This window comes from Dolichospermum planctonicum (assembly GCF_005402965.1).
Classification (GTDB): Bacteria; Cyanobacteriota; Cyanobacteriia; order Cyanobacteriales; family Nostocaceae; genus Dolichospermum; species Dolichospermum planctonicum.
On the sequence record NZ_BJCF01000001.1, the window covers coordinates 1 to 57,671 of the forward strand.

General features: G+C 36.9%; 56 protein-coding genes, 1 tRNA gene and 2 pseudogenes (1 of these 59 running past the window's edge). 36 read left to right on the forward strand and 23 right to left on the reverse strand.

Going from position 1 to position 57,671, the window contains the following annotated elements; genetic code table 11:
• Nucleotides 1–1,433 (forward strand): type IIL restriction-modification enzyme MmeI (locus tag FFO06_RS00005; RefSeq protein ID WP_137906202.1); only part of this gene is annotated, 1,433 nt, incomplete at its 5' end.
• A gap of 205 nt (nucleotides 1,434–1,638) precedes the next feature.
• Here FFO06_RS00005 and FFO06_RS00010 read toward each other — a convergent pair.
• A complete protein-coding gene (locus tag FFO06_RS00010) occupies nucleotides 1,639–2,097 on the reverse strand; it encodes a DUF6636 domain-containing protein (protein WP_137906203.1) in 459 nt (152 codons plus the stop codon).
• A 355-nt stretch (nucleotides 2,098–2,452) separates the two neighbouring features.
• Between FFO06_RS00010 and FFO06_RS00015 the strand changes: the two genes are divergently transcribed.
• On the forward strand, nucleotides 2,453–4,519 hold the full coding sequence (locus FFO06_RS00015; protein ID WP_137906204.1) for a serine/threonine-protein kinase: 2,067 nt from the start codon (nucleotides 2,453–2,455) through the stop codon (nucleotides 4,517–4,519).
• Nucleotides 4,520–4,605: 86 nt separating this feature from the next.
• Entirely contained in the window at nucleotides 4,606–6,030 is a 1,425-nt protein-coding gene (locus FFO06_RS00020) for an IctB family putative bicarbonate transporter (RefSeq protein WP_137906205.1), read from the forward strand.
• Between the two features lie 150 nt (nucleotides 6,031–6,180).
• Here the strand turns inward: FFO06_RS00020 and smpB are convergent, their stop codons facing one another.
• On the reverse strand, nucleotides 6,181–6,651 hold the full coding sequence (smpB, locus tag FFO06_RS00025; RefSeq protein WP_137906206.1) for an SsrA-binding protein SmpB: 471 nt from the start codon (nucleotides 6,649–6,651) through the stop codon (nucleotides 6,181–6,183).
• Between the two features lie 435 nt (nucleotides 6,652–7,086).
• Between smpB and FFO06_RS00030 the strand changes: the two genes are divergently transcribed.
• Entirely contained in the window at nucleotides 7,087–7,770 is a 684-nt protein-coding gene (locus tag FFO06_RS00030) for a response regulator transcription factor (protein WP_137906207.1), read from the forward strand.
• Nucleotides 7,771–7,869: 99 nt separating this feature from the next.
• Here FFO06_RS00030 and FFO06_RS00035 read toward each other — a convergent pair whose 3' ends face one another.
• From FFO06_RS00035 to FFO06_RS00060, 6 genes are all read right to left on the reverse strand, one after another.
• Nucleotides 7,870–8,568, reverse strand: coding sequence for a leucine-rich repeat domain-containing protein (locus tag FFO06_RS00035; RefSeq protein ID WP_137906208.1), 699 nt, complete (start codon nucleotides 8,566–8,568; stop codon nucleotides 7,870–7,872).
• A 131-nt stretch (nucleotides 8,569–8,699) separates the two neighbouring features.
• Nucleotides 8,700–9,590, reverse strand: a complete 891-nt coding sequence (locus FFO06_RS00040; protein ID WP_137906209.1) for a leucine-rich repeat domain-containing protein — start codon at nucleotides 9,588–9,590, stop codon at nucleotides 8,700–8,702.
• Between the two features lie 226 nt (nucleotides 9,591–9,816).
• Nucleotides 9,817–10,908 (reverse strand): leucine-rich repeat domain-containing protein, encoded by a 1,092-nt coding sequence (locus tag FFO06_RS00045; RefSeq protein WP_137906210.1) that lies wholly within the window; start codon nucleotides 10,906–10,908, stop codon nucleotides 9,817–9,819.
• Between the two features lie 138 nt (nucleotides 10,909–11,046).
• Nucleotides 11,047–12,111, reverse strand: coding sequence for a potassium channel family protein (locus FFO06_RS00050; protein ID WP_137906211.1), 1,065 nt, complete (start codon nucleotides 12,109–12,111; stop codon nucleotides 11,047–11,049).
• Between the two features lie 51 nt (nucleotides 12,112–12,162).
• A complete protein-coding gene (gene dcd / locus FFO06_RS00055) occupies nucleotides 12,163–12,732 on the reverse strand; it encodes a dCTP deaminase (RefSeq protein WP_199290888.1) in 570 nt (189 codons plus the stop codon).
• An 83-nt stretch (nucleotides 12,733–12,815) separates the two neighbouring features.
• On the reverse strand, nucleotides 12,816–13,352 hold the full coding sequence (locus FFO06_RS00060) for a P-loop NTPase family protein (RefSeq protein WP_137906213.1): 537 nt from the start codon (nucleotides 13,350–13,352) through the stop codon (nucleotides 12,816–12,818).
• 285 nt (nucleotides 13,353–13,637) lie between these two features.
• Here FFO06_RS00060 and rph point away from each other — a divergent pair, with 285 nt between their 5' ends.
• Nucleotides 13,638–14,381, forward strand: coding sequence for a ribonuclease PH (rph, locus tag FFO06_RS00065; protein ID WP_137906214.1), 744 nt, complete (start codon nucleotides 13,638–13,640; stop codon nucleotides 14,379–14,381).
• Between the two features lie 69 nt (nucleotides 14,382–14,450).
• Nucleotides 14,451–15,224, forward strand: a complete 774-nt coding sequence (locus FFO06_RS00070) for an MlaE family lipid ABC transporter permease subunit (RefSeq protein WP_137906215.1) — start codon at nucleotides 14,451–14,453, stop codon at nucleotides 15,222–15,224.
• Between the two features lie 288 nt (nucleotides 15,225–15,512).
• On the opposite strand, the gene hemW is transcribed toward FFO06_RS00070, so the two are convergent.
• Complete coding sequence (gene hemW / locus FFO06_RS00075; RefSeq protein WP_137906216.1) at nucleotides 15,513–16,697, reverse strand: radical SAM family heme chaperone HemW; 1,185 nt, start codon at nucleotides 16,695–16,697, stop codon at nucleotides 15,513–15,515.
• 259 nt (nucleotides 16,698–16,956) lie between these two features.
• Between hemW and FFO06_RS00080 the strand changes: the two genes are divergently transcribed.
• Complete coding sequence (locus tag FFO06_RS00080) at nucleotides 16,957–18,033, forward strand: PIN/TRAM domain-containing protein (RefSeq protein WP_137906217.1); 1,077 nt, start codon at nucleotides 16,957–16,959, stop codon at nucleotides 18,031–18,033.
• Nucleotides 18,034–18,280: 247 nt separating this feature from the next.
• Here the strand turns inward: FFO06_RS00080 and FFO06_RS00085 are convergent, their stop codons facing one another.
• The 3 genes from FFO06_RS00085 to FFO06_RS00095 form a co-directional block, all read right to left on the reverse strand.
• Complete coding sequence (locus tag FFO06_RS00085) at nucleotides 18,281–18,616, reverse strand: putative toxin-antitoxin system toxin component, PIN family (RefSeq protein WP_236097036.1); 336 nt, start codon at nucleotides 18,614–18,616, stop codon at nucleotides 18,281–18,283.
• The gene (locus FFO06_RS00090; protein ID WP_028084193.1) at nucleotides 18,609–18,839 is read right to left on the reverse strand and encodes a hypothetical protein; all 231 of its coding nucleotides are present in this window, start codon (nucleotides 18,837–18,839) and stop codon (nucleotides 18,609–18,611) included. Before FFO06_RS00090 ends, FFO06_RS00085 begins: the two co-directional genes overlap by 8 nt.
• A gap of 309 nt (nucleotides 18,840–19,148) precedes the next feature.
• Nucleotides 19,149–19,946, reverse strand: a complete 798-nt coding sequence (locus FFO06_RS00095) for a M15 family metallopeptidase (protein ID WP_137906218.1) — start codon at nucleotides 19,944–19,946, stop codon at nucleotides 19,149–19,151.
• 90 nt (nucleotides 19,947–20,036) lie between these two features.
• On the opposite strand from FFO06_RS00095, the gene FFO06_RS00100 reads away from it, so the two are divergent.
• Nucleotides 20,037–20,954: an AEC family transporter gene (locus FFO06_RS00100; protein ID WP_137906219.1), complete on the forward strand. Its 918-nt coding sequence runs from the start codon at nucleotides 20,037–20,039 to the stop codon at nucleotides 20,952–20,954.
• 74 nt (nucleotides 20,955–21,028) lie between these two features.
• Here the strand turns inward: FFO06_RS00100 and FFO06_RS00105 are convergent, their stop codons facing one another.
• Entirely contained in the window at nucleotides 21,029–21,550 is a 522-nt protein-coding gene (locus FFO06_RS00105) for a phosphoribosyltransferase (RefSeq protein ID WP_137906220.1), read from the reverse strand.
• Between the two features lie 56 nt (nucleotides 21,551–21,606).
• On the opposite strand from FFO06_RS00105, the gene FFO06_RS00110 reads away from it, so the two are divergent.
• The 5 genes and pseudogenes from FFO06_RS00110 (at nucleotide 21,607) to FFO06_RS00130 (ending at nucleotide 27,115) form a co-directional block, all read left to right on the forward strand.
• Complete coding sequence (locus FFO06_RS00110) at nucleotides 21,607–23,058, forward strand: MFS transporter (RefSeq protein WP_137906221.1); 1,452 nt, start codon at nucleotides 21,607–21,609, stop codon at nucleotides 23,056–23,058.
• A gap of 261 nt (nucleotides 23,059–23,319) precedes the next feature.
• On the forward strand, nucleotides 23,320–25,077 hold the full coding sequence (argS, locus tag FFO06_RS00115) for an arginine--tRNA ligase (RefSeq protein ID WP_137906222.1): 1,758 nt from the start codon (nucleotides 23,320–23,322) through the stop codon (nucleotides 25,075–25,077).
• Nucleotides 25,078–25,322: 245 nt separating this feature from the next.
• Nucleotides 25,323–25,535, forward strand: a pseudogene (locus FFO06_RS21735) (nucleotidyltransferase family protein); the annotation flags it as partial.
• A gap of 230 nt (nucleotides 25,536–25,765) precedes the next feature.
• On the forward strand, nucleotides 25,766–26,926 hold the full coding sequence (iscB, locus tag FFO06_RS00125) for an RNA-guided endonuclease IscB (RefSeq protein WP_137906223.1): 1,161 nt from the start codon (nucleotides 25,766–25,768) through the stop codon (nucleotides 26,924–26,926).
• 39 nt (nucleotides 26,927–26,965) lie between these two features.
• Entirely contained in the window at nucleotides 26,966–27,115 is a 150-nt protein-coding gene (locus FFO06_RS00130; RefSeq protein WP_228036407.1) for a ribonuclease HepT family protein, read from the forward strand.
• Nucleotides 27,116–27,272: 157 nt separating this feature from the next.
• Here FFO06_RS00130 and FFO06_RS00135 read toward each other — a convergent pair whose 3' ends face one another.
• Nucleotides 27,273–28,157, reverse strand: coding sequence for a 4-hydroxybenzoate solanesyltransferase (locus tag FFO06_RS00135; protein ID WP_137906224.1), 885 nt, complete (start codon nucleotides 28,155–28,157; stop codon nucleotides 27,273–27,275).
• Between the two features lie 92 nt (nucleotides 28,158–28,249).
• Between FFO06_RS00135 and FFO06_RS00140 the strand changes: the two genes are divergently transcribed.
• Nucleotides 28,250–29,884, forward strand: coding sequence for a Ppx/GppA phosphatase family protein (locus tag FFO06_RS00140; protein ID WP_137906225.1), 1,635 nt, complete (start codon nucleotides 28,250–28,252; stop codon nucleotides 29,882–29,884).
• Here FFO06_RS00140 and FFO06_RS21015 read toward each other — a convergent pair.
• The 3 genes from FFO06_RS21015 to FFO06_RS00150 are packed head-to-tail and all read right to left on the reverse strand — an operon-like array spanning nucleotide 29,870 to nucleotide 31,159.
• Nucleotides 29,870–30,010, reverse strand: coding sequence for a hypothetical protein (locus FFO06_RS21015; RefSeq protein WP_162501153.1), 141 nt, complete (start codon nucleotides 30,008–30,010; stop codon nucleotides 29,870–29,872). The two genes, FFO06_RS00140 and FFO06_RS21015, sit on opposite strands and share 15 nt — an antisense overlap.
• Nucleotides 30,011–30,044: 34 nt before the next feature.
• On the reverse strand, nucleotides 30,045–30,476 hold the full coding sequence (locus tag FFO06_RS00145) for a PIN-like domain-containing protein (RefSeq protein WP_137906226.1): 432 nt from the start codon (nucleotides 30,474–30,476) through the stop codon (nucleotides 30,045–30,047).
• Nucleotides 30,473–31,159, reverse strand: coding sequence for a DUF433 domain-containing protein (locus tag FFO06_RS00150; protein WP_137906227.1), 687 nt, complete (start codon nucleotides 31,157–31,159; stop codon nucleotides 30,473–30,475). The genes FFO06_RS00145 and FFO06_RS00150 overlap by 4 nt, the downstream gene beginning before the upstream one ends.
• 286 nt (nucleotides 31,160–31,445) lie before the next feature.
• On the opposite strand from FFO06_RS00150, the gene FFO06_RS00155 reads away from it, so the two are divergent.
• The 5 genes from FFO06_RS00155 (at nucleotide 31,446) to FFO06_RS00175 (ending at nucleotide 42,033) form a co-directional block, all read left to right on the forward strand.
• Nucleotides 31,446–34,577 carry a plasmid replication protein, CyRepA1 family gene (locus FFO06_RS00155; protein WP_137906228.1) on the forward strand — a complete coding sequence of 1,044 codons (3,132 nt, stop codon included), beginning with the start codon at nucleotides 31,446–31,448 and terminating at the stop codon, nucleotides 34,575–34,577.
• Between the two features lie 112 nt (nucleotides 34,578–34,689).
• Nucleotides 34,690–35,567 (forward strand): IS630 family transposase gene (locus tag FFO06_RS00160; protein ID WP_236097037.1). Its coding sequence is split into 2 segments (ribosomal slippage): nucleotides 34,690–35,095 and nucleotides 35,095–35,567, totalling 879 coding nucleotides; the frame shifts between segments, so codons are not numbered across the junction.
• A 5-nt stretch (nucleotides 35,568–35,572) separates the two neighbouring features.
• Complete coding sequence (locus FFO06_RS00165) at nucleotides 35,573–41,236, forward strand: polymorphic toxin type 10 domain-containing protein (protein ID WP_137906229.1); 5,664 nt, start codon at nucleotides 35,573–35,575, stop codon at nucleotides 41,234–41,236.
• A 175-nt stretch (nucleotides 41,237–41,411) separates the two neighbouring features.
• Nucleotides 41,412–41,630 (forward strand): hypothetical protein, encoded by a 219-nt coding sequence (locus FFO06_RS00170; protein ID WP_137906230.1) that lies wholly within the window; start codon nucleotides 41,412–41,414, stop codon nucleotides 41,628–41,630.
• Between the two features lie 4 nt (nucleotides 41,631–41,634).
• Nucleotides 41,635–42,033, forward strand: coding sequence for a PIN domain-containing protein (locus tag FFO06_RS00175; protein WP_137906231.1), 399 nt, complete (start codon nucleotides 41,635–41,637; stop codon nucleotides 42,031–42,033).
• Here the strand turns inward: FFO06_RS00175 and FFO06_RS21020 are convergent.
• The gene (locus FFO06_RS21020; RefSeq protein ID WP_190371482.1) at nucleotides 42,030–42,179 is read right to left on the reverse strand and encodes a hypothetical protein; all 150 of its coding nucleotides are present in this window, start codon (nucleotides 42,177–42,179) and stop codon (nucleotides 42,030–42,032) included. The two genes, FFO06_RS00175 and FFO06_RS21020, sit on opposite strands and share 4 nt — an antisense overlap.
• A 4-nt stretch (nucleotides 42,180–42,183) precedes the next feature.
• Between FFO06_RS21020 and FFO06_RS00180 the strand changes: the two genes are divergently transcribed.
• The 12 genes and pseudogenes from FFO06_RS00180 to FFO06_RS00235 all read left to right on the forward strand — a co-directional run bounded on the left by FFO06_RS00180 (nucleotide 42,184) and on the right by FFO06_RS00235 (nucleotide 47,021).
• Nucleotides 42,184–42,408 (forward strand): hypothetical protein, encoded by a 225-nt coding sequence (locus tag FFO06_RS00180; RefSeq protein WP_137906232.1) that lies wholly within the window; start codon nucleotides 42,184–42,186, stop codon nucleotides 42,406–42,408.
• Complete coding sequence (locus tag FFO06_RS21740) at nucleotides 42,405–42,590, forward strand: type II toxin-antitoxin system VapC family toxin (RefSeq protein ID WP_236097038.1); 186 nt, start codon at nucleotides 42,405–42,407, stop codon at nucleotides 42,588–42,590. Before FFO06_RS00180 ends, FFO06_RS21740 begins: the two co-directional genes overlap by 4 nt.
• Before the next feature lie 5 nt (nucleotides 42,591–42,595).
• Nucleotides 42,596–42,796 carry a type II toxin-antitoxin system VapC family toxin gene (locus FFO06_RS22505; RefSeq protein ID WP_347238698.1) on the forward strand — a complete coding sequence of 67 codons (201 nt, stop codon included), beginning with the start codon at nucleotides 42,596–42,598 and terminating at the stop codon, nucleotides 42,794–42,796.
• 199 nt (nucleotides 42,797–42,995) lie between these two features.
• Nucleotides 42,996–43,451 carry a PIN domain-containing protein gene (locus tag FFO06_RS00190; RefSeq protein ID WP_137906233.1) on the forward strand — a complete coding sequence of 152 codons (456 nt, stop codon included), beginning with the start codon at nucleotides 42,996–42,998 and terminating at the stop codon, nucleotides 43,449–43,451.
• Entirely contained in the window at nucleotides 43,438–43,647 is a 210-nt protein-coding gene (locus tag FFO06_RS00195; protein WP_039201908.1) for a hypothetical protein, read from the forward strand. The genes FFO06_RS00190 and FFO06_RS00195 overlap by 14 nt, the downstream gene beginning before the upstream one ends.
• A gap of 158 nt (nucleotides 43,648–43,805) precedes the next feature.
• Nucleotides 43,806–44,072, forward strand: coding sequence for a hypothetical protein (locus tag FFO06_RS00200; RefSeq protein WP_137906234.1), 267 nt, complete (start codon nucleotides 43,806–43,808; stop codon nucleotides 44,070–44,072).
• Complete coding sequence (locus tag FFO06_RS00205) at nucleotides 44,069–44,503, forward strand: type II toxin-antitoxin system VapC family toxin (RefSeq protein WP_137906235.1); 435 nt, start codon at nucleotides 44,069–44,071, stop codon at nucleotides 44,501–44,503. The genes FFO06_RS00200 and FFO06_RS00205 overlap by 4 nt, the downstream gene beginning before the upstream one ends.
• 142 nt (nucleotides 44,504–44,645) lie before the next feature.
• Complete coding sequence (locus FFO06_RS00210) at nucleotides 44,646–44,891, forward strand: DUF1902 domain-containing protein (protein ID WP_137906236.1); 246 nt, start codon at nucleotides 44,646–44,648, stop codon at nucleotides 44,889–44,891.
• 42 nt (nucleotides 44,892–44,933) lie between these two features.
• A pseudogene (locus tag FFO06_RS21745) lies at nucleotides 44,934–45,089 on the forward strand (type II toxin-antitoxin system VapC family toxin); the annotation flags it as partial.
• A 536-nt stretch (nucleotides 45,090–45,625) separates the two neighbouring features.
• Entirely contained in the window at nucleotides 45,626–46,066 is a 441-nt protein-coding gene (locus FFO06_RS00225) for a type II toxin-antitoxin system VapC family toxin (RefSeq protein WP_137906237.1), read from the forward strand.
• A gap of 401 nt (nucleotides 46,067–46,467) precedes the next feature.
• On the forward strand, nucleotides 46,468–46,692 hold the full coding sequence (locus tag FFO06_RS00230) for a DUF433 domain-containing protein (RefSeq protein ID WP_137906238.1): 225 nt from the start codon (nucleotides 46,468–46,470) through the stop codon (nucleotides 46,690–46,692).
• Nucleotides 46,689–47,021: a DUF5615 family PIN-like protein gene (locus tag FFO06_RS00235; protein WP_137906239.1), complete on the forward strand. Its 333-nt coding sequence runs from the start codon at nucleotides 46,689–46,691 to the stop codon at nucleotides 47,019–47,021. The genes FFO06_RS00230 and FFO06_RS00235 overlap by 4 nt, the downstream gene beginning before the upstream one ends.
• On the opposite strand, the gene FFO06_RS00240 is transcribed toward FFO06_RS00235, so the two are convergent.
• Nucleotides 47,018–47,269 carry a hypothetical protein gene (locus FFO06_RS00240; RefSeq protein WP_137906240.1) on the reverse strand — a complete coding sequence of 84 codons (252 nt, stop codon included), beginning with the start codon at nucleotides 47,267–47,269 and terminating at the stop codon, nucleotides 47,018–47,020. The two genes, FFO06_RS00235 and FFO06_RS00240, sit on opposite strands and share 4 nt — an antisense overlap.
• 242 nt (nucleotides 47,270–47,511) lie before the next feature.
• Between FFO06_RS00240 and FFO06_RS00245 the strand changes: the two genes are divergently transcribed.
• A complete protein-coding gene (locus FFO06_RS00245) occupies nucleotides 47,512–48,813 on the forward strand; it encodes a tetratricopeptide repeat protein (protein WP_137906241.1) in 1,302 nt (433 codons plus the stop codon).
• A gap of 38 nt (nucleotides 48,814–48,851) precedes the next feature.
• Here the strand turns inward: FFO06_RS00245 and pyrE are convergent, their stop codons facing one another.
• Together pyrE and FFO06_RS00255 are read right to left on the reverse strand one after the other, a co-directional pair.
• Complete coding sequence (pyrE, locus tag FFO06_RS00250) at nucleotides 48,852–49,481, reverse strand: orotate phosphoribosyltransferase (protein ID WP_137906242.1); 630 nt, start codon at nucleotides 49,479–49,481, stop codon at nucleotides 48,852–48,854.
• Between the two features lie 121 nt (nucleotides 49,482–49,602).
• Nucleotides 49,603–49,675: transfer RNA gene (locus tag FFO06_RS00255), tRNA-Arg, on the reverse strand.
• A gap of 338 nt (nucleotides 49,676–50,013) precedes the next feature.
• On the opposite strand from FFO06_RS00255, the gene FFO06_RS00260 reads away from it, so the two are divergent.
• The gene (locus FFO06_RS00260) at nucleotides 50,014–50,349 is read left to right on the forward strand and encodes a hypothetical protein (RefSeq protein ID WP_228036413.1); all 336 of its coding nucleotides are present in this window, start codon (nucleotides 50,014–50,016) and stop codon (nucleotides 50,347–50,349) included.
• On the opposite strand, the gene ggt is transcribed toward FFO06_RS00260, so the two are convergent.
• Entirely contained in the window at nucleotides 50,346–52,067 is a 1,722-nt protein-coding gene (gene ggt, locus FFO06_RS00265; protein WP_370743407.1) for a gamma-glutamyltransferase, read from the reverse strand. The two genes, FFO06_RS00260 and ggt, sit on opposite strands and share 4 nt — an antisense overlap.
• An 87-nt stretch (nucleotides 52,068–52,154) precedes the next feature.
• Here ggt and FFO06_RS00270 point away from each other — a divergent pair, with 87 nt between their 5' ends.
• On the forward strand, nucleotides 52,155–53,306 hold the full coding sequence (locus tag FFO06_RS00270) for an AAA family ATPase (protein WP_137906244.1): 1,152 nt from the start codon (nucleotides 52,155–52,157) through the stop codon (nucleotides 53,304–53,306).
• Complete coding sequence (locus tag FFO06_RS00275; protein ID WP_137906245.1) at nucleotides 53,303–53,905, forward strand: DUF4276 family protein; 603 nt, start codon at nucleotides 53,303–53,305, stop codon at nucleotides 53,903–53,905. Before FFO06_RS00270 ends, FFO06_RS00275 begins: the two co-directional genes overlap by 4 nt.
• A gap of 124 nt (nucleotides 53,906–54,029) precedes the next feature.
• Here the strand turns inward: FFO06_RS00275 and FFO06_RS00280 are convergent, their stop codons facing one another.
• Complete coding sequence (locus FFO06_RS00280; protein ID WP_137906373.1) at nucleotides 54,030–55,238, reverse strand: NupC/NupG family nucleoside CNT transporter; 1,209 nt, start codon at nucleotides 55,236–55,238, stop codon at nucleotides 54,030–54,032.
• A gap of 730 nt (nucleotides 55,239–55,968) precedes the next feature.
• On the opposite strand from FFO06_RS00280, the gene FFO06_RS00285 reads away from it, so the two are divergent.
• Nucleotides 55,969–57,671: the 5' portion of a hypothetical protein gene (locus FFO06_RS00285; RefSeq protein ID WP_137906246.1), read on the forward strand. It continues 67 nt past the right edge of the window; only the first 1,703 of its 1,770 coding nucleotides appear in the window; it begins with the start codon at nucleotides 55,969–55,971; its stop codon lies beyond the right edge, outside the window.

The window sequence follows — 57,671 nt, forward strand, 5'->3', positions numbered from 1 at the left end:
GGGTAACTTTGATGATAGCGCGGAAAATTGCGATTGATGATTTATGTTTGACTGAACCTGCTTTACCTTTGGATACTTTGGATCATAATATTGTTTGTCAAGATGCTTTGTTTAGTGAATGGGTCAAGGCTGATGCTATTATTGGAAATCCACCGTTTTTAGGTGGTAAAAAGCTGAGAATAGAATTAGGAAATGAATATGTAGAAAAGATATATCAGGCTTTCCCAGAGGTAAAGGGACAACCGGATTTTTGTGTATTTTGGTTTAGAAAAGCATCTGATTTATTAGGTAATAAAGGAAGAGGAGGGTTAGTTGGGACAAATTCTATTGCTCAGGTTTCAGGGAGAAAAGCGAGTTTAGATTATATTGTTAGTAATGGTGGAATTATTCATGACGCAATTTCTAATCAGATTTGGTCTGGAGATGCTGCTGTTCATGTTAGTATTGTTAATTGGACAAAGGAAGAACAAAAACAAAACTTTTTAGATAGTGTTGAAGTTCCGTTTATTACTTCTTCTTTAAAAAGTGAGATATCGGTTACAAATGCTGTGAAATTAGAAGCGAATAAAAATTTCTCTTTTGAGTCTTGTGCGCTTGGTGGAAAGGGGTTTATAATCTCTGAAGAAGAAGCTAGGGAATGGATAAAGATTGATTCTAAAAATGCAGATGTTTTAAAACCGATGATTGATGGTAAAACTTTAATTAATCCTTATTTAAAATTAGATTGGGTAGTTGATTTTAATAATTTATCAATAGAGGAAGCAAGTGAATATCAATTACCTTTTCAGCGTGTGAAAGAAAAAGTGAAACCAGAAAGAGACAAAAACCGTAGAGACGCAAGAAGAATTAACTGGTGGAAGTTTGGTGAAAAAAGACCAGCTATGAGACAAGCAATGTCTTCTTTATCTTGTTATTTTGCTATTCCAAAAATTGCTAAGTGGATGATTTTTACACCTGTGAATATTTCTATTGTACCTTGTGAAGCTAATATGGTTATTGCTGCTGATGATTTTTATATCCTTGGGATTCTCACATCTAACGTACATCGTGTTTGGGTAAAAGCGCAAAGTTCGACTTTAGAAGATAGAACTCGTTACACTAATACAACCTGTTTTGAAACCTTCCCATTTCCACAAACAGCAGATATAAAAATAGTCCAACAAATTCGCACTAAAACAGAAGAACTAAATGAACATCGTAGTCAACAAATGGAAACCAAACAATGGGGAATCACTACATTATATAATAAATTTTTCACCGAACCGAGCAGTCAACTTTATAAACTACATCAACAACTGGATAAACTGGTAATGTCAGCTTATCAATTCAACCCAGAAGATGATATTTTAGAAAGACTGCTGCTATTAAATTTAGAGTTAGCGGAAAAAGAAAAACAGGGAATTAAAATTATTGGACCAGAAATACAAAATTAGTAGTAAGTATGTAGGGTGCGTTAAAAGCGTTAAAAGATGATGAAATCAACTATTAAATAAAATCCGCAAGGTAACGCACCAAGTTTACAGTAGAGTTCAACTTTGTGAGGTACAAAAATACTCTACCTTGCCCACTTGCCCAAGTAAAGGGTGTACTTCATAAACCTAAAATAGGCTGTATAAAATATGAGGAAGGGATTTTTAATTAAGGCCTAGACAGTCCAAATACGTACCATTTTTCCCGACTGAGAAAAAAGCCAATACCATCACTATTAGTACAAGTTAAACCGATTTTTTGAGATACACACTTAAAACCACTTGAATTCCAATTACTTCCATAGTTCAAAACAGGTTTATTTTTGTCAGCAATGGTATCAATAATACACAAAATTTCTGGTCTACCCTTCTCAGGTAATAAAAAACCTTGTCCCCACTCAAGTGGACAATATCCGGGGTAGGGTTGAGGAGGTTTGGGTTTTAGTGAACTACTGATTTCACAGCGTAAAATATTTATTTCCCCTGGTACTCCTGGTATTAATTCACAAAAAATATTACCACTAGGGGACTGAAAACCTTTTGGTGCTGCTATACTTACCTGTGGTAATAAAGTCACCATTGTACCTGTCAGAAGCAACACCACTAATTTCTTAATTTGTCTGTACATGATTTATTTACATGATTTATCAAAAATAATAGACATTGTTAAATATCCGGTTATGGTAATCTGACTTGAGAATATATAGATACTATATCACAAGTATTGAACGTCGAGAATTTCAGATACCCGATTTCTTAAAGAAGTCGGGTATCTTGATAAAGATAATAAATGGCAAAATGCCGTTCTTTTTTCTTTGAGTTGATATAGAATTGGGGAAATTGACCATCATACATCCTTTGTGCTTTTCTGTATTTGAGAAAGGTAATTTCCACATTTTCAAGTTAAATAAATTACTAATTGCTACTATTGAATCTCGATTTATATTATATATATTTTATCATGCAGATGCGCTATAAAGATTATGATCTGCTGTTTAAATCCTGACTGTTCAAATCCGCAAAATCCAGATAATTATCAATTTTGTCAAAATTGTCAAACTCCTCTAGTAACACTTTTGAGAAATCGGTTTCGTGTTACCCGGTTACTTTCTAATGAGGGGGGGTTTGGAAGAACTTATATTGCTGAAGATATTGATAAATTAAACGAATTATGTGTCATTAAACAATTAGCTCCAAAATTTCAAGGTACTTGGTCACAAAAAAAAGCAATTCAGTTATTTTCAGAGGAAGCAAAGCGATTACAACAATTAGGAGAACACCCCCAAATTCCCACTTTAATAGCCTATTTTCAACAGAATAATTGTTTATATTTAGTTCAGCAGTTTATTGATGGTCAAAATCTACTAGATGAATTAAATTCCCGAAAAGTTTATAAAGATTGGGATATTCAGTCTATTTTATTAGATTTATTACCGGTTATTAAATTTGTGCATCAACATGGGGTAATTCATCGTGATATTAAACCAGAAAATATTATTCGTCGTCAATCTGATCGAAGATTAACACTAATTGATTTTGGTTCTTCTAAAAAATTGACGGTAAGAGTACAGGGAAAAAATGGTACTTCTATTGGTTCTCATGGTTATTCTCCTATTGAACAAATTAGAGACGGAAAAGCTTATCCTGGTAGTGATTTGTTTGGTTTAGGTGCTACTTGTTTTCATTTACTAACGGGGATTTCTCCTTTTCAATTATGGATGGAATATGGCTATAGTTGGGTAGAGAATTGGCAAAAATATTTACGGTTTCCCCTAAATAGAGAATTAGTAGAAATTATGGATAAGCTACTACAAAAAGAAATACAAAATCGCTATCAATCTGCGGATGAAGTTATGAGAGATTTGATGAAACAACATACTCTTATGCTCCCAGCAGCAAATAGTAAAATTAATAGTAAAATTAATAGTAAAATTAATAAATTACCTGCTAATTATTCTCGGATAAATTACACGAAAAAATTTTTATTGCGAAATTTGATTTTTATGTTTGGGTTAATTATTTTTTTCACTTTGGGAGAGTTTGGTTATCGAGAATTTCGTAAATTAAAACCCGATTTTTCTTTTAATTTGAATCAATCCCAGAAAACTGAAAAATATTTGTCTTTGGTAAATACTTTTTCTGGACATAAAAGTAAGGTTTTATCTGTGGTAATGAGTCCAGATGATAAAATGATTATTAGCGGTGGTGATTGTCAGCAAAATGCTGATAGTAAATGTTATGGTAATCTGAAATTGTGGGATGTGATCACCGGTAAAGAAATTACCAGTCTGGAGGGACATTCCCAAAATGTTAACGCATTAGCTATCTCTGCTAATGGTAAGATATTAGTTAGCGGTAGTGATGATCAAACTATCAAAATTTGGAATTTACAAACAAATCAATTAATTCACACTTTAACTGGTCATACTGATGCAATTCATAGTTTAGCTATTAGTGCTGATGGAAAAACTTTAATTAGTGCTAGTGATGATCAAACTATCAAGGTTTGGGATTTAATCACAGGTAAGTTAATTCGCACTTTAATCGCTCATAAATCTTGGGTACGTTCTGTAGATATTAGTCCCAATGGTGTGACTTTGGCAAGTGGTAGTTTTGATAAAACTATAAAATTATGGAATATTCATCAAGAACAACCAATTCAGACTTTAACTACTAGTTCACAAACAGTTATAGCTGTGGCTTTTAGTCCCGATGGTAAAATTTTAGCCAGTTCTAGCCGCGATCGCACTCTGAAATTATGGAATTTACAAACTTTAACACCAATTTCGACTATCACATTAGAAGGTAATAATATTAACACTATTGCTTTTAGTCCCGATGGTAAAATTTTAGCCAGTGCTGGAAGGAGTACCTTAGGGGAGAAAAGCTATTACACAATTAAAATATGGAATGTAGCGACAGAAGAGGAAATAATAACACTGACAGCACATGGTAATACTATTACTTCTTTAGCTTTTAGTGCTGACAGTAAATTTTTAGTTAGTGGTAGTGAAGATAACTTAATTAAACTTTGGCAGGTTTCTCCGTAAACAATGACAAAAATTTTTCAAATTGATTAGTCTACAATGAGTTGGGGTAGAAAACTCCATCTAATTCAATTCTCTATTTTTTCTTCATGAATTTAGTCTGGGAAAGATTGACTTTATCTTCCTTACCACTTAAAGAATATTTGTCTAGCAGTTACCTATATCGGTTGCTGGTGGGATCCTTGCTTCCTTGGCGACAAAGTAGTATTCTGATCCGGTGGGGAGATATAATTGCAGTGGGCTTACTTAGCCTCATTTATACTCTTGCACCCTTCGTTTCTAGCACTTTAATCGGTTTATTACTACTGGCTTGTGTGGGTTTATGGTTGCTGTTAACTTTATCTGAGGAATTTACAGCCAATGCTGCTTCCTTCACTCCCATTCATCTGCTAGTATTGTTATATTGGGCTATTGCTGCGGTAGCCACAGCTTTATCACCAGTAAAAAAGGCTGCTTTGGGTGATTTACAAACCTTAACCCTTTATTTGTTGTTATTTGCTCTCTGTGCTAGAGTTTTAAGAGTCCCCAGATTTCGCTCATGGTTGATTACCCTTTATTTGCACATATCCCTCATTGTCAGTGTCTATGGAATACGACAATGGTTTTTTGGTGCGAAAGCTTTAGCCACTTGGGTTGACCCAGAATCTCCTTTAGCCAAGACTACCAGAGTTTACAGTTATTTGGGTAATCCTAATTTACTGGCAGGATATCTTTTACCGGCTGTAATTTTCAGCTTTGTCGCCATTTTTGCTTGGCCAGGTTGGATAAAAAAAAGTTTAGCACTAACGATGTTTATTGTCAATAGTGTAACTCTAATTCTTACTTTTAGTCGGGGTGGCTGGATTGCTTTATTGGTGGGATTATTGACGGTGACGGTATTACTGATTTTTGTTTTTGGTGACTCCACGGTTGAGAATTTATGGGGTATAAAAATACCACCCCAGATGATGTTAATATGGCGGAATTGGTCTTTACCAATATTCCTGGGGAGTGTGGTTGGTATATTAGCAATAGGCATGATCTTTGTTGAACCTTTTCGGGAAAGAGTTATCAGTATATTCGCGGGTAGAGAAGACAGCAGTAATAACTTTCGCAAAAATGTCTGGGATTCCGTATTTCAAATGATCCGCGATCGCCCGATTATTGGTATTGGACCGGGTCACAATTCTTTTAATCATGTTTATCCTCTCTATCAAAGGCCTCGTTTTACGGCTTTGAGTGCCTATTCTGTATTTTTAGAAACAATCGTCGAAACTGGTTTTTTAGGTTTTACTTGTTTTCTGTGGTTAATATTGGTCACTTTGAATACAGGATTCTCCCAGCTACGACAATTAAGACAAAGTAAAGATACTCAAGTATTTTGGTTAATTGGGGCGATCGCTGTTATTGTAGGTATACTATCTCATGGACTAGTTGATACAGTATTCTATCGTCCTGAAGTGAATACCCTCTGGTGGTTTACAGTAGCCTTAGTTGCCAGCTTTTGGCAACCTTTAACACCTTCTAAACAGTAAAGATACTTAATTAGTTTTTGATTTTGTTGGATTAAAAAAATACCCAAAATTTGCCTGTGGTGCGGGCATCTTGCCCGCTAAAAAAACACCCCACCTATAATCTGTCGTTCTCCCTCCTTTTACTAAGGGAGAGTTGGGGAGGAGTGTGCTTTAAAACCTCTTCATTGCCCTTTGCATACTCCGTTGGTCATCACGACGTTTAATACTTTCCCGTTTATCGTGTAGCTTTTTACCCCTACCCAGGGCAATAACTACCTTTACCCAACCCCGTTTGAGATACATTTTCAACGGGACTAGAGTTAAACCCTCCTGTTCTACCTTACCAATTAGCTTACGTAGTTCTTGTTTATGGAGTAGTAACTTGCGTGTTCGTCTTGGTTCGTGATTAAAATATGCACCGCTGGAAGCATAAGGAGAAATATGTACATTAATTAACCATGCTTCACCATCACGAATTAAAGCATAACCATCTTGGAGATTGGCCTTACCTCCACGAATTGATTTTACCTCAGTTCCCGTCAATTCAATTCCCGCTTCATAGGTTTCTAGGATTTCATACCGAAACCGCGCTTGACGATTATCACAAATTGTTTTGTAACCTTCACTCTTTTTATCACTCATTGACAATCTTCTTAAGTTTTCATAAATAAGCCTAAAAATTTTTTAGACTAACTTTTTTATTTGGGTTGCATCATGTATATTTCGCGCCAATGCGCAAAGAAGCAAAGCCGCCAAGTTTGAGATTTTGATACCTTCCATGGTATAGCCATATTTTCTTGGTTTCTTAAGGCTATCAGCAACGTCCTTTTGTTCATTGTAGTTCACACAGTGGCGGGTAAATTAAACCTGATTCCTGACTCTCTTCTCAATTACGTAAAGTTTTGTCAAGCATTTCTAAAAATTTAAGATTTTCTTTATAAATTCTTGACTAAGGGGACATTAACAGGTATTTTTGTCATAGTATGGAGGATGAGATGACGATTCTTGCCAGTGTCTATTGATATTTCTCATTGTGGCACATTACTCAGTAAAAAAAATTATAGGGGTGTACTGTCCATGCCCTTGACTATTCTAATTGCAGATGACGACATAGGTACACGTTTATCCATTAGTGACTACCTTGATTTGTCTGGGTATCGTGTTATTACTACTGATAATGGTATAGACGCTTTGTCTATGCTAGAAAAGCATCATCCTGATTTGCTAGTGACAGATATTATGATGCCACGAATGAATGGTTATGAATTGGTGCGTCGTATTCGTCAATTATCAGAGTTTCGCTTATTACCTGTAATTTTATTAACAGCGCGAACTAAAATCCAAGAACGAATTTTAGGGTATCAATCTGGTTGTGATTTATACTTGCCTAAGCCTTTTGAATTGGAAGAATTAGCCGCTGCTATACGTAATTTATTAGAGCGATCGCAAATTATCCAATCGGAATGTCGTTTTATTTACCAAGATAATAACCGTAATTTAACTTATACAAAGGCAGAGAACGGTCATATTTCTGTATCTACTCAAGTTCAGATATCTCAAGTATTGACACCGTTAACCGTGAGGGAAAAGGAGGTTTTAGACCTTTTAACCCATGGTTTTTCTAATGTGGAAATTGGTAATCATTTACATTTAAGTCCGCGTACGGTGGAGAAATATGTGAGTAGTTTATTAAGAAAAACAGAAACCAGTAATCGTGCTGAGTTGGTTAGGTTTGCGATCAAACATGATTTAGTAGAATAGGATTTTTGCTCAAGTCTACATTTTTAGTCTGGTAATATTCAGTGAGGTTAAGTATTTGCTGGGTACGTTAAGTCAATAACGCACCAAAATATAATCTGATTAAAACTTACAAATAGACGATGGTTGCAGGGGACATTGTTTAGAGATAAGTGGATTTTTCGCAAGGTCAACTTCAGTTAATTTAGTCAGATTAGACAAAGGTTTGATATCGTTGATTTGATTTTGTGAAAGGGAAAGTGTAGTTAATTTAGTCAGATTAGACAAAGGTTTGATATCGCTGATTTGATTTACCGGAAGGTCAAGGATAGTCAAATTAGTGAGATTAGACAAGGGTTTGATATTGCTGATTTTATTTTCCGCAAGGTAAAGAGCATTCAAATTAGTGAGATTAGACAAAGGTTTGATATCGCTGATTTTATTTTCCGCAAGGTAAAGAGCATTCAAATTAGTGAGATTAGACAAAGGTTTGATATCGCTGATTTTATTTTCCGAAAGGTAAAGAGCATTCAAATTAGTCAGAGCAGACAAAGGTGCGGTATCGCTGATTTTATTTAACGGAAGCTCAAGTTTAGTAAAATTAATTAGCGTTTGATTAGCTTGACTACAATTTTGGGTTTCAGCAACTTTTAATAATACTTCTACAGTGTGTCTCGTCTCTTGAGGTAAACTGGCTTTTTGTTCACACCATTCTGTAAAAGTCTTGGGTGTTTTTGTGGTTTCAGTAATCACTTTTAAGGTATAAAATCCTAATGTCAAAGTAAAAATGGTGGTCGCTACTACTACTAGACTTAGTTTCATGATTTTAGTGATAAGAAGTTACAGTAATTTTATCATGTTGTCGTTACTAAGATGAATATACTCAGGACTAAACGCAGATGAACGCAAATAAACGCAGATGATTTTGTCACTCTTTAGTGATTTGCTGAAAACTAAAACTTACAAATAGACTCTGGTTTCAGGGGACACTGTTTAGAAATAAGTGGATTTTCTGAAAGGTCAAGTTCGGTCAATTTAGTCAGATTAGATAAAGGTTTGATATCGCTGATTTTATTTACCGAAATTTTAAGTTCAGTTAAATTAGTCAGATTAGACAAGGGTTTAATATCCCTGATTTGATTTGCTGAAAGACCAATATAAGTCAAGTCAGTCAGATTAGATAAAGCTGCGGTATTGCTGATTTGATTTAACGGAAGGTCAAGAGAATTTAAGTTAGTCAGATTAGACAAGGGTTTGATATCCCTGATTTGATTTGCTGAAAGGCCAAGAGAAGTTAATTTAGTCGGGTTAGACAAGGGTTTGATATTGCTGATTTGATTTTTATCAAGGTAAAGAGAAGTCAAGTTAGTCAGGTTAGACAAGGGTTTGATATTGCTAATTTGATTTTTATTCAGATAAAGAGAAGTTAATTTAGTCAGGTTAAACAAGGGTTTGATATTGCTGATTTGATTTTGTGAAAGGTAAAGAGTAGTTAAGTTAGTCAGATTAGACAAGGGTTTGATATCCCTGATTTGATTTGCTGAAAGGCCAAGATAAGTTAATTTAGTGAGGTTAGACAAGGGTTTGATATTGCTGATTTGATTTTGTGAAAGGTCAAGTTCAGTCAATTTAGTCAGGGTTTGATTAGCTTGACTACAATTTTGCGTTTCTGCAACTTTTAATAATACCTCTACAGTGTGTCTCGTCTCTTGAGGTAAATTGGCTTTTTGTTGACACCATTCTGTAAAGGTTTTGGGTGTTTTTGTGGGTGCTGCGGTGACTTTTGGGGTATAAAATCCTAATGTCAAGGTAAAAATGGTGGTCGCTACTAGTCTTAGTTTCATAATTTTAGTGATTTATAACTCTTTAGAGGATGTTTTAAAGGTGGTGTCCTGTGTTACCCCCCTTAGTCCCCCCTTATCAAGGGGGGAAACAAGAAAATCCGGTTTCTTTATCAAGGGGGGAAACAAGAAAATCCGGTTCCCTCCCCTTAATAAGGGGAGGGTTAGGGAGGGGTTAAAAATATTTGATACATTAATCATGTTTTGCAAACATCCTGTTAGTGATTTGCTAAAAACTAAAACGACAATTAGATTCTGGTTGCATAGGACATTGTTTAGAAATAAGCGGGTTATTCTGAACTTTAAGAGTCCGTAAATTTTCCAAAGTAGATAAAGATTGAATATTTTGGATTTGATTTTTCTCTAAATAAACAGCAGTTAATTTAGTCAGCTTTGACAAGGATTGAATATCACTGATTTGATTTCCTCCCAGATAAACAGCAGTTAATTTAGTTAAGTTTGACAAACTTTCAATATCACTAACTTGATTTTCTTTCAAGTCGAGAGAAGTTAAATTAGTCAAGTTTGACAAGGGTTTGATATCGCTGATTTGATTTTTCCACAAGGAGATAAAAGTTAAATTATTCAAGTTTGATAAGGGTTGGATATCCCTAATTTGATTTTTCCACAAGGAGATAAAAGTTAAATTATTCAAGTTTGATAAGGGTTGGATATCCCTAATTTGATTTTCCCACAAATTCAGAGTAGTTAACTTAGTCAAGCTTGATAAGGGTTGGATATCACTAATTTGATTTCCTCCTAAGTCAAGAGAAGTTAAATTAGTCAAGTTCGCTAAAGGTTTGATATCACTAATTTGATTTTCCCATAAATTCAAAGCAGTTAAATTAGTCAAGCTTGATAAGGGTTTGATATCACTAATTTGACTTCTCCATAGGTCAAGAGTAGTCAATTTAATCAGTCTTTGATTGGCTTGAGTACAGTTTTTTGTCCCAGCGATTTTTAATAATACTTCAACTGTGTATCTCGTCTCTTGCGGTAACTTGGCTTTTGGGTCACACCATTGTAAAAAATTATTTGGTGTTTTTACATTGGTCACAGGTTTTTTCTCAGGTGTTTTCTCAGGTGTTTTTATAGGTGTAATAAATATTTTTACAGGTGCTTGTTCAGTTATAACGGGTATTTCTACAGTTGTTACAGGCTTTTTAGCAGGTGTTTTAGTCGTTGTTACAGGTTTTTTAGCAGGTGTTTTAGTAGTTGTTACAGGTTTTTTAGCAGGTGTTTTTACAGTTACAGCCAAGACTTCAGTGTAAAGTCCTAAAGTGAATGTAAAAATAGTAGCCGCGACGAAAGCTAGTTTCATAATTTTTATAAGTTAAGCTGTACAGTAATTATACTATTAACGATCAACTTATTTTTTCCCTTTTCCTTCGCGCTCTTTGCGTCTTCGTGGTTGATATAATCTATATTCTGCTAATAAAAACGAGTATTGGGTTTGATTTTAGTTATTTTTTGGTCTTCGTAATGGTTGGGAATTGATAGGACCCAAAAGTTGATTTAAACCCCGTAATTGTTCAGCAGTACCCATACAAATCAAAGTATCTCCCGACATTAACACCGTGTCTCCAGTCGGTCCACCAATGAGTTTACCATCAAGGCGGCGAATTGCTAAAACTAAAGCCCCGGATTGCGATCGCAATTTAGCTTTTTGTAGAGTTTGACCAATAAAGGGACACCGAGCTATATCTAGTAAAAATTCTTCCATATATAATTCCCGGTCTGCACCTGAGAGAATCCCATCTACAAAGTCGAGAATCTGCGGTCTGAGGGCTGCTGCGGCCATACGTTTACCGCCGGTAATATACGGTGAAATTACGGCATCTGCACCGCCACGCTGTAGTTTTTGTAATGATTCTTCTGTACTAGCACGAGCGATCGCCCGAATACCAGGATTCAGGGTTTTTGCTGATAAGACAGTATATAAATTTTCCGCATCTGAAGGTAAAGCGGCCACAATGCAAACTGCTTTAAGAATACCAGCCTTGAGTAAACTATCATCTAATGTGGCATCACCCTGATAAACAATATAACCAAGTTCCTGGGCTTTTTGTGCAGATTCAATTTCTGAGTCAATGACCACAAAAGAAACACCTTCAGCTTGAAACTCCTTAGCAATCTGTCGCCCGGTGCGGCTAAATCCACAGATGATATAATGACCTGATAATGATTCCATTAAACGCCTTTGTTGTCGCAGTCTAATTCCTTCTAAAAAATAACCTTCAATGACTGCGGCTGTAAACCTATTGACAATATAACCAAGATTGACCACACCCATGAAAATCAAGGCTATGGTAAACAAACGACCGCGACTACCCAAGGGGTGAGTTTCTCCATAACCGACGGTAGCTAAGGTAATCACAGTCATGTAAGCTGCATCTTCCCATGACCAGCCTTCAATCAAACAATACCATAAAGTACCAATTAAAAAAATACAAGCCAAAGCCAGCGCCCCGGCCATTAACTCTTTTTGAATACGTTGATATTTTTGCTCTAGGGTAGAATACACAAATTAAAAATAATGATGGTTTATTTTGATGGTTTATTTTTTAAATTAAATTTAAACCTTAGCTATTGTCACAACCTCTAACTGATCTTGATATTTACCCTGACGAGTTTCATAATTAACAGCACAGGGTTCACCTTCTAAAAATAGCAATTGTACTACACCTTCATTAGCATAAATACGACAGTCAGCGCTGGAAGAATTAGAAAATTCTAAGGTAAGATGACCCCTCCATGCCGCTTCGGCAGGTGTTAAATTAGCTATTATACCACATCTAGCATAAGTAGATTTACCAATACAAATTACTGTAATATTCCCTGGAACTTGGAGCTTTTCTAAGGCTACGCCTAAACCATAGGAATGAGCAGGTAAGATAAAATAGCTACCACTTTCATCCCTATGTAACTGAGTGGACTCTAGATTTTGGGGATTAAAATTTTTAGGATCAATGACAGTACCAGGAATGTGTCGAAAAATCCGAAATTCAGATGCAGAAAGACGGATATCATAGCCATAAGAAGAAAGTCCGTAACTAATTACAGGTTGGGGAATCTGAGATGGATCAGGTTGCAATTTACGAATTAAACTAAACTCAAAAGGCGAAATCATGCCTTTTTGAGCCATTTCGGTAATCCAGATGTCGTTTTTAATCACGGGTTGAGAGAAAATTGAAAGTAATTTATGAGAGTATCTTAATATCTTAATAGTTAAGGTTGATGAGAGCGACGAATTTCTGTAATTCGATCTGCTATCTCTAAAAGAGACTTTGGCATTTGAGAACCTGTCAGGATAATATCAAGATGAGGAGGACGGTGAGCAAGAAAATCTAAAACCTCACTTTCGGGAATTAAACCGAAATTAATCGCTAGACTCAACTCATCTAATACTAGTAAAGAATACTTGCCTTGATTAACTACCTGTTGAGTATATTGCCAAAGTTTTTCTAGGGAAAGCTTTTCCCCTTCGTCCAAATCGGAATTATCAATATAACGAGGCAAATCACAGCGAATCCAATCTAAGTTTTGTCCCATTTTAATGGGTCGTTCATGTCCTTGACGGATACCACCTTTAAGAAACTGAACTATTAATACTGGTGTACCTTGTCCAGCAATTCTCAGCACTTGTGCCATGACACTTGTAAAAAAGCTACGTTGAGAACTGGTGAAAACTTGCACTAATCCTGCTACGGAATATGGTAAGCTCAGAGTTGAATTTGAAGCGGGAATTTCTAATTGGGCAACCATAGGACAAAGTTGAAAACCTGGCTATAAAATGGTGTTACTAAAATGGTGTTACTAAATTGAGGTATAAAAATCAAAAATTTCATTGCTCAAATTTTTACTCTTTACGTCTTTGCGCCTTTGCGTGAAAAAGATTCATGCTTTTATTCACTAAATTCAATTTAATAATTTACAAATCAAAAGACATAATCATCATACAGCAGTATTTAGGATTCCCATAGCAAAATATTCTGACTTGATGCGGTTAATATTATAAGGCAGTAAGCAAAAATTCAAAAGGCAATTGTAATGGATTGGCAACGTCCTGACGGGAGAAAACCCAGCGAACTCCGTCCCCATAGTTTTTATCCTAATTTCACCCGCTTTGCCCCTGGTTCGGTTTTGGCTAAATGTGGTGATACTCAAGTTCTTTGTACCGTGAGTGTAGCTGAAGGAGTACCTAAATTTTTGGCGGGAACTGGTCAAGGTTGGTTGACGGCAGAGTATAGAATGTTGCCATCAGCTACCCAAAAACGCCAGGAACGGGAATTAATGAAATTATCAGGGAGAACCCAGGAAATTCAACGTTTAATTGGCAGAAGTTTAAGGGCTGCTTTAGATTTCGAGATTTTAGGAGAACGGACGCTAATGGTGGATACAGACGTATTACAAGCCGACGCAGGAACGAGGACAATGGCAATTACAGGGGGTTTTGTGGCTTTGGCTCATGCTATATCTCAATTATTGCAGCAAGGGGTGTTAGAGCGATCGCCTTTATGTAGACAAATAGCAGCAGTTTCTGTAGGCTTATTACAAGGTGAACCATATTTGGATCTGAACTATATTGAGGATGTGTCCGCGGAGGTGGATTTTAATGTAGTTATGAATCATAAAATGCAAATTATTGAAGTTCAGGGAACAGCGGAAGCGGGAAGTTTTAGTCGTCAACAATTGAATCAAATTTTAGATTTTTCCGAACAAGGAATTCAGCAATTATTAACTGCTCAAAGAAATGCAATTAGTGATTGGAATACCTTATTCATAGAAAATTAAAATAGAAAATTAAATTGTCATAATTCCCAAGTCCAAAAATTCAATTAGTTTCAATTAGTGGCCGTAAACTTGCAACCAAAAAGAAATTTAGAGCAATCTTGGCTAATTCGGTGTTTGTCAGCATTTCTGTTGTTAGGTCAAATTTTACTACATTTTCTGCGCGGAAAAACCTATTATCGCAAGATATTAGAACATACAGTAACAGCAGGACCGGGTGCAATTTACCCAGTTTTATTAGTCAGTGGTTTTGCGGGGATGATTTTCACTATTCAAACTGCTAGGGAATTAGTGAGATTTGGGGCTGTAAATACTGTTGGCGGTGCATTTGCTTTAGCATTTTGTCGGGAATTAGCACCAATTTTAACTGCTAGTATTATCGCTGGACAAGTTGGTTCAGCTTTTGCGGCGGAATTGGGAGCAATGCGGGTGACAGAACAAATTGACGCTTTATATATACTCAGAACAGACCCTATTGATTATTTAGTTTTACCCAGAGTTATTGCTTGCTGTTTAATGATGCCTATAATGATGATTTTTTCCTTAATTGTAGGTATTATGGGCGGTACTTTTGCGGCCATGCAGTTTTATCAAGTTGTTCCCGAAACATTTTTAGAATCAGTGAGAGAGTTTTTAGTCCCATCAGATATTTTTATTATTTTACTTAAAGGGTTGATTTTTGGGGCTATAGTTGCTGTTAATGGCTGTAGTTGGGGACTGACAACTCAAGGGGGAGCAAAGGAAGTGGGAGAGTCAGCAACTACTGCTGTTGTCACTACTTGGGTGGCAATTTTTATTATGGATTTTATATTAGCGTTACTATTGTTTGAGCAGCCTGTATTTTAAAGGGAACAGGTGACAGGTGACAGGGAACAGGTGACAGGTGACAGGTGACAGGGAACAGGGAACAGGGAACAGGGAACAGGTGACAGGGAACAGGTGACAGGTGACAGGTGACAGGGAACAGGGAACAGGGAACAGGGAACAGGGAACAGGGAACAGGGAACAGGTGACAGGGAACAGGTGACAGGTGACAGGTGACAGGGAACAGGGAACAGGTTACAGGTTTTGGGCAACTTTACTTTTCGTTACTTGTGTCGGGTTTTTCCCGTTCACCTACTTGTACTCTTCGACTTATTCTCCCAATTTTTCAAACAATTCTGCCAACATGACGTTAGAAAATATAAAACCATCGGCATCGCTAAAGCGTAACCTTTCTTTAACAATTCTCACCCAACCTCTATCAAAGTACGGTTGTAAACAGCTTTGAATTTTCTCAACTTGATGATTACCAAATTTTGCGGCTAGGGAATTTAAATTAACTCCTTCCGCTAACCGTAGTCCTAGCATTAAAGTTTCTAATAATATATCATTTGCAGAAGTGACTGGAGAATCGATGACAGCACCGGCTTTTAACCATTGGTAATATTCCTGGGTTTTGCGGGGACGGGTAAAGCGTTTACCTTGAGTATAGCTGGCTGCACCCATGCCAAAACCATAATAGGGACGATTTTCCCAGTAGACTCGATTATGTCTACATTGGTGTCCTGGTTGGGCATAATTGGAAATTTCGTAATGTTCGTAACCGGCCTGTGTTAACATTTTATGCCCTAGATGATACATTTTAACTGTGGTTTCATCTGTGGGTAGGGGATGATCTCCCGGCCGATAATAACGGTTGAAGACTGTTCCCGGTTCAATGGTAAGATCATAGACGGAAATATGGGTTGGTGCTGCTGCTATAGCTTGAGTTAAGGAATCTTGCCATGTTTCTAAACTCTGGTGCGGTAAGCCGGAAATTAAGTCTAAGCTAAATTCGGGAATCTCGACTTTATGGATTAACTCTATAGCTGTAATAATATCTACCAGTGTATGCGATCGCCCTGCGGTTTTCAACAATTCTGCTTGGAAAGCTTGTACACCCAAACTTACGCGATTTACTCCTAAGCTGCAATAACCAGCGATATGTGCTAAATCAAAAGTCCCTGGATCAATTTCCATAGATATCTCTACCCTAGATGTGATCCCAAACCGCTTTTCTAAGGTTGTTAATATACATTGTAATTGTTGTGTTGATAACAGCGAAGGAGTACCACCGCCAAAAAAAATTGTTTCTAAGGGTTGACCATAAATCGGCGCAGTTCTGATTTCTTGACATAAAAATTCAACATATTCGTTAATTGTCCCAGAATTTTCACCCCGCGAGCGATCGCCTACCACGAATACGGGAAAATCACAATAATAACATCGTCGTCGACAAAAGGGAATATGTACATAAGCAGAACGAGGAATCTCCCAACCAGTATTTTGTTGACTCATTCTTTTAAATAAAAATTGTGAGGTGAATGTGATTTGAATATTAAAAATCATGAAAATGAGGAGTTTGTTGCCAAAATTTTGGCCTTTTTGCCTAAAAATAAAAATAATATGCAGTTAAAACTCTTTAGTTATAATGTTGGCATATTTCCTCAGTCTGATCAGATAATATGATCTCATATTTCTGAATTTACCCAACAGGATAGAAGCAAGCATACTTTACTTTATCAAATAAATACCGTTGTAGGAACACAACACCACCATGCTGGATGTCTTTATTATTCTCTCATTTATCTTAGCAGCGTCGGGGATAGGTTATTTCAGCACTGATCTACTCTCCCCAGGTACTCTTAATGGAGTCACGAATGTAGAGGCCTTACGCTTAGTTATAGCCGTCTTTGCTGCCATTATTGGCGGTGCTGTAGGGCTAAGTTTCCAAACTACATACCGTCGTTTAGAATCACAAGTCCGGGAAATGCCTCTGGAAGCGATTTTAACCCGGTCTATTGGCTTAATAATTGGGCTACTATTAGCTAACTTGATGTTAGCACCTCTATTTTTACTACCCATTCCTCCAGATTTTAGCTTTATTAAACCCCTTGTAGCTGTTGTTGGCAGTATTATCCTCTCTGTTACAGGCATGAACTTGGCCGATACCCATGGACGGGGGTTGTTAAGGTTAATTAACCCCAATACTGTGGAAAGTATGGTAGTAGAAGGAACTCTTAAACCTGCTAATACCAAAGTTTTAGATACTAGCTGCATTATAGATGGCCGCATTGAAACACTACTAGAAACCGGATTTTTAGAAGGGTTAATTCTTGTTCCCCAATTTGTTTTACAGGAATTACAGCAAGTAGCTGATGCTACCAAAGACCAAAAACGGGTCAGGGGCAGAAGAGGGCTAGAAATTCTCAACCGCATTCGAGAAACTTACCCGGAACGTATTTTAATTAACCCTGTGGATTATGAGGACACTCCCAACGTTGATGCTAAATTAGTCCGTTTTGCTCAGGAAATTAATGGGACATTACTCACTAATGATTATAACTTATCAAAGGTTGCTAGTGTGCAAAAAGTCCCGGTTTTGAATGTTAATGATTTAGTAAATGCCGTCAGGCCAACTTATTTACCTGGTGATAATCTTGATTTGAAAATTCTCAAAGAAGGTAAAGAACCAAGTCAAGGAATTGGTTATTTAGATGATGGTACAATGGTAGTAGTGGAAGAAGGTAGCCCTTATGTGGGTGGTGAATTACGGGTAGTAGTCACCAGCGCCTTACAAACTTCCGCCGGGAGGATGATTTTTGCCAAACCCCAAGCCTCTGCATTAGCGTAAGGCATAAAGTAGCGATCGCCTCCAGACAACCATAAATATAGTAGGGTGCGTCAGACTGCATAAATCATGTAAATAAAGAGATTCTTGATTCTGACCCATCCTACATCATATTTACTCAAGCGATCGCTTTTCGGTTGCTTGAATAAACGAAACCCAATATCAACCCAGATTATTCCATCTCTAAAAATTGTCTAACTGTCACAATAGCAATTTCTTGAAAAGGATTCAAAATTAACAAATCTTCATCTCAACTCACGATTAATTCTGCATTGCCATTAACAGCTAACTCTAAAAATTTATCATCCTTAGCATCTCGACAAGCAACAATAGTATCCCTAATTTCGATCAAATTTAATGATTCCGCCAACCAATCTAGAAAAAATTCTCTCTCAATTAGAGTAACATACTTTTCAAACTTTGGTCTGCTCAAAACGTCTATTATTTCTTGCCAAATCGCCTCAGACATCAAAATATTTCCCTCATGCCGAGCTTTATCTAAAGCCTGACGGGGTTGACTCTTTTTAAATAATAAAGCACTAACAATAATATTGGTATCTAAGACATATTTAGGGAGATTATTCATTCAGAATTGTCTCCAAAATTTCCGGTGTCAAGCCTCTGGAAACTGCTCTATCACTAATTTCATCCATCAATTTACCAAGAAAATCAACTTCTTCATTCAGATCCTCTCGTAAAAATAAACTAACAAGCGCCGCCAAAGATTGCTTTTTCCGTTCTGTTGCTTTTTGATAGGCTTGAGCAACGTTAGGACTCACTTTGATTGTAATTTCTTCACTAATCTGCATAGTCAAGACTTGTTGATAGTATTTATACTATTATATCGAAGCAGGGCGATTGCTGCGATCGCCCTGCAAATAAATACAGCCTTTTCCGCTCTGATGAGGTACAAAGTTGAATCATGAAACTCTTGTGGTGCGGGCATCTTGCCCGCTAAATATGTACCTCATAACACCGGGAAGTGCTGTATTATTTAGGGCTTACTGAAAAAGTGGGAAAAGGCAAGAAAAATGACTAAATAATTAGGCAAAAGCAAATAATTGATGTCTCCCGGTTTTATGTTTATTCAGCAAGTCCTAACTATAGTAAATCTCCATTTATGGTGTTTTTATAGGTTTAATATTTTTGGCTTTATAAAATGTTTCTAAACTATCACTATCACCCACAAAACGCCAATGCCAAGGTTCATAACTGACACCTTGAAGATTATCTTTAGGAAAGGAAATTTCAAAACTAAATCTGGCAGCATTGGCTTGTAACCACTGATAAGCTTTAGTATTTTCAAAATTAGCTTGTAAATTAGTGGCTGGTACTGCACCATCGCCAATATCTACAGCATAGCCTGTATGATGTTCACTATGATTAGGAGGTGCGCTTAGAGACGCTCTTTCTGCTGGAGTTTGGTTACGTTGTGCGCCAATATCAAAAAATAACTGCTTTTGCTCTTCTACGGAACGAAAGCCAGAAATTGGCACTAAAATTACTCCTGCACTCCTCGCTGCTTGTACCATAGCTTGAAATTTGACAGCAGCAGATTTTCGCATTCTGATCCTATTGTCAGCCGTAATTGGGGCTAATTCTGACTCTGGTGCTTCTGAATATGGGAAATGTCCCAAGACTGTATCATCCTTAGCAGGAGTATTATTAGCTACTGATATAGGTTTAATCGTTTCCGGCACGGAATTAGCAGTTTGCTTAGGTGTTGTCAGGGAAAACAAAAAACCACTAGAGACAGCCAGCAGCAAAAATCCGGCAAATCCACTGATGATTACAACTTGTGTTTTTAATTTTATACTACTTATAGCATCAGAATTATCACGAATGGCTATGGGAATATCATCATCAGAGTGAGGAGAGGAATTGTGTGGTTTTTTGGGAAACCCAGCTTTATTCAAGTTTTTGCTCCTATTTGTGTTTAATGGTTAAAGAAGGTCAAAGGCCAGAGTTTTTTGAATTTTTAATTCTTAATTATTTTAGGTGTAATTTTGATAGATATTTTAGAACTATATCTCCGATTAGTGGGATTAATCCTGATAGGATTTATACTGGGACGTAAATTACCCGGTAATGCTTCCATTTACATAGGTCAATTTCTCTATTGGGTGGGAGTACCTATTGGTATTATTGGTTTTTTACTGCAAACAGACTTATCAGGACAAATTTGGATTGCACCAATAATAGCGCACTTAGCCATTTTTATAGGGGCATTGTTAGCCTGGCTAGGAATCAAAGTACAAGCCAACTTCACCACCTCAGTCCCCCCAAGAGCAACTCAAGGTAGTCTGATTTTAGCAGCCATGGTAGGTAATACAGGTTATCTGGGTTTTCCCATAACTTTAGCAATGGTAGGTAAAGAATATTTTGCCTGGGCTTTATTTTATGATATGTTAGGCTCACTCTTTGGCGCTTATGGTTTAGGTGTGGTTTTAGCTGCTAAATTCGGCAACAATATCCAAAATCGCATCCAAGTAGCAAAGGTAATTTTTATTAACCCCGCGCTGTGGAGTTTTGGATTTGGCTTACTGTTGCGTCAAGTCGCGCTTCCTGAGTCAGTAGTATTTTTGTTAGAAAAATTGGGTTGGAGTACAGTAGCTTTATCCTTAATGTTAATTGGTATGAGATTTTCACAATTAAAATCCTGGACTAAATTACCACAAGCGGGGAGTAGCATCTTCATTAAAATGGTACTAGTTCCCCTGATTTTAGGTAGTACCCTCTCCCTTTTTGGTGTCACTGGTAAAGCAGCGCAGGTGATAGTTTTGCAAATGGCCATGCCACCAGCCTTAGCTACACTGGTAATAGCAGAAACTTTTGATTTAGATCGTGATTTGGCTGTCACCGCTTTAGCAATGGGGATGATAGTCTTGTTATTTACTCTTCCTCTTTGGTTATGGCTGTTTTAATTAAAAGCGGAAAAGTAGAGACGTTCCATGGGTAGCGATTCTCGTCCCTACAGAAATCCTGGATAATATTTAGATTATGTGACTACTAAATTATGCTTTTTTGCCAACTCCCCAGGACTAATATATTCGTAATGTTCAAAAGGTTGATGAATCCAAGGATTATCGGGCAAATAATCAGTATAGTAATCAGGTACAACAACAGAACAAGCTTTATACCAAATTACAGCGGTGCGAAATTCTACAATGGGGGATTGTCCATAAGAGTATAACCACGTAACTGTTTTTTGAATAGTGACACCAGAATCTACTAAATCATCTACAAGCAGAATCCGCGAACCTAAATTTTCACTAGTCATGGTTAATTGACGGGAAATAAGTAAATTATTTCTCTCTTGTTTACCCATGTCGCTGTAAGATGAGGTAGATAAAATTGCCAAAGGTTGATTGTAGATACGGGAAAGAATATCTCCTACACGCAGTCCCCCCCTAGCTAAACAGACAATTTGGTTAAATTCCCAGCCTGATTGATAAATTTTAACGGCTAATTGTTCAATTTTGTGGTGGTAATCTGGCCAAGAAATGTAAAGGTCTGACATAGGACTAAAAAAGTGTGCTAATAATTATCAATTGTCAACTAATATGGGTGTAATTTATGGTTAAAGATAATTCTGACAACAAGGATTTTTACCAATCGCTAATTAGTAAAAAATTAGATTTAAAAACTAAACTAGCTTATGGGGCTGGAGATTTGGGTCCTGCGATTACTGCAAATATTGCTGTCTTTTACATGATGGTTTTCTTTACTAATGTAGCAGGAATTCCGGCGGGTTTGGCAGGTAGTATTTTGATGATTGGCAAAATTTGGGATGGTATCAATGATCCCGTGGTGGGAATGCTAACTGATAAAACCCAATCCCGGCGCTGGGGTCGTCGTCTACCTTGGCTTTTATATGGGGCAATTCCTTTTGGTGTTTTCTTTTTCTTGCAATGGATTGTCCCCCAATTTACTGCGGATAAAAGTATTAATGTTTGGTGTTTATTTTGGTATTATGTAGCTATTGGGATTGTATCTCAGGCATTTTATACCGTTGTAAATTTGCCTTATACAGCTATGACTCCTGAATTAACTCAAGATTATGATGAACGGACTAGCTTAAATAGTTTTCGGTTTACGTTTTCGATTGGTGGTAGTATTTTATCATTAATTTTAGCCAAAATTGTTTTTTCACAAATTAGCGATCGCCAACAACAGTATTTAGTTTTAGCCGCAATTTGTACTGTAATTTCTATTTTATCTTTGTATTGGTGTGTTTATGGTGTGCGCGATCGCATTTTGGCTTTTGAAGCTAAACGTATACAATTACCAAAAGAGGCAGAAATTTCCTTTTTTGAACAGCTAAAAATCGTCTTTACTAATAAACCCTTTCTCTTTGTAATTGCTATCTATCTTTTTTCTTGGTTAGGTGTGCAAATCACAGCCAGTATTATTCCCTATTTTGTCGTTAACTGTATGAAACTTAAAGAGGGAGATGTCCCCACGGTCATGATTGCAGTTCAAGGAACGGCTTTATTTATGTTATTTATTTGGAGTTATTTAAGTCAAAAAATTGGTAAAAAACTGGTTTATTTTCTAGGCATGAGTTCTTGGATTATTGCTGCTGGTGGATTATTTTTCTTACAGCCTGATCAAATTGGTTTAATGTATATAATGGCTATAATGGCAGGTGTGGGAGTTTCTACAGCTTATCTAATTCCCTGGTCAATGATACCTGATATTATTGAATTAGATGAATTACAAACCGGACAAAGACGAGAAGGAATTTTCTATGGTTTCATGGTTTTACTGCAAAAATTTGGTTTAGCTTTGGGGCTATTTTTAGTCGGTAATACTTTACAAGCTTATGGTTTTAAAGAGGCTGTTATTGGACAAAGTTCCTTACCTGTACAACCAGAATCAGCACTTTTAGCTATTCGTATCGCTGTTGGACCAATACCAACTGTTTGTTTAATAGCAGGTTTAGTGTTAATGTACTTTTATCCCATTACCCGCGAAATGCACGCAGAAATAATGCTAAAACTACAAGAAAAACAGGAAAGAATATAAAGCATTAGGCAGTTATAATACCAATTATCTTATCAAGATGTACCAACTTAGATAAGAAACGAACCACGAAGGAGCGAAGGACGCGAAGAAAGAAAAAAGAAGAAAAAAATAAAAGATCAAAAATTCAGCCCAGGCTCACAAAGAAATGGTATAATTATTGAGATAATTGTTTTAATATCCAGAATTATCTTTAAGTGATTATATTTTTAAGTTAAAATAATCAAGCATGACAACACTTTCGACGCAGATACAATTGATATAATGAACCCTACACAAGAACAACTAAAACTCAAATTAACACAGGCTTTAGTAGCTGCTTTTGGTACAGATTACACCAATACAGATCCAATTTTGGTTTCTGCCAGTAATCCTAAATTTGGTGATTATCAAGCTAATGTAGCTTTATCCTTGAGTAAAAAGTTAGGAAAGCCACCCCGAATTATCGCTGGGGAAATTGTCAGTAAATTAGATATATCTGATATTTGTGAACCTCCAGAAATCGCTGGACCCGGTTTTATTAATCTTAAATTACAAACATCTTACTTAGAAGCACAACTTAACGCTATTCAATTAGATTCTAGATTGGGAATACCTAAAGCGACAAATCCCCAAAAGCAAATTGTGGATTTTTCTAGTCCGAATATCGCTAAAGAAATGCACGTTGGACATTTACGTTCTACGATTATTGGTGATTCCATTGCCCGGATTTTAGAATTTTGTGGTCATGATGTTTTAAGATTAAATCATGTTGGTGATTGGGGTACGCAATTTGGGATGTTAATTACCTATTTGCGGGAAGTTTATCCAGAAGCACTCACTACCGCAAATGCTTTAAATATTGGGGATTTAGTTAATTTTTACCGCAAAGCTAAACAACGATTTGATGAAGATGCGGTTTTTCAAGAAAGTTCCCGTCAAGAAGTTGTGAGATTACAAGCAGGTGCAGAAGATACGCTTCATGCGTGGAAATTGTTATGTGAACAATCTCGACAGGAATTTAAAATCATTTATGATTTACTGAATATCCAATTAATAGAAAGAGGTGAATCTTTTTATAATCCTTTATTATCAAAAGTTGTAGAAAATTTAGCAACAACGGGATTATTAGAATCAAGTCAAGGGGCAAAATGTGTTTTCTTGGATGGTTTTACTAACAGAGAAGGTAATCCTTTACCCTTAATTGTCCAAAAATCAGACGGTGGTTATAACTACGCAACTACAGATTTAGCAGCTTTAGGTTATCGCATTCAAGAAGATAAAGCCAAGCGGATAATTTATGTGACAGACGAAGGACAATCTAACCACTTTGCCCAATTTTTCCAAGTAGCAAAAAAAGCAAATTGGATTCCTGATGATGTAGAATTAGTTCATGTTCCTTTTGGGTTAGTATTAGGTGAAGATGGCAAAAAATTTAAAACTCGTTCCGGGGATACTGTGCGGTTACGAGATTTATTAGATGAAGCTATTAACCGCGCTCGTGCAGACATAGAAAAGAGATTACAAGAAGATGGACGCACAGAAACGGAAGAGTTTATGCAAAATGTCGCCGAAGTAGTGGGAATTAGTGCGGTTAAATATGCTGATTTAAGTCAAAATCGCACCAGCAGTTATGTCTTTAGTTATGACAAAATGTTATCTCTTAAAGGCAATACAGCCCCTTATCTTCTCTATGCTTATGTGAGGATTCAAGGTATTAGTCGTCAAGGTAATATTGACTTTACCAACTTGGGAATAAATCGCCAAATATTACTAAAAGAAGATGCAGAATCAACTTTAGCTAAACATCTCTTGCAACTTGATGAAGTGATTCAGGAAGTAGAACAGGATTTATTACCAAATCGGTTGTGTGATTATTTGTATCAACTCAGCGATAAGTTTAACAAATTCTATGAAAATTGTCCTGTTCTCAAATCAGAAGAACCTGCTAGAACTTCGCGGTTAATGTTATGTGATTTAACTGCAAAAACGCTGAAGTTGGGATTATCTTTGTTAGGAATTAAGGTTTTAGAAAGGATGTAAATACAAGCATTGGGTAGGGGTTTAGCTTTTGCTAAATCCTGACATAATATCAAACATATTCATTTCATTCAATATTTTTTGATAATATTCCGGTATTATTCTAAATTTATCCATTGCTAAATCTCATCTTTATATTGACAACTCCTGATGTAATATCATAAAATAGAGAGAGTTAAGGTTTCTCAAAAATAAATTATGGGAATTAAATGGGAATTAAAGAATTATTACTACCATTTCGAGAATAAATATTAAAGATTGCCACTAAATATGGTGCTGATAATTTGCGGGTTTTTGGTTCTGTCGCTAGAGGTGAAGCAACAGCAGATAGTGATGTAGATTTTTTAGTAGAACTTAAACCACAAAGTAGTTTATTTGATTATATTGGTTTAATGCAGGATTTAGCAGCATTGCTAGGACGAAAAGTGGATATTGCTGAACCTGATAATTTACGTAAATTACCCACCACTTCCCTGAGGGTAAGTGGGGGCTTTAAAAGCCCAGAGTTTACCCGACTAAGTGTTAAATCACTACGATTTTCAGGTCATCTCACCTACAAATACGTAGCCAGTTTGTAGCTGGTGAGGTTAACAGTTAAACAGGCTTATTGGGTTAATCCAGTGCTGTTAGCGTAAAAAGCCTTTAAATCTTTGTCCAGGCTAACATTACCCGCAAAGAGGGACTTTATTTTATGTCCAAAGTATTTGTTTTAGATACCAACTTCACGCCATTAAACCCAATTCATTCAGCGCAAGCTAGACAGTTATTGAGAAGCAAAAAAGCAGCAATTTATAGGCAATTCCCATTCACAATTATCTTGAAAGAATCTCGCTCAGATTCACCAATATCACTCCTAAGATTAAAGATTGACCCTGGTGCAAAGTTCACGGGAATGGTATTAGTTAATGATTCAACTGGCGAAGTTGTATTTGCTGCTGAATTAAAACATAGAGGCTTTGCAATTAGAGATGCTTTAACTTCTAGAAGCCAATTAAGACGTTCTAGACGTGCAAGAAAAACTCGTTACAGACAACCAAGGTTTTTGAATAGAACCCGTCCAGAAAGATGGTTAGCGCCGAGCCTACAAAGTCGAATTGAGAATATCAAAACTTGGGTTGAAAGATTGCGTAAACTCGCACCAATTGAGGCTATTAGTCAAGAATTAGTCAGGTTTAATATGCAGTTAATGACTAATCCTGATATTCAAGGTAAGGAATATCAGCGTGGTAGTAATTCAATTACAAATCTCACTTTAAGTTGTGAAAAGTGTAACACCAAAAAGGGAACGAAAGACATCAAATATTTTCTCAAAAAAGACCCTTTAAAGTTAGAAAAAATCTTGAAGCAAGCCAAAAGACCGCTGGCTGATGCAGCCGCAGTAAACACAACTCGTACTGCATTACTAGAAGTTCTAAAAGCAACTGGATTACCTGTAGAAACAGGTTCAGGAGGGTTAACAAAGTTTAATAGAAGTGAGCAAAATCTAGAGAAAACGCACTGGATTGACGCAGCTTGTGTTGGTAAATCAACTCCAATTCTCAATATCAAAGGTGTTAAGCCATTGTTAATTACAGCCAACGGACACGGTTCTAGACAATCTTGTCGAACTGACAAATACGGTTTTCCGAGTAGGCACGTACCGAGAGAAAAAATACATTTTGGTTTTCAAACTGGCGATATCGCTAAAGCAGTTGTCACCACGGGTAAAAAGATTGGTACTTATGTGGGAAAAGTGGCTATTCGTTCAACTGGTAGTTTCAATATTTCTACTAAAAATGGATTGATTCAAGGAATATCACATAAGTTTTGTAAACGCATTCACGCAAAGGATGGTTATTCGTATGCACAATGAATTAATTAGAGATAAAGTATTAGGTGAAGCTGTACCGTTGTGAAAGATGAGCGTTTATATTTAAGTAATATTCAAGAATGTATTGAACGGATAGAGGAATATACAAAAGGTGGTAAAGAAGAAAGAATTTATGCAAACCAAGATGATTCAAGATGCTGTAATTCGCAATTTGGAAATCAAATGATATAAGAAAGCCACCCCCAACCCCCTCCCCACAAGGTAGGAGGGGACTATGATTTACCTTATTTAAGTGCATAACGCTATAATTAGGGGTTTGGCTAGTCTTTCTTGAAAGAGGGTGATCTGATATCTTGAGGATGTCAATTATTTTGTGTTTGATTGACCTTTATGACAAAAAACCAATAATCATTCCTGCCAAAATTACAAAACCAATCCAGACATTTTGACGAAACATTTCCCCATAAGCAGAATTAGGTATTTCTGGCTTTTGTAAGCGGATAATTTGCCAAATCCAGCCCATACTAGCCAGTATTAAACTGATCCAAAAAGCACTGTGTAAATTAACTAATAACCCTACTCCAGCTAGAAGTATAATAGTACCAATGAAGAAAATAGCGATCGCTGTAGGGGCATATTTACCAAAAAACAACGCGCTAGAATTAATACCAATGCGTTGATCATCTTGGCGATCGCTCATAGCATAAATAGTATCAAATCCTAAAGTCCATAGTACCGTCGCACCCCAAAGTAACCAAGTTGGTGCTGTAATATTAGCCGTAACGGCACTCCAACTAATTAAAACCGCAAAACCCCAAGCAATAGAAAGTACCAATTGGGGAATGGGAAATACCCGTTTTGCGCCAGGATAAAGTACAATAACAGGAACGGCTGCTACAGACAACCAGAAGCTTAAAGGGTTAAGATAAAAGGCGATAATAGCAGCACAGACCAGGGCGACCATCCCCACCACTATACCAATTTGAACGGAAAGGGCGCGAGATGCAAGGGGGCGGTTGCGTGTTCTCTCTACTTGGGGATCAATATCTCTATCCCATAAATCATTAACTACGCAGCCAGCCGCACTAGTAGCGATACTACCGATGATAATCACTCCCACCAGGGGTAAAGGTGGTTTACCCGCAGCAGCCAAAAACACCGCCCACAATGCGGGAATCATGAGAATTAATCTACCTTCAGGTTTATTCCACCGTAGTAGTAGGGTAATTGTCAGCCATAATGGTTGTTGGTTGGTTTTTGGTGTCCTTAACATATTTGCTGATTTAACATATCTTTACATTTATAGAATATCGTTATTTGCTATTTGTTCTACAGTCCTATTAATCTATTCACAAGAACAACAAGATGCTGAATTTAGTCTCGGCTAACTGGGAAAATATCACCAGTCTATCAGTTCCAGAAAATCAGATGATTGCGGCTATTGATATTGGTACAAATTCTCTACATATCGTAATAGTGAAAATTGAAGCCGCTTTACCATCTTTTACCATGATTGCTCGGGAAAAAGAAACCGTAAGATTAGGCGATCGCAATTTAATTACTGGCGAATTAAAACCAGACGTGATGCTTAAAGCGATCGCCTGTTTGGGCAGATTTAAAACCCTTGCTTATAGCTTAGGTGTTACCAGTATAGTTGCAGTTGCGACTAGTGCTGTGCGTGAATCTCCTAATGGTAAAGAGTTTCTCCACCAAATCGAAACCCAAGTAGGTTTAAACGTTGACTTGATTTCAGGACCAGAAGAAGCCCGTCGCATCTATTTAGGTGTATTGTCGGGGATGGAATTTAATAACCAACCGCACATCATTATTGACATTGGTGGTGGTTCAACAGAATTGATTTTAGGAGACAGTGAAGAACCCCGGAGTCTCACCAGTACCAAAATTGGCGCAGTGCGCTTAACCGGGGAATTAGTCAAATCTGATCCGATCACCGAAACCGAATTTAAGTACCTACAGGCTTACGCTAGGGGAATGTTAGAGCGTTCTGTAGAAGAGGTGCAAGGAAAACTGAAAATTGGCGATTTTCCCCGGTTAATCGGTACATCCGGGACAATAGAAACCATTGCTACCATTCACGCACGGGAAAAATTAGGCCTTGTTCCTTCCACTCTCAATGGGTATCAATTCAGTCTCCAGGATTTACGCACCTGGGTAACTCGCTTACGTAGAATGACTAATATAGAACGGGCTGCCATTCCGGGGATGCCAGAAAAAAGGTCAGAAGTAATACTTGCAGGAGCAGTAATTTTACAGGAAGCTATGACCTTGTTAGGCTTAGAATCCTTAACAGTTTGTGAGCGATCGCTCCGGGAAGGTGTGATTGTAGACTGGATGCTGGCTCACGGATTCATTGATAACAGGCTGAGGTTTCAAAGTTCCATTCGTCAACGCAGTGTATTAAAAACTGCAAAAAAATACCAGACTAATTTAGAACATGGCGATCGTGTAGCCGCTTTTGCCCTCAGTATATTTGATCAAACTCAAGCGCAAATACATAATTGGGGTGCAAATCAACGTCAATTATTATGGGCTGCTGCGGTTTTACACAATTCTGGTCATCACGTATCACATTCAGCACACCATAAACATTCATACTACTTAATCAGAAATAGTGAATTACTGGGATATAACGAAACCGAAATTGAAATTATCGCCAATATAGCCCGTTATCACCGCAAATCTCCACCCAAGAAAAAGCATGAAAACTATCGAAATCTACTCCACAAAGAACATCGGACAATGGTTAATCAACTCAGCGCGATGTTAAGATTAGCAGTAGCTTTAGACAGAAGACAAATAGGTGCTATTGCTCATATTCAATGTGAATATCAGCCCAATTTTCAAGAATTTAAGATGTTGATATTTCCCTCATCAATTGAAGATGAATGTGGGTTAGAAATGTGGAGTTTAGATTACAAAAAAGGAGTTTTTGAAGAAGAATTTGGTTTAAGATTTGTGGCAAAATTAATGAATAGATAAAGTTGCTATGAGCATCATAAATGATAGCTGACAAATTTTTAGTATTGTCGGGTGGGCAATGCCCACCGACAGGGGGACGAAATCAGCTAATTGAGAGATTTTATAAGCTTTATAGTATTTAGACATTGTTAATATTATAATTAATATAATTAAAACTTAATTAAAACTGCTGCATTTCTGCCAATAACATCTGACTGTCTTTCCAAGACGTTATTTTGCCATCACGAGAAATTTTAGCAATAAATGGAGCAGGATGCTTACGAACAAATCTTTGCATTTGTTCAGTTGCTTTGATAAATATTTCTGCCATTTCTTCCCCTTTTAAACCTTGGGAAGTTAAAATAAACATTTTTATTTGAGCGCGAGCAACAGCAATTCTTTCTAATTTGTTTCTGCTGATTCTATCATCTTTAGTCAAAACAACCCAGCCTCTTTGACCTATCTCTGGTAGCCAGTCTACATCTTGAGTGCCTTGACCAAAATGTTGATCATGAATTTCAACTTGAATACCTGCATGGCGCAGTTTTTCTGGAACAGTTCCTGTACCTAAGCACCTATCAGTAAAAAAGGTAATTGATTCAGGTTCACTCATGCAGCAGGTAGTTCACAGCGGATAGCTTCTTCAATTTTCAGGCGATCGCATTTATAATCACAAGCTAGATCCTGAATTGACTCACCAGCCTTTAATCTTTGAGCCAAAACAGTGGTAGGAATTCCTGTCTCAGCAATCACAAGACGACCAAAAGCAATTCTAGGATCAATTACAACAATGCGGGGGTTATTTTCCTCTTGAGAAGCAGTAAAGGGAAAAAGTTTCATAGCAAATCCATTTTTATCAAACTCAATGCGTTGAAAATGAGTATTGAAAGTGCTTTTCAAATCTGTTCGCCAGTATTCTGAGGCATTAAACAAAGAAGCATATTTTTCTATGAATAAGTCAACCCCATTTGTTGAGAATTTTTCACTGGCTAATGGATGTAATACTTGAAACTTCTCCTCAATATAATCAAGAGCTATTCTTACCTTGTCTCGTTGCATTTGGTGGTGTTTACGAATAGCTCTAAGAACATGAATTTCAACGAGGTTAGTAAATGAAAGGAGTTTAGGTTTAATATCTTGAGTTAAAATTAGTGGTTTTGAGAAATTAGAACCATTTGAGATTGAAACTGTCCAAGAGCGAATTGTACCTACCGGAATACGTAAGTATTTTGCAGCATCACTAATGGAGTAGATGGCAATATCTCTAGGATCAGTTTCTCCATAAAGGTTTTTCATAAATGTACCTACCAGAGATTTTCATGTTTATCATTTATATCATAAAATCTATCTGACTAAGAATAGCCAATACGTATAAGTAAAAATTATATGTATATATAATTATAATACAAATTTATTATTTTTACAGTTTCATGGCTAAAACCAAACCTTGATATATTCACAGAAGTATTTATATAAACAAAGTTAAAAAAATAACACTTAAATTTAGAAAATTATTTTATAAAAAATCAACCCAGTCATGTTAAAGTTTTAATTTCCTTATATTCCTTAGCTGCTTCAGCTTATGCATCTGCATTCTTTACATCCGCAACACCTTGAAGAATTAGTCAAGAGCAGTGGTATAAATTTAGACTTAATTTGTTTAAACTTTAAATCGCTTCAAAGCACAAATGCTTATGAATACCTGCTGATTTCTGACAAACTCCCCCGCACCAACACAGGGATGATTAAAAGTGCATGGTTACAGCGTTATACCCATATTACCGAAGGTGGTTGGTGGTGTTCTGGACTAGATCCCCTCAACAATTGGCATAAAATGGAATGGGGATGTTTTAAACCCAACCAACCGCGACAAAACCAGAAAGGTAAATCAATCAAATATGAACACCCTCCCAGCACAGCCACACGCATATTTTGTTTACGCATATCTTTAGAAATTTGGCAACAAGTTGGACAACTTTACAACTTAGAAATACCGGAAAAAATCACCATCAATGATGACGGTGAAGCCGAAGGTTTTTGGGAATGGGTAATTAAAAACAAGATATCCATTGTCATTTGTGAAGGTGTGAAAAAAGCCGCAGCACTATTAACCCAAGGATACGTTGCTATTGCTATTCCTGGTATTAATAGCGGTTATCGAGTTATTAAAGATGAATTTGGCAAAGTTACCAGTCGGCAATTAATACCTGATTTAGCAGCATTCACAAACACAAAACGCGACTTTCATATTTGTTTTGATTTTGAAACTCAACAGAAAAAAATTGCCGCCGTCAATAATGCCATTTCCCAACTAGGTTGTTTATTGCAACAACAAAATTGTCATGTTAAAGTTGTAGAACTTCCAGGAAAAGAAAAAGGAGTTGATGAATTTATCATTGCCAAAGGAGCAATAGCATTTGATAAAATTTATCGTCAAAGTGTAGATTTAGATATTTACATTGCCAAAAGCAAACCCCACACAGAGTTAACAATTCCCGCTGCAATTACTGTTAACTGTCCCTATTTGGAAAAAATTCCCTTTCCCACATCTGGCTTAGTGGGAGTAAAATCAGCCAAAGGTACAGGTAAAACCACCGCATTACAAGGGATTGTTCAACAAGCAAAAAGCCGCAATCAACCAGTTTTATTAATTACCCATAGAATCATCTTAGGAAGGTTCTTATGTGATAAAATCGGCATTAAATGGGGAATTGAACATGAAACATGGAGTATAGAATCTGATGAATTACCCGTTACTTATCCTTTACCAATTACACCATCTTTAGGATTGTGTGTAGATTCAATTTGGAAATTAAAACCTGAAGATTGGCGAGGAGCAATATTAATTTTAGATGAAGTTGAACAATCATTATGGCATTTACTCAACAGTGAAACCTGTAAACAAAAACGAGTTAAAATTCTCCAAGTTTTCCAACAATTAATTTCTACAGTGATCACAGATGGAGGTTTAATAATTGCCCAAGATGCCGATTTATCAGATGTATCTTTAGAGTATTTACAGACTTTAGCAGGAATTAAATTAACTCCTTGGCTAGTTGTCAATGAATGGAAACCGGAAAAAGGTTGGGATACAACTTTTTATGATTCACCTAATCCCACACCTCTAATTCATCAATTAGAATTAGATCTAATTGCTGGACGTAAATGCTATGTAACCACCGATAGTCGTTCTGGTCGTTACAGTTGTGAAACTATTGAGCATTATTTAAGAGAACGGTTGCAAAAACTCAAAAAAGAATTTCCCGAAACCTTAGTAATTAGCAGTCATACCACTAATACACCCGGTCACGCAGCCGTTGATTTTATAGCGGCTATTAATCAGAAAATTACAGATTATCATACTGTTTTTGTTACCCCTAGTTTGGGAACAGGAATTAGTATTGATGTTCAACATTTTGACCGAGTTTATGGTATTTTTCAAGGGGTGATTCCTGACTCAGAAGCCCGTCAAGCCTTAGCAAGAGTCAGGGATGATGTTCCCCGCATTGTTTGGTGTGCTAAACGGGGTATTGGCTTAATTGGAAGTGGGAGTACAAATTATCGTTTACTATCTCATTGGTATCAAGAAAATCAAAAGGAAAACCTAGCTTTACTAAGTCCATTGCATAAAATAGATGTGGATTTACCTTTAGTTTATGATCCCATTCATTTACGTACTTGGGCAAAATTATCTGCAAGAGTTAATGCTTCTATTCGTCTCTATCGTCAATCAATGCAAGAAGGATTGATAACTGATGGACATCAAATTCAAATGCGAAGTGATGAAGTACAAAATAACATTCTGCGTGATTTACGCTTGGCATTTTTCGCCACTGAACCTAGTGATTTAGAAAACCGTAAACGCTTAATTTTGGAAATTGTCAAAGTTCAAAAAGATTGGGCGCAAAGTCGTCAAAAAGTCAAGGAAATTAAAGGCAAAATCAAAGACATTAAACAGCAAAATCAACTAGCAAACGCAAATTCTGTGGCTAATGCTAAGGATATTGGTTATATCGAATATGAAGAGCTATTAACTAAACATTCTCTCACCCATGAAGAACGTCATCAAGTTAATAAGTATATCCTCAAACAAAGGTATGGAATTGTGGTTACTCCCCAACTGAAATTACAGGATGAAAAAGGATATTATGGACAATTATTAATTCATTATTATCTCACTCATGAAAGTGAATATTTTCATGTTAAAGATCAGCAAGAATGGAATCAGCAATTATTTTGGGGTGAAGGTAAAGTTTTTCTCCCAGATTTAAAAACTTATACACTCAAGGTGGAAGCTATGCGGGCTTTAGGAATGCTACAATTTCTGGAATTACAGCGCGTATTTAATGAAAATGATCCTGATTTAATGTGGTTGAAAAATGTAGCTATGCAAAGTAGTAAACACATTAAACGCGCTTTAGATATTGATTTAGTTAGAGGTAAAGAAGCTGTTTCAGGAATTAAGATATTAAACCGACTTTTGGGTTTATTGGGGTTGAAGTTAAAACAAGTAAATGCTGGTTATCAAATTGATTTAAAAACTTTAAATGATGGTAGAGAAAAAATATTTGCAATTTGGCAAAACCGGGATGATTTGATGTTGACTTCTTTGCATAATCACGAACGTGAAATTGTGGATTTGTCTAGAAGGGATGAATATGAATCTGTACTTATGAATTACAGCAGATTTCAACTTTGTGAGGTACAAAAATAGCACTCGCCCACCCTCTCCTCGCAAGGGGAGAGTTGGGGAGGGGTTGTATAGCTATAGCCATCAAGATTAGGACATAAACTATAAGAGTTCCCATAGCGTCTACCTCATTTCAATGGCTAAACCTTATAGTGATGATTTTCGGCAAAAGGTAATGCAGGCGATCGAATTGGACGGTCTCAAGAAGTGTGAAGCAAGCCAATTGTTCAATATCAGTCGCAACACAATTAACTTGTGGTTTAAGCGTCAAGCCGAAACGGGTGATATCAAACCTAAACAGAGAAAAACATCGCCGCAGAACGGTAAAATCAAGGATGGGGAGAAGTTTCGCACCTTTGTGAAAGAGCATGGGGATAAAACCCAAAGTGAAATGGCACAGCTATGGGAAGGAGATATTAGCCAACGCACAATTTCTAGAGCATTGCAAAAGATAGGACATACTCGTAAAAAAAAAACATACGGATATATTCAACGAGATGAAGCCAAGCGGTCAGCGTTCTTGGCGCAACTGAAAAACCCTATAAACCCCATCTAGTATATGTTGATGAGTCTGGCATGGATGAACGCGATAATTACGGTTACGGATACTCCCCAGCCGGGGAACGCTTTTATGACCTCAAATCAGGTCAGCGCAAAGGTCGTATCAACATGATTGCTGGCTATCGAGAAGGGCAAATAATTGCGCCATTTACAGTCGAAGGGGCGTGTAATCGTACAGTGTTTGAGACCTGGCTAGAAACTTGTTTGATTCCGATGCTACGTCCCGGTGAGTGGGTGATTGTTGATAACGCTACCTTTCATCGTGGTGGTCGGATTGCTCAATTAATTGAAGAGGCTGGGTGTCAGTTAGTTTACTTACCGCCTTATTCACCTGATCTTAATCGAATTGAAAAGTGTTGGGCTACTTTGAAAAGTAGAATTCGTAAGCTTTTATCCACATCAGACAATTTACGTGACGCAATGGAAATCGTTCTCAAGCAAGCAGCGTCCTAATTAACTTGGCTACAGCTATAATTCAAAATGTTGGACAACAACCTTTGGCTGGGGTGAAAGTTAAAATCGGTGATATTTCTACTACCACAAATGCAGATGGTTCATTTATTTTGACTTTAAATCAAGTACCATCTGCTGATGCAGCATTGATTATTGAACCAGGTCAACAGGTCAATAATATTGTTTATCCATCTATTGCGGAAAAACTGCCTTTACTGTTGGGACATGATGTTTATACCAATGTGAAAAATATTATTGATCGTCCCATTTATTTACCACCAATTGATATTAGTAATGCCCAAACAATTGACCCAACAATTACTCAAACTGTTACCAGTGCAGCTATACAGGGTTCAGCAGTAGTAGTTGCTGCTAATACTTTATTCGATCAACAAAATCAACCCTATACAGGACAATTAAGTATTACCACAGTTCCCACAGAACTTACTCCGGCCGCATTACCAGAAAATCTGCGTCCTGATTTGGTGGTGACAATTCAACCAGGAGAAATGAGATTTAATACTCCTGCACCTTTGAGTTTACCAAATCTCGCTGGATATGCGCCTGGTACAGAAATGGATTTATGGTCTATTAATCCCCAAACAGGATTGTTTGATAATGTGGGTAAGGGTCGAGTTAGTGCTGATGGAACTGTAATTAATACCATTAGTGGTGGTATTCGTAATAGTAGTTGGCATTTCTTCGCAGCACCTGCACCAACTCCTAATGATCCTGATGCTGATGACCGCAACCCAGATGATGGTTGTGATGAATGTAAAGCTACAGCACCAGGAAATTCCGAAGTAGAATTACACTCAGGGGCGGTGATAGAAACCCATGATTTAGTACCTTATCAATCTTTAGGAACTAATCGCGGTATCAGTTTACGTTATGATTCGGAACGAGCAGATGCTAGACCAATTTTGCATTTTGGTTATAACAATGTGCCGAATAATTCTAATTTGAGATTGATGGCTGAATTAACAATTAAACGGGGTGATTTTAAGTTAGAAGTACCCGGTTTTGTTGGAGGTCAATTTGGCTTAAATGGCGGGGAAAATTTCTGGTCAATTCCTAATGGTGGTGGGAAGATTGATGCTGCACTACAGGCAGATTTGAGAACTTTAGATTCAGGTCGTTATGATTATGATTTAACCACTGGATTAATGCGATTAAATAATAATCAGTTGAATGGTTCTACTTCTACCAGTAAGGGTAAATTCCTACATATTAATACTGTAAATAGTGCTTTTGGTAGTGGTTGGGGATTAGCTGGTTTACAGGAAATATTTGTTAATGCTGATAATTCAGTAATTATTATTGATGGTGATGGTAGTGAGTTATTGTTTGAAAAGAAAGCAGATAATAGCTATAAATCACCAGTAGGCGATTTTTCCACCTTAGAACGTTTAAATGATGGTACTTTCCGCTGCACGATGACAGATAAAACCGTTTATAGTTTCAATGGGGAAAATCTGTTAACAAAAATGCGCGATCGCATTGGTAATGAAACTCAGTATGTCTATGAAAATCGCCGGTTAATGAAAATGGTTGATCCGGTAGGTTTAGAAACTACTTTTACCTACAGCAATAATAGAATTACAGAAATAACAGATCCTGCTGGTCGTAGCACTAAATTAACCTACGATACTAATGGTAATTTAATCAAAATTACAGATCCCGATGGTACAAGTCGTACTTGGGAATATGACCCTAATCATCTAATGATTTCTGAGGTTGATAAGCGAGGAAATAAAGAACAGACATTCTATGACTTTGCAGGAAGAGCAGATCGAGCTATTCGTAAAGATGGTTCAGAATTAGATTTTGATCCTGTACAAGTGCAAGGTTTATATGCACCAAATAAAACTATTGATCCCGTAAATGTGCCTCTTGCCTTTCAGTTGGGAAATGCTGCATCTACCTATACAGATGCTAATGGTAAGAAAATAGTCAATAATCTTGATCAAGCCGGGCAAATAGTATCATCTTCTGATGAAGTTGGTTTATTACCTGCTGTCCAACGGAATGAACATAATCTGGTTACTCGACAAACAGATGCCAGAGGTAACGTTACATCATTTACTTATGATGATAATGGTAATGTCTTGAGTATTCAAGATTCGCTCGCATTTATTTCTCCTAGTGGAAATGCTTTAATTATCAGTAATGGTCTAAATACTGATGGAACACCTTTTATAAAAGGATTACTTGAAGAAGCTGGCATTACAACTACAATTGTTAATACAGTACCCAATACCTTAACTGGATTCACTCAAGTTATAGATAATAGAGTTGACAATGCATATCCACTAAGCGAAGCAGATCAAGCACTTTATTTAGGATTCTTACGGGGAGGAGGGGATTTATTATTAGTAGGTGAAAATAACAATTTTGCTACTCGCAATAATTCTATTTTAAACCTGATTCAATTAGCTGGTGGTGGTTCACTGAATTTTGTTGAACCTGCTTTTGTACAAAAAGTTTTATCGCCCTTTAATAGTCCTAATCTGATTTCTGATGGCAATGTCACCTATGGAGGGGTAGCAACTGGAGGTGTGACAAATCCAGGAACAGGGCAATTTGTGACAGTAGATAATGCAAATCGGGGTAGTACACTCTACTTTGATGACAATGATCTTCCTAACGCTCTTGGTGGCAAACTAACCGTTATGTTTGATACCAACTTTTTCCTGACTACAAATGATGTGACAGATAATCAAAACTTAATTAAAAATATAATAAGTTTTGAACGTACACCTCGTCGCTATACTTACGATCCAACTTTTAACCAACTCACCAGCATGACTGATGAACTTGGTCATCAAACTCTTTATCAAATTGATCCCAATAACGGTAATCTTTTATCTCTAACTCAGGTAGTGGGTGAAGTTGGTGGCAATGATGATATTATTACCCAATTTACCTACACAAATAATGGCTTAGTTGACCTGATTACTGACCCTCTAGGACGGATTACTGATAGTGATTATGATGCGAATGGTCGTTTAATTTCCATCATCTACGCTAAGGGAACAGCAGACGAAGCTAAACGCCAATTTGAATATGATTTAGCAGGTAATCAAACCGCAATTATTGATGAAAATAGTAATCGCACTACCTTTGAATATGATGCACTGAATCGGTTAGTGAAAATTATTGAAGCTGACCCCGATGGCAATGGTCCTTTAACTTCTCCGATTACTACCTATAGCTATGATGCTGATGGTAATTTGATATCAACTACTGATGCTGTAGGTAATGTGAATCAGAATACCTACGATAAGTTGAATCGGTTGATTGAAAATATTGATACACTCAACCAAAAGACCAGCTATAGTTATGATTCTTTGGGTAATTTACTTTCAGTGGTTGATCCTTTAGGGAATGAAACTGAAAATAAATATGATGCTCGGAATCGGGTGATTGAAACAATCGCTCCTGATTTGGGTAGCACTAAGTTTACTTACGATTTGAGTAATAATCTGGCTTCTGTTACTGATCCTGTAAATAATAAGACTATATTTGCTTATGATGCACGCGATCGCCTCATTAATGAAACCGACCCATTAGGAAAATCTACTCAATATCAATATGATCCCGTTAATAATTTGATTGCGAAAACTGACCGCAATAATCGCCGAACTGAGTTTAAATATGATGACATCAATCGTCTAAATCAGGAAAAATGGGTAGGAACTGATCAGGTAATTAATTACAGCTACGACAAAGCTAGTAACCAAACTGCGGTTAATGATAAGTTTAGTTCCTTAGCATTTAATTATGACAATAGAGATCGTTTATTGTCTGTAAATAATGCTGGTACTCCTGGTTTTTCTAATGTTGTCCTTAATTACTCCTACGATAAAGTAGGCAATGTTCTCTCTGTTGCTGACAGGATTAATAATGTGGCAGGTGGCAATAACTCCTACAGTTATGATGCTTTAAATCGCCTGACTAAATTAACTCAATCGGGTAATAATGTCAGTGATAAAAGAGTTGATTTTGCTTACAATTCTCTTGGACAATATACCTCAATTAATCGCTATGCTAACCTCACAGGAACTCAGTTAGTCAATGGCACAACCTACACCTATGATTCTCTCAATCGTCTCACGAATTTAAACCACAGTAACGGTACAAATAATGTCGCTTTCCATAACTATGTTTATGATGCAGCGAGTCGCATTACTAAAATTACTGATGTTGATGGCGCGACAGATTACACCTACGATAATCGCGCCCAGTTAACAGGTGCTAATCACAGTAATGCTAACAACCCAGATGAATCTTACACCTACGATGCAAATGGCAACCGGATCACCTCAAATATTCACGGGAATGGGTATGTAACAGGTCAAGGCAACCGCCTACTATCTGATGGTAAATATAATTATGAGTATGACAACGAAGGGAATTTAACCAAGCAGACAGAAATTGCTACTGGTAAGGTGCAAGAGTTGACCTGGGATTATCGTAACCGCTTAGTGGCTATGGTTGATAAGGACGCTGAAGGTAACGAGACGCAACGGGTTGAGTTCACCTATGATGCTTTCAATCGCCGCATTGCTAAATCTGTAGATACCAACCCTCAAGATATAACCCCCGCAGTGGTGACACAGTTTATTTATGATGGACAGAATGTACTGTTAGAGTTTGTAGATAGTGATGGTGCGGGTGCAAATCAGCCTGTTTTAGATAAACGCTATCTGCATGGTGCAGGTGTTGATCAGGTTTTGGCACAGGAAAGTGCTGGTAATGTGGTCTGGCATTTAACTGATCATTTGGGAACGATTCGGGATTTGGTGAATAATAGCGGTGCAGTGGTGAATCATTTTGTTTATGATTCCTTTGGTCAGGTAATTTCTGAAAGTAATCCTGCTATTGATACTCGTTATCTGTTTACGGGAAGAGAGTTTGATCAGGAGATTGGGCTTTATTATTACCGTGCGCGGTATTATAACCAAGCTACGGGAAGATTTTTGAGTGAAGATCCGATTGGATTTAATGGTGGGAACACTAACTTATTTGGTTATGTAGGGAATAGTCCAATATATTCCAATGATCCTAGCGGTGAGTTTGCAAATCTTCTTATCGGTGGAGCAACAAGTGTCTTATTTGGTTATGCTATATCAAAGCTTACTGGATCTTGTTATTCTTTAAATGACGCTCTATTTGATTTTGGAACAGGAGCAATAGGAGCGGGTTTAGCAAGTAAAGCAGGGAAATTATTACAATTAGGACGAAGAACTGGCATTCCTAATACGGTAGCACGAGTTGTTCCTAGTAATACACCTCTTACAACACTAGGAAAACCAGGTAATCCAGAGGTTTTTGTAGCTGCTGCTGAGGATATTAAATATTTAAATGCAAATCAAATTGCTTCACGATTAGGAATTGATCCTTCCAAGACAGGAAGTTTTACAGTAATTGAGTTTTCTCCGAATGGTCTTAAACGAACTTATTCTGGAGCGCCTGGAGTAAACAACAAATATATCGAAGGTGGTTACACATCAGGTGGAGCGAGAGAATATTTAGTTCCTAATACATCTATTCCATCTAATGCCTCAGTCCGAACAGTCGGGAATATATTCCCTGAACGAAGTGCTGGTATTGGCGGATTAACAGGAGGCGCTGGAGGTGCTGGTCGTGATTGTGGATGTGATTAATGTGAAAACTTGATCGCTGTTTGGGGATGTGGGGGTGCGATAGCGCAAGCGCTGCTGCAAGCAGTTCGCTTTTGGGAATGTGAGGGGCGATCGCTTTGATGCTTTCAGGAATGGTAAAGGAAATAAACTGAGGTATAATAGAACTAACAAGCAAATAAAGACTAGGAAAATAGATATGATTACAGTAGAATTTCAAACCACTATTGAAAATGGGATGATCAAAATTCCCGAACAGTACCAACAACAGTTAAAACAACCCAATATAGTTAAAGTCACTCTTCAACAAGACACTTCTGAACAGTCTGTAAATTACCTCCAATATTTATTAGAACATCCGTTAAATATAGAAAAATTAACTCCAATGAAACGAGAAGGAATTTACGAAAACGAATAAAAAAATGACATTTTTAGATTCAAATATCTGGATATATGCACTTAATCAGAGTCAAGATATCCGAAAACATCAAATTGCTAACCATCTAGCCACACAAACAGGACTTTATTTAAGTACTCAGGTAATCAATGAAGTTTGTGTAAACTTAATCAAAAAAGGAAATTTTTCTGAAAATCAAATTCAAAATCTTATTCAAGGTTTTTATCAAATTCATCATATCATTGAACTTGATTTGAATATATTGTTAACAGCATCCACATTAAGAACAAAATATTTATTCTCATTTTGGGATAGTTTAATTATCGCCAGCGCACTATCAGTTAATGTGAATCAACTCTATTCAGAGGATATGCAACACGGTTTTACAGTGGAAGGATTACAGATTATTAATCCTTTTCTCTAAGCGATCGCTTTTGGGGAATGGGAGGGCGATAGCGAGGCGCTGCTGCAAGCAGTTCGCTTTTTAGGGATGTAAGGGGCGATCGTTGGTTTTAGAAATTGGTGCGATCGCGCTAAAATGATTGCAGTAGTATCTTGCAAGGTAGCCAACTATATGCCATTAAAAGAACTCTTAAACGAAGCTAAAAATTTAGACATTCAGGAGCAAATCCAACTAGCTACACAACTATTGCAATGGGTAGAAATAAAGATTAATCAAAAGTCTCAAGACTCCTCATCCAAACAGCTACGCCAAGCAGGACTTGGTTTAGGATCTTGCATATTTACTGCTGATTTTGACGATCCATTACCCGATGAATTTTGGCTAGGAGAATCATGAAATTGTTGCTTGATACTCATGCTTTCATGTGGTGGCATAGCGATCCAGAGTGTATTCCTAAAAGCACAATACACTTACTTCAAGATCCTGATAATGAAGTAATTATTAGCGTTGTCAGTCTATGGGAAATGCAAATCAAAATTCAGCTAGGCAAACTTGCTTTGCTCTCAGAGACGATCTAGAACTTATGCTAAAGATTCAGTGGGAGCGAAATAATATCAGGTTAATATCTGCAACACTTCCTCATATTTTGGAATTAAAAACTTTACCACTGCACCATAAAGATCCCTTTGATAGAATGCTTATAGCTCAATCCAAAGTTGAAAATGCAACATTAGTTAGCCGTGACTCCGTTTTTAAAAGTTACGAATGCTCCGTGATTTGGTAATTATCATCTTGTGAAATTAGCGATCGCTTTTGGGGTGTGGGAGTGTGATAGCGCAAGCGCTGACTTGTCAGTTCGCTTTTTAGGGATGTCAGGGGCGATAGCGCAAGCGCTGACTTGTCAGTTCGCTTTTGGGATGTGGGAATGCGATCCCTATAACCAGTAATATAAAAAGCAGTAGTACAGTGGCTAAACATGAAACATGACTCTCATTTATCTAGACTATAACTGCTTTCAGCGTGGCTTTGATGATCCAAGACAAGTTAGAATCCAAATGGAGGCTGTAGCTTGCCAAGAGATATTTACTCAAGCTCAAACAGAACAGGTAACTCTAGTTTGGTCTTTTATGCACCAAGATGAAACCGAATTATGTCCATTCATTGATCGTAAATATGCAGTGTTGGGCATGATCAGTTTGTGTAAAATAAAGGTAGCTCCAAAAACTGAAATAGTAGAACAAGCCCGTTTATTTCAGCAGTCGGCTAACCTATCAAGTAAAGATGCTTTACACTTGGCCTGTGCTGTTAATATTCAAGCTGATTTTTTCTTGACTTGTGATGAAAGTTTGAGGAAGCAATCTCAAAAATTACAGCTAGAGATAGCAATCATGAACCCTATTGACTATATTAGGAAGAATGAAAATTATGAAAATCAATAATATTATGGATGATACAGAAATTAGAGTACAAGGTATAAATGCTCTGTATAAGTCTCTTGGTTCAGCCGCAGCTATACGTTTTTTGAACTTACTACACAAAACGCCTACTGATTATGTAGAAATCTCTCGCACAATATATAAAGATCAAACTATAGATGAAATTTTTGCTAGAGCAAAAGAAAATTGGCAAGATTAATTAGCTCATGCGATCGCCTTTCTGTTCAGGATGTGGGAGTGTGCGTAAGCGAAGCGCTGCTGCAAGCAGTTCGGTTTTTGGGAATGTGAGGGAGAGCGATCATATTTTTAGAGGTATAATAGAACATAAAATGTATAAGTCCATTGCAAAAAACAAAAATGATATCTATCAAGCTAGATCGAGAAACGGAAACATACCTAGCAGAAATCATTACTCAAGAGAATACTACCTCTGAAGAACTGCTAAAAAAACTAATTTATCAACATTGGCAAACCATAAAACCTCGTCAAACCCTAGCTCAAAGACGAGGAAAACATCCAGAAAACCTATTACAAGATGCTGCTCCTAATTTATCATTACGAGAAAATCGTAAAAAAGACGTTGCAGAGCATATTCAAAACCGCCATCAAAAATATCATCAATGAATGATTATCCTCCTATTATTCTTACTGATAGCAGTATTTTATTTGCTTACTACAGCGTGCAAGATAATTATCATAAATCCGTTTGTAACTTTTTTGAACAATGTTCAAGTGAACTGATTACAACTATTCCTTGCGTGACCGAAGTGATGTATCTTTTGAGTAGAGATTATCGGACACAAAATGAATTTCTCAATGATTTAGCTCAAAAACTTTATCGTTGTATTCCTCTAATACCAGAAGATTTTACTCGCATTAGAGAACTTAATCAACAGTATGCAGACTTACCAGGGGATTTTGCTGATTTGTCATTAATTACTATCTCTGAACGGCTCAATATTTCATCAATTATTACATTAGATAGTGATTTTGATATTTACCGCAGTTATCGAAAACAGCCTTTTGAAAGAGTGTATTTAGATTTACAACGTTAGAGAATGATAGCGAAGCGCGACCTAGTAATCGCCTTTTTTGGGATGTGGGGGCGATTGGGGCAACATAAATTATTGAGAGCGATCGTTCCTGGGATGGGAGGTATAATTGGGGGATGCGATCGTTGTGTCATGGTGTACGTTTATGAGTGAATTATCTTTAAAAGTCCATGCTTTCTGGGATGAAGAGGCTCAAGTCTGGACTGCCTCTAGTGAAGATGTACCCGGTTTAATAACAGAAGCTAGTTCTTTAGAATATCTAGAGCAGAAGCTCATGATTATGGTTCCAGAGCTTTTAGAACTGAATCAAGTGATCTCAGGTGATTCAGGTCAAGAAATTTCAATCGATATCATTAGTCAACGGATTAGTAAAATCCTAGTGAATGTGTGATATGGCAAAATCATTTACTCCTGAACTTAAGAAAATCCTTTTGCCTTAGCCACTGTTTATCAAGTAGATTATTTGTTAACATGGAACTGTAAACATATTGCTAACGCACAAATCCAGAAAAAACTCTCATAAATTAGTATTCAATCTGGATATGAACTACCAACAATTTGTACACCTTATGAACTTATGGGAGATTAACTATGTAGAAAGATGAAGTATTAGAAGAAATTTACAAAATTCGAGAAGAACACGCTAAATCTTTTAATTATGATTTGCATGAAATTTGTCAAGATTTAAGGAAAAAACAGGTAGCTAAAAACAGAAAAATTATTACTCAACCTCTTATCAAATCACTATCCTAAACTAAGTTTTGGTATTGAGGGGGCGATAGCGCAAGCGCTGACTTGTCAGTTCGCTGTTTGGGATGTGGAGGTGCGATCGCTGCTATAATACAAACAGTTACTCTTTTTTGGAAAAAACACTATGGAATTAGTCACCTTAAATCAATCAGGACATCTGCAAATTCCTGAAATTATTAGACAACAGTTAGGTTTAAATAATGAATCCAAACTATCATTATAAGTTCAAGACGGAAAACTAATTTTAAAACCCATCAAAGAAGAACCATCACTTTACTATGAAGGTCATGTATTAGTCTCGGATGTGGAATTATTAACAGATGCTAATTCAATAATTGAAGAACTCAAAAATGAAAGAATGAATCAAGTAATTTCATGGTCAAAATATTATTTGATACATCAGTTTTAGTTGCGGCTATTTTAGTTAAACATCCTCATCATTTTCCTTGTTGGTCATGGCTAGAAAAGGTGAAAACCTCACTTGAAGGATTTATAATTACTCATACCTTAGCCGAATTGTTCTCAGTTATATCTTCTTTTCCTTCTCAACCTCGTTTTTCACCTCAAATCACTCAGAGGCTTATTCAGGAAAATCTCAAAGAATTTCAGATTATTTCTTTAACTGAAGATGATTATTATCAAGCTACAGAAAATATGGTCAATTTAGGGTTGACGGGAGGAGCAATTTATGATAGTTTAATCGCTTATTCTGCTTTAAAAATAGAAGCGGATAAAATCTTAACTCTTAATGGGAAACATTTTCTCCGTCTTGGCGATTCCATTGCTGAGTTAGTAGAAGTTCCATCATATAAATAGCTGGTTTAAACTCAAAATTCACAATATCTAGCTATAGTAAATTATAGAGGTTGATCGCATTTGGGGATGTGGAAATGGGATCGCTGTTTGGGGGATGTGGGAAGGGCGATAGCGCAAGCGCTGCTGCAAGCAGTTCGCTTTTTAGTAAATACTGGAAGTGCGTAAGCGTTGCGCTACTGCAAGCAGTTCGCTGTTGGGGATCTGGAATGGCGATAGCGTTGCGCGACCTAGGAATCGCTTTTTTTGGATGTGGAAAGTGCGTTAGCGAAGCTTACCGTAGGTATTGCTTTTTGGGATATTGGGAGAGCGATAGCGAAGTGCGACCTAGAAATCGCTTTTTAGAGGGTTTGGGTTAAAAACTTAGGATATAATGATTGAAGATTCAAAAGAAGAGCTTAATTATGAATTACCAAGACATTATTACCATTGAATCAGGAAAACGCAGTGGAAAACCCTGTATTCGGGGAATGCGTATAACCGTGTACGATATTTTGGAATATCTAGCAGGTGGTATGACAGAAGCAGAAATTCTCGAAGATTTTTCAGAACTGACATCTGAAGATATTAGAGCCTGTCTATCTTTTGCTGCTGATCGAGAGAAAAAGTTATTTGTCGCTGCACTATGAAACTGCTATTAGATGAAAATCTGTCAGATCGGATTATTAATAAAATTATTGATCTATATCCCGATTCAGCACACGTTAAGACTTTAGCACTGATAAATACTGATGATGCAATTATATGGGAATATGCTAAAGCGAATAGTTTTGTGATTGTTTCCAAAGACTCTGATTTTCATCAACGTAGTTTACTTTATGGTCATCCGCCTAAGTTTATTTTTCTTCGTATTGGTAATAGTCCTACATCAAAAATTGTGCAGATTTTGACAGATAATTTTGTCACAATCATTCAGTTTGACAGCAGTGAAACAGAAAGTATTTTGGTCTTAACCTAACTTGGAGTACGATCGCCAATCTTATCGGGAGATGTGGGAGTGCGATAGCGAAGCTTACCTAAGGTATCGCTTTTGGGGTGTGGGGGGCGATAGCGAGGCGCTGCTGCAAGCAGTTCGCTTTTTGGGATGTGGAAGGTGCGATCGATACGACAGACTACGGCTATGCACTGAATAGGGAAAGTTTTGGAAGTTAATACGAATCGCTTTTTGGGGGATGTGGGAGGTGCGTAAGCGTTGCGCTGCTGCAAGCAGTTCGCTTTTTGGTGGGTTAGCAGGAGTCTTACCACCTATTTGCCAGCAGTATCCTTTGAGAAATCAGGGATCTATCTATGGTAAAATCTATTTTGTGTGCTTATTGGTGACAAATATGGCGCTGTGTATTTGAACGAGATCCAAAATTTACCTAAAAACTATACACCACAGGACTTTTAACTCTGTTCTCTGTTGCCTATTCTCAGCTATAGATTTTTTCTCTATTCTCTCTTTATTTATGAATCAAAATGTTATTAATACTTTACATCAACAGGGTTTAGATCATTATCGTAGGAGTAATTATCAACAAGCAATTGCTAGTTTTGATGCAGCTTTAGCATTATCTGCTAATTTTTCCATGGCGTATATTAATCGTGGTAATATCTTTCATATTTTAGGTAATTATGAAAAAGCGATCGCTGATTATAACCAAGCTATAAACATCAATCCTAATTTTGCTCAAGCTTACCATAATCGTGGCAATAGTTATTATGCTTTGCAAAAATACCAAAATGCTATTAATGATTATAATCGTTCTCTAGAAATTAATCCCAATTTTGCTACAGCTTACTACAATCGCGGTTTAATTTATGCTCATCTCCAAAATTATCACCAAGCAATTAAGGATTTTAATCAAGCATTAACAATAGTTCCTGATGATATTCAAGTTTACTATCAACGGGGTTTAATTTATGGCAATCTAGGGGATTATCACCAAGCAATTAGCGATTATAATCAAGCATTACAAATTAATCCTGATTTAGATATAGTATATGCTTTTCGAGCTAATGCACATCACCAATTAGGAAATTATGAAAATGCAATTACTGACTATAATCAATCATTACAAATTAATCCCCTTTTAGCTACAGCTTACTATGGACGGGGAACGGTGCGGGAAGCTATGCAGGATTTTGTCGGTGCTGTTGCAGATTATACTCAATCAATATCAATCACCCCAGAATTTGCTCCAGCATATTGCAAACGAGGTGACGCTCACAAGTTTTTAGGTAATATACAAGCAGCAATTAAAGACTATAACCAGGCTTTAACAATAGATTCTGACTTTTTAGCCGCCTATTATCACAGAGGAAATATTCGTTATACAGTCAAAGATTTTAATGGTGCAATCAGTGATTTTACTGAGGCTTTACGATTGTATCCCCAATCCGCTGTATTCTATAGCGATCGCGCTAATGCCCGTTATGCTCTGAATGACTATAAAAAAGCCATATCTGATTATACCCAAGCAATCAGTATTAACCCTAATTTAGCTGAAGACTGGTTTAATCGTGGTCGCAGTTACTTTCTTTTAGGAGAATTAAAAGCAGCATTAACAGATTTAACCCAAGCAATACATTTACAACCACGTTATCCCCTAGCCTATTTAGTCAGAGCGGATATACATAGACAACTGGGGAATCAGTTAAACGCCATTACGGATTTCCGCAAATCCGCTGATCTTTATTACCAGTCAGGAAATATACAATATTATCAGGAGCTTACCAAGCTGATTTCCAGAATTTCCGAGGTGGGTTAACAATAGCGTCACCCACCACACCATGTTACCAATACACATTACTCTATCGTAGATTTAACTTCTCGATAGCGTTCCTGAAGATCCTGAATCGTAAATAAAGCCTGAAATTGCAACCCAGCAGACTCATATAACTCCCCACCCCCTTGCAATCTATCTATCAGTGAAATTACCATATTTACAGTATAACCTGCTGCCTGTAATCGTTCCACGGCTTTGAGTGCAGATTGTCCAGTTGTTACCACATCTTCCAAAACTACGACTTTCGCACCCTGGGGTAAACTCGGACCTTCAATGTAAGCCATTGTACCGTGTCCCTTGGCTTCCTTGCGAATAATTAAAGCTGGTATTGGTCTATTTTCATAAACAGAGACTACACTCACTGCTGATACAATAGGATCAGCCCCTAAAGTTAAACCAGCTACAGCCTGAGTATCTTCAGGTAAGATATGTAGCAATAATCTTGCCATGGCTAAAGCACCCTGGGGATGAAGTGTTACTTGTTTCCCGTTAATATAGTAAGAACTACGTTGTCCAGAAGAGAGAACAAAATCACCCTCTTGATAAGCAAGCTGACAAAATAAATCTAGTAGCTGATGACGGAGAATAGTTAAATCAGTATTAACCGCCCAAATATTTGAGTTATTGTGGGTTTGAGTGGAATAAGACATTATAAACCATGAAAAGTTGTGTGAAACCAAACCTAAAACTCAACAGAGTTTTCAAATTAAGCATAAATTAAGACTTAACTCAAGCAAGCATAGACTTTTATGGTTAGCCTTGCAAATAAAATGAGCGCGGAGGGACTTGAACCCCCGACCCACAGGACCGGAACCTGTTGCTCTATCCACTGAGCCACGCGCCCTTGCATATACATTCAACACTATAACATACTTTTTGAATTTGGTGAAAATTAAATTCTTAGTCATTTTGTATGTTAAATTTTATACTTAAATTCAACTCTAAAATCTTTTTCACCATATAATTTAGTATCGTAATAATTTAGTATCGTAAGCGATCGCACTTTATTTTTTAGCACAAGTTGGTAAAATCAAAATATGAGTAAAAACATAGTTGTTGGATCTAGCAGTGCGAAGCCGTCAAATCCCTTATTTCCTGTTTATTTTGACTTTAGTTATCATAATTTGCTTTAGTAATTTCTGGCATAAATTACCAAATTTTCCTTGTAAAAATGACGGATTTATGATTAGTGAAAGTACAAAATATTATATTCATCCTAAGAAAGTTGTGGTTCGTCCTTGGTTAGGTCAACATCATGTATATGCTGTGTTTATGCTACCAAATAATTATTCACATGATCCTTTAATTAAAGTTAATTTACCATTCAATCAAACCTTCTGTGGAGTTGTAGCAAATCGTAGTCAAACTATAGCTGGAATTAATGCTAAACCGGGACATTATTTAGTAAAAGCATATTTACAAACACGCACTGCAATTAAGTTTATTCTCACAGGTAAAATCAATGATCTCAAAGAAGTAAAAAATTGGCAATTAGGTTATGGTCAAAAAGAGAATTAATAACCCTTTGGAGAACCATCACCGCGAGGATCGGCCGCTGCTTCTAGGGTATCATCTTCTGTAACTGTGATGGCATTTGCATTACCCCAAGGTCGAGTTTCCCTGATTTTATGTCCCCGTCGGCGTAAGTCTTCAGCGGTTAACGCATCTAAACCCCATGCTTCCACTCGCAATTCATCTGGTAGCCATTGGTGATGTATGCGGGGGACCGAAATCGCTGTACCAACATCCATTTTGGATTCTAAAACATTCAAAATTATTTGCAATACTTGGGTAATAATGGTACTACCACCTGGCGCTCCGACAGCCATTCGCAAGCGATTATTTTCGGTGATAATGGTGGGTGTCATACTAGAAAGGGGCGTTTTTTTGGGTGCTATACTATTAGCTTCCTTACCCACTAAACCAAAGGCGTTTGGTACTCCTGGTGCAACTGCAAAATCATCCATTTCATTATTTAAAACTATTCCTGTTCCGGGTGTGACAATTCCCGCACCAAAACCTAAGTTAATTGTGAAGGTTAAACTGACGGCGTTTCTATCTGCGTCCACTACATTTAAATGACTGGTTTCTGTTGATTCATGAAATTTTGAAGTTTTCAGTCCAGGTTTAATTTCTGTTGATGGTCTTGCCATTTTCATGTTAATTTCTTGACGACGTTTTTGGGCATAAGCTGGGCTAATAAGTTGAGAAATTGGAACTTTAACAAAATCAGGATCACCTAAATATTCGGCGCGATCGCTATAGGCAATTTTCATTATTTCTATGATTAAATGTATAGCATCGGGGTGATGCCATCCCCAAGACTTTAAGTCTGTGTCACCGATCATATTTAACATTTGTAATAAGTTAACTCCTCCAGATGATGGTGGGGGCATAGAACAGATTTTACTTTTACGAAAGTTACCACATACAGGATTGCGCCAGATTGCTTGATATTGTTTTAAATCTTCAATAGTAATTAAACCGCCATTCTTCTTCATGTCTGAGGCTATTGTTTCAGCAATTTTTCCCCTGTAGAAACTTTGAGGATTTTCAGAAATTGCTTCTAAAGTTTTAGCTAAATCAGTTTGAATTAATTTTTCTCCTGGTTGATAATATTCACCATTACGAGTAAATATTTTTTTAGCTGCGGGGTTTTTTAGTATTGCTTGTTTACGGTTTTCGTAAGCTGCTGAAGAACGCCAAGCAACCCTATCACTAATTATAAAACCATTTTTAGCCAGTGCAATTCCAGGTTTCATAACCTCTCGCCAAGGTAACTTACCAGAACGACGATGAACTTCATACATACCCGCTACAGTCCCCGGTGTTGCTACTGCTAAATAACCAGTAATACTCGCGCCGGGTCGCACTTTTCCCTCAGCATCTAAATACATATTTTTAGTAGCTTTAATGGGTGCGCGTTCTCGAAAATCTAAAGCTTTAATTTCCCCGGTTTTTTGAGAATGAAAAAGTAAGAAACCACCGCCACCAATACCAGCAGAAAAAGGTTCAACTACTGAAATAGCGAAGGTTGTAGCTACTGCTGCATCTACGGCATTTCCGCCTTTTTTTAACATTAAAAGTCCAGCTTCACTGGCCAGAGAATTTGCAGAAACTACCATTCCCCTTTTACTACGGAGGGGCAGGGTGATGGTAGCTGATACGGCTTGACTGGTGAGGATAGCAGCAAAGAAGATAAAGGAGATGATTAGGTGTTTTGTTTTGGTAATCATGGGCATTTTTAGCGTAAATTAAAGCGTGCAAAAACTAGTTAAATGATAAAATACTATTTATTCATCACCATTGGCAAGACTTAGATTATGAACTCATTTGAACGGATAACTATTGAAGGATATCGTCGCTTGTTTAATGTACAAGTTGATATGCGTGATCGTCCTCTGACAGTCATGATTGGTGCTAATGGTGTGGGTAAAACTTCTTTGTTAGAAATTTTTTCACTTTTAGCAGCATCAGCAAATGCTCAATTAGCAAACAAAATTTCTGAATTAGGTGGACTACCTGATATTATTACCCGTGATAGAGCCAATAGTATAACTATTTCTTTGTCTATGAGCGTACCAGGGTATGCACCACTTGATTACCAACTGGAAGTTGCACTAAAAGGTTTCACCTATGAAATTGCATTAGAAACACTAACTGAAAATAATCCCTTGGTTTTAGAACCATTCAAGCATATTAATTCACTTGGATTGGATGTGAAGTATTTTAGTACAGAAGATCAAAAATTATTACGTCCAAATTGGGATCATAATCCCTTGGAAACTTCTCTTGCTCAAGTTCCCAAAATGTATCAAGAACCTGAGAATCTACGTAAAAGATTAGCATCATGTACATTTTACGGTGCATTGAATGTTGCTCCTAAAAGTCCAGTTCGTTTACCACAATCAATGCGTCCTACAAGCCTACCTGGTGCTAATGGTGAAGATCTAGTTTCCTGTCTTTATTATTTACGAGAAACTGACCCAGAACGATTTGAAATTATTGAAGATACTCTAACTGCTGCTTTTCCAGATTTTGAAAGATTGGGTTTTCCTCCCGTAGCAGCAGGAACTATCACAATGACATGGAAAGATAAGAATTTTTCTAAACCTATTTATATGCACCAATTATCAGAGGGAACTTTGCGGTTTATTTGGTTAATAACATTATTGCAAAGTCCAGGTTTAACTGCTGTTACTCTTATAGATGAACCAGAAGTTAGTTTACACCCAGAATTATTAAGATTACTGGCTGATATGATGCGGGAAGCATCACAAAAAACTCAGCTAATTGTGGCCACTCATTCCGATAGATTAATTAGATTTTTGAAACCTGAAGAAGTGTTAGTTTGTGATGCTGAAGATGGTCTAACTACTATGAGATGGGGTGATAGTTTTAATTTAGAACATTGGCTAGAAGAATATAGTTTAGATCAAGTTTGGGCAATGAATTTAATGGGAGGTCGTCCATGAAAATAGCAATTTTAGTTGAGGGTGCAACGGAAACAGCATTTAAGCAAGTTTTATTAGGTTTTCTCATATTACGGTTACAAAAAATACCCAAACTCAAGTTTATTCCCCATGATGGACGCATTCCCAAAGGAGATAAACTCAAGCGTATTGTAGAAAACTTGTTGGTTAAAGATGATTTTGATGCGGTAATTGCTTTAACTGATGTTTATACAGGAACTAATGATTTTCAAGATGGGGCAGATGCTAAAGCAAAAATGAGAGAATGGGTAGGGAATAATCCTAATTTTTATCCTCATGTAGCCCAGTATGATTTTGAAGCTTGGTTATTACCTTATTGGTCAAGAATTAAGGATTTAGCAAAATCTAACAAGTCATCACCAGCAGGTTTACCAGAAAAGGTAAATCATGGAAATCCACCATCTTATAGAATTAAAGAAATATTTGAAACAGGTAAATGCAAACGCAGTTACAATAAAATTCGTGATGCTGCGAGAATTTTAAAAGGGCAAGATTTGATGGTTTCCATTAATCAATGTCCTGAATTAAAGGCGTTTATTAATACTATTCTTGAGTTATGTAAGGTTGATTTAATTCCATAAATCAGAAAATCATATTATTAAATAAACAAGACCAACAGGTTTTTATTGAACCATGACTTAACCCACATCAACCCAATTTAAAATTAAGAAATGCTGCTAAAGTCTATCAGCAATTTTATTCTGATTAAATCAACATTCCCGCAATTCCAGCAGTGATAAAACCCGCCAATAATCCGCCAATCATTGTTTTTACACCCATACGTGCTAAGTCTTTTTGACGGTTTGGTGCGATTCCTGTCATCCCACCAATGGTAATTCCTATTGAGCCAATATTGGCGAAATTACATAAGGCATAAGTAGCAATAATTATTGAACGTTGAGAAATTTCCTGTTTTTTAATCAGTTCTCCCAAATCCAAATAGGCGATAAATTCATTTAAAATCGTCTTTTTACCTAATAACACCCCAACTTGTCCACAGTCAGCCCAAGTTATCCCCATTAACCAGGCTACAGGAGACATGATAAAAGACAACATCCATTCCAGTGATAATTGCGGATAACCAGAGAATTTTCCCAACCAACCTAAACCAGCATTAACAGCGGCCAATAAACTTAAAAAAGCAATAATTATTACTCCCACATTCACCGCTAATTTTATGCCGTCAATTGCCCCAGAAGTCGCTGCGTCAATCACATTAACATAATTACTTTTGATATCTATATCAACTTTTCCAGTAGTGTCCGAAACTTCTGTTTCTGGATACATAATTTTTGATACTATCAAAGAAACAGGAGAAGTCATAAAAAAAGCTGCAATTAAATGTTCTGGGGGAATGCCAAAAGATAAATAAGCACCTAATACCCCACCAGCAATAGTAGCAAAACCACCAGTCATAACGGCGTGTAATTCAGATTGAGTCATATTTGCTACATAAGGCTTGACCATAAGTGCCGCTTCTGTAGGTCCTAAAAAAATATTTCCTGCACAAGACAAAGATTCAGAACCCGATGTTTTCATGGTTTTCATCATTACCCATGCTAAACTGTTGACAACTCTTTGCAAAATACCATAGTGGTAAAGAACACTAATAAATGATGAGAAAAAGATGATTGTTGGCAGAATTTGAAAAGCAAAAAAATGATCTTTGAAATTTTCACCAAAGACAAATTTTGCCCCAACATCAGAAAAAGCTAAAAAATTAGCAACCATATTTCCTAAAGATTTAAATAAATTCAAACCCCAAGGAGTTTTGAGAATTACTAAAGCTAAAACAAATTCTAATCCTAACCCCCAAGCAACGGTCCGCCAACGCACAGCATTACGGTTAACAGAAAGGGCATAGGATATGGTGATAAAAATGCAGATTCCCAGGGACGAAATAACACGCTCCATATTCGGTATTTTAATATTTTCGTGGACAAAATGTGGACAAGATTCAGATTGTTTACCAACGGTAGGAGAACCTAATTGAGTTTCTATATTTAAACCTTTTGCACCTCCTAAAGATGCCATTTTTATAGCTTGACATAGCTTGACGAGGTGTAATCTAGTTTTGATAATCTGGTTCTGTAATATTATACAAAATCGTACCAAAAATGCGAAGCGTTTCCTAGTCTAATGAGGTACAAAATTATCTGTGTTTATCTGTGTTTATCTGTGTTTAATTCTAACTTCTTGTACATCACTTGCGTTGTATTTGTTTTGATGTATATATAAATATTTATATATGAATTGTCTACATATATTTATGGTAAAGAATAAATATAGTATACGTATAGTATATTTATAGCTGTAGCCACTTTAATTTATTAAAATACTTAACATTAATTTACATTTATTTATTAGGAATTTTTTTATTAGTTGTGCTAGGCTGAACAACAGCAATTATTGCTAATATTTCTTAAATAGGAGAAGAACTTTCTAGGAAATTAATTTTTAACGAGCCTTCTCCATTAGGTTTGTCACCCTACTGATATTTGCCGTTTCAGCTAGGGTGTTAGGTTTTGCAGCATAGAGTTGTAAACTTAATTGATATAAATAATCAATTGAGTTATAGCTATTTTGCTTAAATTTATTGAATGTAATTCTCATTAACAGCAAATAAAAGGAGCTAATTAACGCTATGAGTTTTAATTTGAACTTAAACCCTGTAAGTGACTATGGCTTAATGCCAAATACCAATGAGTTGATGTTTTACGGTAATGGTAATGATTTAATTACTAGTTTCAGTAATACTCAAGCAACAATTGTTGCCGGAGAAGGGAACAATATCATTAATAGTGCAGCAGGTAACGATATAATCTATGCTGGAGCGGGTCAAGACTTCATCAACGCCGGCAATGGTAATAACACCATTTTTACTGGTGGAGGTGTTAACAATGTTCTTACTGGTAATGGTAATGATACCATTTATGCTGGTGATAATAATGATATCATTTATACAGGCAATGGTAACGATATCATTTATACAGGTAATGGTAATAACATTATTAATGCAGGTACGGGCAATGATCGGATTGTCCTAGGCATTGGTCAAGATAAAATCATTCTTGAAGGTGGTAACGGCTCTGTCACGGTGTTTGGGTTTAATATCAACAGCGATAAGGTGAGTTTGGGAGAAAGCTTACTGGGCAAGTCATTACAATTTGTTACTCAAGGTTCAGATACCTTAGTCAAAACTGGTACTGATCTACTGGCGACCCTTAAGGGTGTAGCTAGGAGTTCCCAAGCCTTGTTAAATAAAATACCTCTATACAGGTATAATGTTACTGATTTGGGTTCTTTAAGTACAAATACTAACGGTACAGTGGTAGCCGCCTCCATTAACGACTTTGGGCAAATTGCTGGGCGATATGATACTGGTGCAACGTTTATCAACCAGAACGCCACAACAAATGTTACTCAAACAAATAATGTCCGCCAAGGATTCATTTGGGAAAATGGCTCTCAAACTGCCTTGACTAATACAGGTATAAAAAACGGACAGTCTGATTTTGGCGCCGCCAATGGCGCAACTGTCACTTTGCTGACAACCAATGTTAATACAATTGGCAATTCTGGAATTATTTTGGGAACGGCAGACGAAGTGCGTCAACCCATACCTAAAGCAACAGATCGAGCATTAGTTTGGCAAAAGAATGGTAATAATTACAACTTAACTATCAATGACTTTGGTGGTCTTGAAAGTTACTTATTCGATGCGAACAACTTAAACCAGGTTGTGGGGCGTAATATCCTGTCCTCAGGTCAGGATAAAGCTATTTACTCAGAAAATGGACTGATCCAAGAACTGACAACTTTAGGAGGTGATGGTGGTACTGCACGCGGTATTAATAATAAGGGGCAGATAGTTGGCTACGTAGACAGCGATGACACTCTCAATGATCAGTTTGTGAATACGGCCGTGATTTGGCAAAAAAATACTAGTGGTACTTATACAATGCAAAACCTGGGCACTTTTGGCGCAGAAAAAGCCACTTTACGGGATATCAATGATGCAGGTCATATCATTGGCTCAACCAGTAATGGTTCGGGAGCAACTGCAACGAGTGACGCATTTTTACTGAGAGACGGGAATTTCACAGACCTGGGTAGCCTTGGTGGTAACACTGGTTCAGCTAACGGAATCAATGAATTTGGACAAGTGATTGGAGCTTCCCAACTAGCTTCAGGTATAAACCATGCTTATGTTTGGAATGGCGGCGTGATGAGCGATTTGAATAATTTAATCACTACACCATTAACCTATAACGGTGCAACTGTCACCCTGAATAATGCTGTTAGCATTAATAATTTTGGGGATATTGTTGCAACTGGTACTTATAC

Bases quoted from the DNA above. Each gene is read 5' to 3' on its own strand.
- FFO06_RS00010 (WP_137906203.1), bottom strand. From the start codon at position 2,097: ATGTACAGACAAATTAAGAAATTAGTGGTGTTGCTTCTGACAGGTACA.
- FFO06_RS00015 (WP_137906204.1), top strand. From the start codon at position 2,453: ATGATCTGCTGTTTAAATCCTGACTGTTCAAATCCGCAAAATCCAGAT.
- FFO06_RS00020 (WP_137906205.1), top strand. From the start codon at position 4,606: ATGAATTTAGTCTGGGAAAGATTGACTTTATCTTCCTTACCACTTAAA.
- smpB (WP_137906206.1), bottom strand. From the start codon at position 6,651: ATGAGTGATAAAAAGAGTGAAGGTTACAAAACAATTTGTGATAATCGT.
- FFO06_RS00030 (WP_137906207.1), top strand. From the start codon at position 7,087: ATGCCCTTGACTATTCTAATTGCAGATGACGACATAGGTACACGTTTA.
- FFO06_RS00035 (WP_137906208.1), bottom strand. From the start codon at position 8,568: ATGAAACTAAGTCTAGTAGTAGTAGCGACCACCATTTTTACTTTGACA.
- FFO06_RS00040 (WP_137906209.1), bottom strand. From the start codon at position 9,590: ATGAAACTAAGACTAGTAGCGACCACCATTTTTACCTTGACATTAGGA.
- FFO06_RS00045 (WP_137906210.1), bottom strand. From the start codon at position 10,908: ATGAAACTAGCTTTCGTCGCGGCTACTATTTTTACATTCACTTTAGGA.
- dcd (WP_199290888.1), bottom strand. From the start codon at position 12,732: ATGGCTCAAAAAGGCATGATTTCGCCTTTTGAGTTTAGTTTAATTCGT.
- FFO06_RS00060 (WP_137906213.1), bottom strand. From the start codon at position 13,352: ATGGTTGCCCAATTAGAAATTCCCGCTTCAAATTCAACTCTGAGCTTA.
- rph (WP_137906214.1), top strand. From the start codon at position 13,638: ATGGATTGGCAACGTCCTGACGGGAGAAAACCCAGCGAACTCCGTCCC.
- hemW (WP_137906216.1), bottom strand. From the start codon at position 16,697: ATGAGTCAACAAAATACTGGTTGGGAGATTCCTCGTTCTGCTTATGTA.
- FFO06_RS00080 (WP_137906217.1), top strand. From the start codon at position 16,957: ATGCTGGATGTCTTTATTATTCTCTCATTTATCTTAGCAGCGTCGGGG.
- FFO06_RS00085 (WP_236097036.1), bottom strand. From the start codon at position 18,616: ATGAATAATCTCCCTAAATATGTCTTAGATACCAATATTATTGTTAGT.
- FFO06_RS00090 (WP_028084193.1), bottom strand. From the start codon at position 18,839: ATGCAGATTAGTGAAGAAATTACAATCAAAGTGAGTCCTAACGTTGCT.
- FFO06_RS00105 (WP_137906220.1), bottom strand. From the start codon at position 21,550: ATGTCAGACCTTTACATTTCTTGGCCAGATTACCACCACAAAATTGAA.
- FFO06_RS00110 (WP_137906221.1), top strand. From the start codon at position 21,607: ATGGTTAAAGATAATTCTGACAACAAGGATTTTTACCAATCGCTAATT.
- argS (WP_137906222.1), top strand. From the start codon at position 23,320: ATGAACCCTACACAAGAACAACTAAAACTCAAATTAACACAGGCTTTA.
- iscB (WP_137906223.1), top strand. From the start codon at position 25,766: ATGTCCAAAGTATTTGTTTTAGATACCAACTTCACGCCATTAAACCCA.
- FFO06_RS00135 (WP_137906224.1), bottom strand. From the start codon at position 28,157: ATGTTAAGGACACCAAAAACCAACCAACAACCATTATGGCTGACAATT.
- FFO06_RS00140 (WP_137906225.1), top strand. From the start codon at position 28,250: ATGCTGAATTTAGTCTCGGCTAACTGGGAAAATATCACCAGTCTATCA.
- FFO06_RS21015 (WP_162501153.1), bottom strand. From the start codon at position 30,010: ATGTCTAAATACTATAAAGCTTATAAAATCTCTCAATTAGCTGATTTC.
- FFO06_RS00145 (WP_137906226.1), bottom strand. From the start codon at position 30,476: ATGAGTGAACCTGAATCAATTACCTTTTTTACTGATAGGTGCTTAGGT.
- FFO06_RS00150 (WP_137906227.1), bottom strand. From the start codon at position 31,159: ATGAAAAACCTTTATGGAGAAACTGATCCTAGAGATATTGCCATCTAC.
- FFO06_RS00155 (WP_137906228.1), top strand. From the start codon at position 31,446: ATGCATCTGCATTCTTTACATCCGCAACACCTTGAAGAATTAGTCAAG.
- FFO06_RS00170 (WP_137906230.1), top strand. From the start codon at position 41,412: ATGATTACAGTAGAATTTCAAACCACTATTGAAAATGGGATGATCAAA.
- FFO06_RS00175 (WP_137906231.1), top strand. From the start codon at position 41,635: ATGACATTTTTAGATTCAAATATCTGGATATATGCACTTAATCAGAGT.
- FFO06_RS00180 (WP_137906232.1), top strand. From the start codon at position 42,184: ATGCCATTAAAAGAACTCTTAAACGAAGCTAAAAATTTAGACATTCAG.
- FFO06_RS21740 (WP_236097038.1), top strand. From the start codon at position 42,405: ATGAAATTGTTGCTTGATACTCATGCTTTCATGTGGTGGCATAGCGAT.
- FFO06_RS22505 (WP_347238698.1), top strand. From the start codon at position 42,596: ATGCTAAAGATTCAGTGGGAGCGAAATAATATCAGGTTAATATCTGCA.
- FFO06_RS00190 (WP_137906233.1), top strand. From the start codon at position 42,996: ATGACTCTCATTTATCTAGACTATAACTGCTTTCAGCGTGGCTTTGAT.
- FFO06_RS00195 (WP_039201908.1), top strand. From the start codon at position 43,438: ATGAAAATCAATAATATTATGGATGATACAGAAATTAGAGTACAAGGT.
- FFO06_RS00200 (WP_137906234.1), top strand. From the start codon at position 43,806: ATGATATCTATCAAGCTAGATCGAGAAACGGAAACATACCTAGCAGAA.
- FFO06_RS00205 (WP_137906235.1), top strand. From the start codon at position 44,069: ATGAATGATTATCCTCCTATTATTCTTACTGATAGCAGTATTTTATTT.
- FFO06_RS00210 (WP_137906236.1), top strand. From the start codon at position 44,646: ATGAGTGAATTATCTTTAAAAGTCCATGCTTTCTGGGATGAAGAGGCT.
- FFO06_RS00225 (WP_137906237.1), top strand. From the start codon at position 45,626: ATGGTCAAAATATTATTTGATACATCAGTTTTAGTTGCGGCTATTTTA.
- FFO06_RS00230 (WP_137906238.1), top strand. From the start codon at position 46,468: ATGAATTACCAAGACATTATTACCATTGAATCAGGAAAACGCAGTGGA.
- FFO06_RS00235 (WP_137906239.1), top strand. From the start codon at position 46,689: ATGAAACTGCTATTAGATGAAAATCTGTCAGATCGGATTATTAATAAA.
- FFO06_RS00245 (WP_137906241.1), top strand. From the start codon at position 47,512: ATGAATCAAAATGTTATTAATACTTTACATCAACAGGGTTTAGATCAT.
- pyrE (WP_137906242.1), bottom strand. From the start codon at position 49,481: ATGTCTTATTCCACTCAAACCCACAATAACTCAAATATTTGGGCGGTT.
- FFO06_RS00260 (WP_228036413.1), top strand. From the start codon at position 50,014: ATGATTAGTGAAAGTACAAAATATTATATTCATCCTAAGAAAGTTGTG.
- ggt (WP_370743407.1), bottom strand. From the start codon at position 52,067: ATGATTACCAAAACAAAACACCTAATCATCTCCTTTATCTTCTTTGCT.
- FFO06_RS00270 (WP_137906244.1), top strand. From the start codon at position 52,155: ATGAACTCATTTGAACGGATAACTATTGAAGGATATCGTCGCTTGTTT.
- FFO06_RS00275 (WP_137906245.1), top strand. From the start codon at position 53,303: ATGAAAATAGCAATTTTAGTTGAGGGTGCAACGGAAACAGCATTTAAG.
- FFO06_RS00280 (WP_137906373.1), bottom strand. From the start codon at position 55,238: ATGGAGCGTGTTATTTCGTCCCTGGGAATCTGCATTTTTATCACCATA.